Source organism: Enterobacter sp. 03-F-07-AD-ECC, from assembly GCF_047530935.1.
In the GTDB taxonomy this organism is placed as follows: domain Bacteria; phylum Pseudomonadota; class Gammaproteobacteria; order Enterobacterales; family Enterobacteriaceae; genus Enterobacter; species Enterobacter cloacae.
Window position 1 is genome coordinate 227,641 of the sequence record NZ_JBLKBZ010000005.1, and the last position, 57,671, is coordinate 285,311.

Here is a 57,671-nt window from a genome sequence, read left to right on the forward strand (position 1 = left end):
GATAACGGTGACTATCTGGTGACGGCGGCCGGGTATCATCTGGAAGAGAACCGCTATGCCAGCGGCGAAGGGGAGACCATCCACCGCACCGATTTCACGGTTATCCCGGCGTCGGTGTCGTTCCGTCCGGCGCAGTCCACGGCGTGGCCGCGTACCTACGGCCCGCAGACGGCGAAGGTTGTCGGGCCCCAGGGAGAGAGCATCTGGACGGACAAATATGGCCGCGTGAAGGTGAAATTCCACTGGGACCGTCTGGCAAAAGGGGACGACACCAGCTCCTGCTGGGTGCGTGTGTCGAGCGCCTGGGCGGGCCAGGGTTACGGCGGGGTGCAGATCCCGCGCGTGGGCGATGAGGTGGTGGTGGACTTTATCAACGGTGATCCGGACCGTCCGATTATCACCGGGCGCGTGTACAACGATGCCAGCATGCCACCGTGGGCGCTGCCGGCGGCGGCGACGCAGATGGGCTTTATGAGCCGCACGAAAGATGGTTCCGTGGATAACGCCAACGCCCTGCGGTTTGAGGACAAGGCGGGTGCGGAACAGGTGTGGCTCCAGGCCGAGCGCAATCTCGATATCAACGTCAAAAATGATGAATCGCATGCCACGGAAAAAAATCGAACTCAATATGTGGGAGAGGATGAAACCTTACGGGTGGCAAAAAATCAGAAGGCAGGGGTTAAAGGGGATGTGGTCTGCCTGACGGGCAACAGCCGCAGCGATAAAGTTGTTAATAACTTTATTATTTCAGCGGGCAATACGTTGAGGCTGGAGTGTGGTGAAAGCGCTATCGAATTATCAAAAGACGGGAGCGTGAATATCATTGGCAATAATTTTAACTTTACCGCTAAACAGAGTGCGCAAATAAACACGCTTTCCGGAGAATTGCATCTTAACCCTGCTGATGGCAGCAATGCCATCGATGCGCCAGGGGCATCTCACCAGACAGCAATCCAGCAGGAAGTGGATGGTTTTTTTGTTATTAATGCCAACAAATAAGAGTAACTCAAATGGCTGAATATATTCTCCAGGAAGCTACCCTGGCGTTACCAGATGTATATAAAGACAGAACCATGAATTTATTTACCCTGAGCGAAAATGGTGCCAGTGAGTTTACCTTTGTTGTTTCTCGTGCCAGTGTAAAAAAAGATGAGAGTGTGCATGATGTGGCAACTCGTCTGGTGCGTGAGTTAGAAATTACCGTACCAGATTTTAACCTGACGTCTTCGCATATGACCAATGTTGATAATCACGCGGCTGCAGAGCTTTTTTATCATTTTAAAAATGATGGTACGACCGTTTTTCAGAAGCAGACCATTATTTTAATGGACGAGCATCCCGCTGGGCGAAAAATGGTGTGTTACATCGGTACCTGTCCTGGTGAGTTTAGCGATTATTATCACAATCAATATCAAGCAATTATCCGCAGTATCAAGTTCCATAAGCCAGCCCCGACCGAAACCAGAGACATGCTTGAGGCCAACACAGAGGGGCCATTTTTTGCACTCGATAGCGAGAGTAAGATACTCAGCGTGTTTAAAAACATTCAGGAGCTTTACGGGCATCTTTCGCTTCAGCGGGCGAAAGAGGGACACTATTTACTTTTTGATAAGCAGGGGGCACCTTTAAGTATTGCGCCTGTCCCGGGCAGTCAGCCTCTTCGTTACGCGCTGTGGACCCTTTCTGCAGAAAAATCCCACCACTTAGTTTCACAGCTTTCTGTTTGCCGCCAGGTCTCAGGTTCTGACGACCTCAACTCAACAGATCAGATCCGCAAGTATCTGATGGCGCAGAGAGCCGAATAGTCATGTCCGAATGTCTGGCCGCACGTGTAGATGACGAGATTGCTCATACAGCCTCAAAAGGATGGATGATCGCTGGGCTTGTAGGTGGGGCAATTCTGGGAGCAGCTGCCGTTGTTGTTACCGGTGGGACCGCTCTGGTAGCCGTTTCTGCTGTCGCCGCAGGGGCGTGTGCTGCCGGTGGTTTGGGTGAGGTCCTGGGAAGTATGTCATGGGCACCGCGTCACACTACGGGTACGTTGAAAGAAGGTTCGCCCAATGTTTTTATCAACAGCCGAAAGGCTATCCGCGCTCATCTATCGGCCGGAGAGTGTGACGAACACAGCGGCAGCCTGCAACGGGTTGCCGAAGGTTCGATAAAGGTTTACATCAACAACTTTCCTGCTTCTCGCACTGGCGATAAGCTGACATGCAGCGCTGAGATTAGCCAGGGTTCGCGTAATGTTATCATTGGTGGAGGCAAGGTCCAGACCGATGAAATAAGTCCTGAAATTCCTGAATGGGTAAACTGGACGATGCTCGCCGTTGGTGCCGGAGCGGTGGCGGTGCTGGCCAGTCCGGCAATCGCACTTCTGAGCACTCTCGGTGCAATGGGCGGTGGAACTATTGGTAGTTACGCGGGTGGGATGCTTTTTGGCGAAGGTAGCGACGGTCAGAAATGGGGGATGCTAATCGGCTCCGTTATCGGCGGCGGGGCTGGCATGAAGGGCGGGGCACGGTTTGATGCGTGGCGTGCTGGTAAAATACCGGCAGTTAAACCTGTTGAAGCAAATCCATTAGGCGCTACAGTTTTAAATAAACCGAAAATGAGTTTATCCGAGGCTGTAGGTAAAGACCTTGCAAATACTTGGGTAACAAGGGGAAGACAACTTGCTGAACAAGGGGATAAACGACTCTCCTCCCTGCTAACCGATGATGAAGTAGGGGCTCTTTACGGTTATACTACGAATGAAGGTTATCCGATGGTTAACAATGCGCTAAGAGGCCAGACTGAACTGACACCAGAAATTCAGGCTTTTGCGGATCATGCCACCAACGCTCTTGATAAGCTTCCTTCCTATGAGGGGATAACATACCGAGGGGCAACGTTACCTGAAAACGTACTAATGGAAAACCAGGTTGGTCGTGTTGTTTCTGATCCCGCATTTATGAGTACCGATCAGAAAGTTCCTTTTTCCGGCGATACCACAATCAAGATTAATGGTAAAACGGGCAAGCCTATTGATTTTCTCTCCGAATATAAAGGAACTGAAACGGAAGTACTTTTTAAACCTGGCACCAAATTTGAAGTTATTGAGCGCGTTGATTCTGGTGGTAAAACCGAGCTCACGTATAAGGAATTATAATGATCGATCTGCACTCTGATTTAAATACGTTATTAAAGTATGTGGATAAATATCGACAATACTTACCCGTTAGCAGTGCTTCAGTACAGCGGAGGATGCAGTATACATATGATGATAAACCCCTAGAATCATCCTCAAATAGTGATGCTCAAAAACAATGGGATGTAACACCATCATGTAGTCTCTCACTAGCGGAATCACGGGATCGTGCTGTCGGTGCGCTTATTGGTCTTGCGGTTGGAGATGCTGTAGGTACCACACTTGAATTTCTACCACGTGACAGAGCACACGTTAAGGATATGATAGGTGGTGGGCCATTTCGACTCCGCGCAGGCGAATGGACGGATGATACATCCATGGCATTATGTCTTGCGGAAACTCTACTTGAGAAAGGTGATGCTGATACTATATGCTTCAGGAATAAGCTTCTGGAATGGTATCAGCATGGTTATAACAGTTCTAATGGCATCTGTTTTGATATAGGTAATACAACTCGATTTGCTTTAGAGCAATATTTAACTGTTGGTCCTGGGTGGAGCGGTAATACTGCGCCAGAAACTGCAGGTAATGCTTCCATTATCAGACAAGCACCTGTCTCTATTTTTTTTAGAAAATCATTAAGCAAAGCGTTTTATGAAGCTAAAAAACAAAGTATCGCAACACACGGTGCCGCGGAAGCAATAAATAGCACACAGTATTTAAGTTATTTACTTGTGCATATGATTAACGGTAGCAACAAAAATTTTGTTTTTTCTCCGCACGTTATGCCGCTTCAACCACGTGTAATGATTATCAACGCAGGTGAGTATAAGCAAAAAAAACGCGATCAGATTCGTTCAAGTGGTTATGTAATCGATACGCTTGAGGCCGCGATGTGGTCCGTATGGAATTCTGATAATTTCCGGGATGCGATTCTGCTGGCTGCCAATCTTGCCGATGACGCTGACAGCGTTGCGGCGACGGCGGGACAAATAGCAGGTGCGTTGTATGGTTATTCCGGTATTCCGCTGGAGTGGAAAAACAAGCTGGTCCAGCACGATAGAATTTTCCAAATGGCAGGTGAATTGTTCGATAGGGCACCCGAGGATACTTTTTTATAAATACAACATAGTACGGTTATTCTCCCGTGCCGTGTATTTAGGCGCTAAAGCCATAATATAAAGATAATTCCGCCGATTACTTCTAATAATAAAAAAATCCACGCCAAAGCGTGGATTTTTTTCATTCATACCGACTCAGACGTTAAACAGGAAGTTCATCACATCGCCATCTTTAACGATGTAGTCTTTCCCTTCAGCACGCATCTTGCCAGCTTCTTTCGCGCCTTGCTCACCCTTGTAGGTGATGAAGTCTTCAAACGCGATAGTCTGCGCACGGATAAAGCCTTTCTCGAAATCGGTGTGGATCTTGCCCGCAGCCTGTGGAGCCGTTGCGCCAACAGGGATAGTCCACGCACGCACTTCTTTCACCCCAGCGGTGAAGTAGGTCTGCAGGTTGAGCAGGGCATAACCTGCACGGATAACGCGGTTCAGACCTGGCTCTTCCAGACCCAGCTCGGCCATGAACTCGTCACGCTCTTCGTCATCCAGCTCGGCGATATCGGCTTCTACAGCGGCACAAACCGGAACAACGACAGAACCTTCTTTCTCGGCGATAGCACGAACCTGATCGAGGTACGGGTTATTTTCAAAACCGTCTTCGTTCACGTTGGCAATGTACATGGTTGGCTTCAGCGTCAGGAAGCTAAGGTAGCGGATAAGCTCTTTCTCGTCTTTGCTCAGGTCAAGAGAGCGCAGCATACCTGCGTTTTCCAGCTGTGGCAGACATTTTTCCAGTACCGCTAATTCGGCTTTGGCGTCTTTATCGCCACCTTTGGCTTTCTTGGAGATACGGTGGATCGCACGTTCGCAGGTATCCAGATCCGACAGCGCCAGCTCGGTATTGATTACATCAATATCTTCCGCCGGGTTTACTTTGCCCGCTACGTGGATAATGTTGTCGTTCTCGAAGCAACGCACCACGTGACCGATCGCTTCGGTTTCACGGATGTTGGTCAGGAACTGGTTACCCAGACCTTCACCTTTGGATGCACCTTTCACCAGGCCCGCGATGTCCACGAACTCCATGGTGGTTGGCAGAATGCGCTGCGGCTTCACGATTTCCGCGAGCTGGTCCAGACGTGGGTCGGGCATTGGCACAACGCCGGTGTTAGGTTCGATGGTACAGAACGGGAAGTTCGCCGCTTCGATACCCGCTTTGGTAAGCGCGTTAAACAGGGTGGATTTGCCCACGTTTGGCAGACCGACGATACCGCATTTGAATCCCATTTCTAAATCACCTTAATATCTTGATAATCAATCCGTTAACGATAACCGACTGATGAAAAGTAAATAACTACGCCTATTATACACGTAACCCGCCTACCGCGCGGTAAAAATGCCGTATCAGGCGGATTATTGCGCTTTGAAAGCATGTAAGCGGTTTGTCGCTTTGGTTAACCCATCTTTGAGCCAGATTTCAGTGCAGCGCGCCGCTTCGTCTACCGCCTCGTCAATCAGTTTCTGCTCAGAAACCGGGGGCTTACCCAGCACGAAACCAACAACTTTGTTTTTATCGCCCGGATGGCCGATTCCTACGCGCAAACGGTGAAAATTCGGGTTATTACCCAGCTTACTGATGATATCTTTCAGACCGTTGTGTCCGCCATGGCCGCCGCCCAGTTTAAACTTTGCCACGCCTGGCGGCAGGTCCAGCTCATCGTGAGCAACCAGAATCTCATCCGGATTGATGCGATAAAACGTTGCCATTGCCGCCACGGCCTTGCCGCTCAGGTTCATAAAGGTGGTAGGCACCAGCAGGCGCACATCCGCACCGGCGAGATTGATACGTGAGGTATACCCGTAGAATTTTGGTTCTTCACGCAGGGGAGCACGTAACCGTTCGGCCAGCAGATCAACGTACCAGGCCCCGGCATTGTGGCGGGTTGCAGCGTACTCTGCGCCTGGGTTGGCGAGGCCGACAATCAGTTTAATCGTCACGATTCAATTCCTAATGGGTTCCAGATCTGGCGCGTAGTTTACTGTCTGGCGCGCCGCTTGACAAAATTCTGCGACCTTAACAGCGAAATACGAATAATTACTTATTTGAACAATTAGAATTTCAAGCTGTTCAATGCGTTATTTGTAAATTTTTGTTTGGGAGTAATCTGTAATTGTGATCATTGACGCAACTCATAAAAGGGGCGTTGTCTATACTTTACACACAAGGAATAGGGACTTATTCCCTACAACCCAAAGTTCCGGAGGTGACATATGAAACGCAAAAACGCTTCGTTACTCGGTAACGTGCTGATGGGGTTGGGGCTGTTCGTGATGGTAGCCGGTGTGGGTTATTCAATTTTAAACCAATTGCCGCAGCTTGATCTCCCACAATACTTCGCGCATGGTGCGGTATTGAGCATCTTCCTGGGGGCGGTACTGTGGCTCGCCGGGGCGCGTGTGAGCGGTCATGAGGAAGTGTGTGATAAATACTGGTGGGTGCGCCATTACGACAAACGCTGCCGCCGTGACCAGCATAAGCACAGCTAGTGCGCATAGAATAAAGAACACTGAAACGACTCCAGATGGAGTCGTTTTTTTTTGCCTGAGGGGTTGACCCTCACGTAACGTAAGGCACCAGAGTGGCATCACTGGCAAAATAAAAGGAGCAGTTATGTTGATTCAGGTGGGTGAACTGGCAAAACGCGCTGGGATCACCGTGCGCACATTGCATCACTATGAGCAAACAGGGTTATTGCTGCCTTCTGCCAGAAGCGCGGCAGGTTACCGGCTTTATAATCTGGCGGATGTACAGCGCTTGCATATGATTCAGGCACTGGCAAAAGCGGGGCTGGAGCTTGCTGAAATCAGGGATTTTCTGGAGCAGGAGTCGCTTTCGTTAACGGAACTCCTCGATGCGCAAATCAGTTTGCTGGATAAACAGCTGCGCAGCATTAACACGCTGCGTGACAGGCTGGTGGACTTGCGCACCGGGCTTACCGGCGATGAAACGCCCGATCTGGAATCCTGGCTACAGACTCTGGAGTTAATGAATATGTACGATCGCTGGTTTAGCAAAGAAGAGTTACAGCAACTGCCGTTTGCGGTGCAGAAAGATGCGCTGGCGGCTGTCTGGTCAGGGCTGGTTACCGAGGCCAACACGCTGCTGGAACAGCACATACCCGTTTCTGACCCGCGGGCGATGGATCTTGCGACGCGCTGGATGGAGCGCCTGGAGCAGGACACTGCCGGCAAGCCGGAGTTTCTCACCCGGCTGAACGAGATGCACAGCGTCGAACCTCAAATGCGTGAGCAAACGGGCATCACCGCAGAGATGACCGACTACATCACGCGGGCGTTTGCCGAATCGAAGCTGGCCATCTGGGAAAAGTATCTCTCTGCCGATGAGATGGCTTTTACCCGGAAACACTACTTTGACCGCATGATGGAGTGGCCGCCGCTGGTGGCGAAGCTGCACCAGGCGCAGCGGGAAAATCTCGACCCCGCCTCTGACGAGGCGCAAAAGCTGGCTGAAACCTGGCTGGCGTTGTTCCAGTCATACGCAGGAACAAACCCTGAGACGCAGCAAAAGTTTCGCGCTGCTATGCAGCAGGAGCCGCATCTGATGAAAGGGACGTGGATGACGCCTGCTGTGCTTGAATGGCTCCAGCAGGCGATAGGGATAATGATGCAGAGACGTTTCTCCGCATCAGATGAATCACAGATCCGCTAACGCGGCGTCGCGGTTGGGATAGAAGGCAAGGCGGCCAGGGATCGGCTGCACGCCAGCGCGCGCCATAGTGCGCAGCGGCTGAAATTCCAGATTACTCACCCGCAGCTCACAGCCTTCCGGCAGACGTTTTACAAAGCGCTGGAAGGCGTCCAGCCCACCGGCGTCCAGCACCGGTACGGCATCCCATTTCAGCACCACAATCCGTTTGCCCGCAATGCGGGATTCCAGATCGCTGAACAGGCCTTCCGCCGCAGCGAAGAACAACGGACCGATTACCCGCAGCACCAGCACATCATCAGGCACCTCCACGTTTACCGGGGAAAGGCGCGTCATCTGCGCGATCCGGCGCATAAACAGCAGGGAAGCCAGCACGATGCCGACGCTGATGGCGATCACCATATCGAAGAGCACGGTCAGCGACATACAGATCAGCATGACGATGATGTCGTCTTTCGGTGCGCGACGCAGCAGGTTCACCACCTTATGCGCTTCGCTCATGTTCCAGGCCACCATCAGCAGCAGGGCGGCCATGGCAGAGAGCGGCAGCCAGGAGAGCAGCGGCGCGAGGATCAGCAACGCGAGGATCACCAGCAGGGAGTGGATAACCGCCGAAACCGGTGAGGTTGCACCCGCGCGCACGTTGGCCGCAGAACGGGCGATAGCTGCGGTGGCTGTAATACCGCCGAAGAACGGAGCGATGAGGTTACCTAAGCCCTGGCCGACCAGCTCGCTGTTGGCTTTGTGCTTGGTACCGGTCATGCCATCAAGCACCACGGCGCAGAGCAGAGATTCAATCGCCCCCAGCATCGCCATTGAAAAGGCGGCGGGCAGCAGTGCGCGCAGCGAATCCCAGCTTAAGGTAAAGCTGGAGCCGGGCATGTCCCAGGGAAGAACCATCTGTGGTAACAGTTGAGGAATACCGCTGCCCTGAGAACCGTCCGCCAGAACATAGTGGAACTGCGAGCCGATGGTGGCGACATGACCACCAAACATGTTGACGATGGCCATAACCGCACAGCCCAGCAGCAACGCGGGCAGGTGGCCAGGCAGACGAATGCCTAAGCGCGGCCAGACGATGAGCGTACCCAGCGTAACGATCCCGATGGCGGCATCGCCCATGTTGGCTGTGGGCAGTGCCATAAACAGTGCTCCCACTTTCTGCAGATAGTGCTCAGGAACGTGAGGCATCTGCAGCCCCAGGAAATCTTTAATTTGCATCGTTCCGATGGTGATGCCGATCCCGGAGGTGAATCCCAGCGTTACGGAAAGGGGAATATATTCAATCAGCCGGCCAAAGCGGGCCAGGCCAAAGAGAATCAAAAAGAGGCCAGACATGAGCGTGGCAACCAGCAGGCCTGCCAGGCCAAACTGCTGTGATACCGGATAGAGGATCACCACAAAAGCAGCGGTAGGGCCGGACACACTGAAACGCGAACCGCCCGTGAGGGCAATCACGATCCCGGCGACGGCCGAGGTATACAGGCCATACTGTGGAGCCACGCCGCTGCCAATCGCCAGCGCCATGGCGAGCGGAATGGCGATAATACCAACGGTGATCCCGGCAATCAGGTCACGGATAAAGCGTGACGAAGTGTATTTCTCTTTCCAGCATGCGTCGATGAGGGCGCGAAAGGGCAGAACATGTGAGGAAGTGATGTTTTTCACAATTATCTATCATCCGTATGCGCATCATCTGTCATATGAATGGCAGGTGAAGGAGGCATTAATCATTGCTCGTCATACTTCGCGCTGCAGATGCGTTGGCTGCGCTCATTCATCCCAGTCACTTACTTAAGTAAGCTCCTGGGATTCATTCACTTGCCGCCTTCCTGCAACCCGAATTATTTAGAGCATTAATAAATATAGAAAATAAAAAAACCCGCCGAAGCGGGTTTTTCGCCAGTGTTCGATTAGTGTTCGAACATTGCAGAGATGGATTCTTCGTTGCTGATACGACGAATCGCTTCGGCCAGCATCCCGGACAGGGTCAGGGTACGCACGTTTGGCAGTGCCTTGATCTCGTCACTCAGTGGGATGGTATCGCATACCACAACTTCGTCAATGACGGAGTTACGGAGGTTGTTTACCGCGTTACCGGAGAAGATCGGGTGAGTCGCGTACGCGAACACGCGCTTGGCACCACGCTCTTTCAGCGCTTCAGCGGCTTTACACAGCGTACCGCCGGTATCGATCATGTCGTCAACCAGCACGCAGTCACGGCCAGCAACGTCACCGATGATGTGCATCACCTGAGAAACGTTAGCGCGCGGACGGCGTTTGTCGATGATTGCCATGTCGGTATCGTTCAGCAGCTTAGCGATAGCACGGGCACGTACCACGCCGCCGATGTCCGGAGAAACCACAATCGGGTTGTCCAGATTCAGCTGCAGCATATCTTCCAGCAGGATTGGGCTGCCGAATACGTTATCAACCGGGACGTCGAAGAAGCCCTGAATCTGCTCTGCGTGCAGGTCAACGGTCAGTACGCGGTCAACGCCAACGCTGGACAGGAAGTCCGCGACAACTTTAGCGGTGATTGGCACGCGCGCGGAACGGACGCGACGGTCCTGGCGGGCATAGCCAAAGTAAGGGATTACAGCAGTGATACGGCCTGCAGAAGCGCGACGCAGGGCATCGACCATAACAACCAATTCCATCAGGTTGTCATTCGTTGGAGCACAGGTGGACTGGATGATGAAAATATCACCACCGCGTACATTTTCGTTAATTTGTACGCTGACTTCGCCGTCGCTAAAGCGACCTACAGCGGCGTCGCCGAGGGAAGTGTACAGGCGGTTGGCAATACGTTGTGCTAGTTCCGGGGTGGCGTTACCAGCAAAAAGCTTCATATCAGGCACGAGAAGAACCTCAGGCATGCGTCCAGTGGTGGATAGCGTTCGCCGCAAACTGTGCGGGGCCAGGCGAAATGCTATCCAGGCGGTGTATTAAAGAGCGCGATGCAACGTCTGGAACAGGGTGACGTTGTCACCGAAACTCAGTCTGCGCCAGAATGGCCTGCTGTAGGGGGGAGGTGTTCATCCCGCGCGCTACAAAACCATGCAGCCAATCCGGCGCTTGCTCAAGCACCTGACGAGCGGCGGATTCGGTGTCAAATTCAGCAAAGACACAGGCCCCTGTACCAGTCAGGCGCGACGGCGCGTATTCTAACAGCCAGGAAAGCGCCGCATCAACCTCGCGAAAACGTTTTCTTGCGATAACCTCGCAATCGTTGCTGAATTCACAATTTAATAACGTTTCTATTGACCGCGCCGGGGTATTGCGTGGCAGCTCAGGATCTTTGAAGATGACCGGAGTCGGAATGCTGACGCCTGGATGGGCTACGAGGTACCATTTTTCCGGCGGTTCAACCGGGGAGAGGATTTCACCCACCCCTTCAGCAAATGCTGCATGACCGCGCACAAACACCGGGACATCCGCCCCCAGCGTTAACCCTAACGCGGCCAGTTCATCCGTTGACAATCCGCAGCCCCAGAGATGATTCAGGGCGACCAGGACGGTCGCGGCATTGGATGAACCGCCACCCAGCCCACCGCCCATCGGCAGACGCTTCTCAATGCGAATATCCGCACCGCTCCCGGCGGGCAAGCGCCCGGTGTCAGCCGCTGCGTTCATCAGCAGACGCGCGGCGCGCACGATCAGGTTATCCTCATGCGCTACGCCTTCCACCGGCGTCAGCAGACAGATCTGCCCGTCCTGACGCAGCTCAATCGAGAGCGTGTCGCCATAATCGATAAACTGAAACAGCGTCTGCAGGGTGTGATACCCGTCAGCACGTTGGCCGGTGATATATAAAAACAGGTTAAGTTTTGCCGGAGAGGGCCAGTGGGTCATCATTTAACGATCCAGTTGTCCATTTTCAGCTTGATGCGCTGGCTACCCTGCGTCAGCTCCATATTCGACGGCAGCGACGGTTTACTGTTGCTGTCATAGGCGCTGTACACCACCTTCCAGGTTTTACCGTTCTGCGTGTAGTTCACCTGGCTCAGACGGTACTGATCGTCCAGGGTGTAGTCGGTGGCGTCACCCGGCAGGCCCAGGATCCACTGGCGCAGGCTGTTCAGCGGGATAGGCATTCCGGTCAGTTTGCCAATCATCTCTTCCGCGTCGGTGGCGGTGTAGTGCTGGCCTTTGTTATCCGTGATCTGCGCTTCACCCGGCTTAGCGTTAAGCTCCAGCTCGGTACTGCCCAACGGGTTCAGCAGCAGCAGGCGGTAGTTATCTTGCCCCGTTTGCTGCCAGAAGAAGCGGGCATAAACCTTTTGTTCGTCAGAGAGATAAGCAAACGCGCCGCGGGTCTGGTACTGACTTAAATTACGTACGTCCTGCTGGTGCTGACGCCACTGTGGTGAGTCAGGGCTTTTGCCCGGGCCTTTTGGTTGAGTGACAGAACATGCGGTCAGAACCAGTGCTGCCAGCGGCAGCAGGCGAATCAGTCGGGTCATAATGAGGACAAATCCTTGAGATACGTTGCAGTTATAACTGTTAATGCTAGCGTTGAAGGGTGTCACCGTCTACGTTCAAATTATCTCAAAGCGTTGAGTAACCTATTACTCCGAAAGGGGGCAGTCTCTTTTATTGATCTCGCGCATCCTGTATGATGCGTCTTGCTAACCTTATTAACGCTGGTACTACTCCCGCTCAACATGACCCTATTAGCACTCGGCATCAACCACAAAACCGCCCCGGTTTCGCTGCGAGAACGCGTCACGTTTTCGCCGGATACGCTCGACCTGGCGCTGGATAGCCTGCTTGCACAACCGATGGTGCAGGGCGGGGTGGTGCTCTCGACGTGCAACCGTACCGAGCTTTACTTAAGCGTGGAAGAGCAGGATAACCTGCATGAAGCGCTGATCCGCTGGTTATGCGACTACCACAATCTCAACGAAGACGAGCTGCGTAAGAGCCTGTACTGGCATCAGGATAACGATGCGGTGAGCCATCTTATGCGTGTCGCGAGTGGTCTGGATTCGCTGGTGCTGGGCGAGCCGCAAATTCTCGGTCAGGTAAAAAAAGCGTTTGCGGATTCGCAAAAAGGGCATCTGAAAGCCAGCGAGCTGGAGCGTATGTTCCAGAAGTCATTCTCCGTGGCGAAGCGTGTGCGAACCGAAACCGACATTGGTGCCAGTGCGGTTTCTGTTGCGTTCGCGGCCTGTACCCTTGCACGTCAAATCTTCGAATCCCTGTCGACCGTCACCGTGATGCTGGTCGGCGCGGGCGAAACCATTGATCTTGTGGCGCGCCATCTGCGCGAGCATAAAGTGAAAAAGATGGTTATCGCTAACCGCACCCGCGAGCGTGCACAGGTGCTGGCAGACGAAGTCGGGGCCGAGGTGATTGCGCTGAGCGAGATCGACGAACGTCTGAAAGAGGCGGACATCATCATTAGCTCGACGGCCAGCCCGCTGCCGATTATCGGTAAAGGGATGGTAGAGCGCGCGCTGAAATCCCGTCGTAATCAGCCAATGCTGCTGGTGGATATCGCCGTTCCGCGTGATGTCGAACCGGAGGTTGGCAAACTGGCCAACGCCTATCTCTACAGCGTGGATGACCTGCAAAGCATCATTTCGCACAACCTTGCCCAGCGTAAAGCGGCAGCGGTGCAGGCGGAAACCATTGTCGAGCAGGAAGCCAGTGAATTTATGGCCTGGCTGCGCGCGCAAAGCGTCAGCGAGACCATCCGCGAATACCGCGGTCAGGCGGAGCAGGTGCGTGATGACCTGACTGCCAAAGCGTTAGCAGCTCTGGAACAGGGCGGCGACGCACACGCTATTATGCAGGATCTGGCCTGGAAACTGACCAATCGCTTGATCCATGCACCAACCAAATCACTTCAGCAGGCTGCCCGTGACGGGGACGATGAACGCCTGACTATTCTGCGCAACAGCCTCGGGCTGGAATAGCGCCCTATACCCATTTTCTATTACAAGGTGCACTTACGCCTATGAAGCCTTCTATCGTCGCTAAACTGGAAGCTCTGCACGAGCGCCATGAAGAAGTCCAGGCGCTGCTCGGCGATGCCGGGACCATTGCGGACCAGGAACGTTTTCGCGCACTGTCGCGTGAATATGCGCAGTTAAGTGATGTTTCAAAATGCTTTACCGACTGGCAACAGGTTCAGGAAGATATCGAAACCGCGCAGATGATGCTCGACGATCCTGAAATGCGCGAAATGGCGCAGGAAGAGCTGCAGGATGCCAAAGCGCGCTCAGAAGAGATGGAGCAACAGCTGCAGGTGCTTCTGCTGCCGAAAGATCCAGACGACGAGCGTAACGCGTTTGTGGAAGTCCGCGCCGGAACGGGCGGTGATGAGGCGGCACTGTTCGCCGGAGACCTGTTCCGCATGTACAGCCGTTACGCCGAATCGCGTCGCTGGCGCGTGGAGATCATGAGCGCCAACGAAGGCGAGCACGGCGGTTTTAAAGAGGTGATCGCCAAAATCAGCGGTGACGGCGTGTATGGCCGTCTCAAGTTTGAGTCCGGCGGCCATCGCGTGCAGCGTGTACCGGCGACCGAGTCGCAGGGCCGTATTCACACTTCAGCCTGCACGGTTGCGGTGATGCCAGAGCTGCCGGAAGCGGAACTGCCGGACATTAACCCGGCCGATCTGCGTATTGATACCTTCCGTTCTTCCGGGGCGGGTGGTCAGCACGTTAACACCACCGACTCCGCCATCCGTATTACCCACCTGCCAACCGGCATTGTGGTGGAGTGTCAGGACGAACGTTCTCAGCACAAAAACAAAGCGAAAGCGCTGTCCGTGCTGGGTGCGCGTATTCACGCGGCGGAAATGGCAAAACGGCAGCAGGCGGAAGCGTCAACCCGTCGTAACCTGCTGGGCAGCGGCGATCGTAGCGACCGTAACCGTACCTACAACTTCCCGCAGGGCCGCGTGACCGACCACCGCATCAACCTGACGTTATACCGTCTGGATGAGGTGATGGAAGGCAAGCTCGATATGCTGATTGAGCCTATCGTGCAGGAATACCAGGCCGACCAGCTGGCGGCATTGTCCGAGCAGGAATAATGGATTTTCAGAGCTGGTTACGCCAGGCCACCGGCGCGCTCTCTGACAGTGAAAGCCCGAAGCGCGACGCCGAAATTTTGCTGGGATATGTGACGGGAAAAGCCCGCACGTATCTGCTGGCCTTCGGTGAAACTGAACTGACCGTAGAGCAGGAAGCGCAGCTGGCCGCGCTGCTTGCCCGCCGTAAAACCGGCGAGCCGGTGGCACATCTGGTCGGGGAGCGCGAGTTCTGGTCGTTACCCTTGTTCGTCTCAGCGGCGACGCTGATCCCGCGTCCCGACACCGAATGTCTGGTGGAGCAGGCGCTGGCACGGTTACCCGCAGTGGCCAGCCGCATTCTCGATCTCGGAACGGGCACTGGCGCAATCGCGCTGGCGCTCGCCACCGAGCGGCCCGATTGCGCGGTAACGGCGGTCGATGTGATGCCCGACGCGGTGGCGCTGGCGCAGCGTAACGCTGAGCGACTGGGCGTGACTAATGTGACTGTGCAGCAAAGCAGCTGGTTCAGTGCGCTGGAGAAGCAGACGTTCGCGATGATTGTCAGTAATCCGCCCTATATTGACGAACACGACCCGCACCTGGCGCAGGGGGATGTTCGCTTTGAACCGCTGACGGCGCTGGTCGCAGGTAATGCAGGGCTGGCCGATCTGGAACACATTGTGACAACGTCACGACAACATCTCCTGCCCGGCGGCTGGCTGCTGGTGGAGCATGGCTGGACGCAGGGGGAGGCGGTGCGTGGGCTCTTCAGGCAGACGGGTTATGCTGCTGTCGAGACCTGCCGCGACTACGGCGGTAACGAGCGTCTGACGCTGGGGCAGTGGCAGTGGCAGTGAAAACAGGTTATCTGCCATTTACTGATAAAGGCGCATGGCTGACTGAAAAGCTGTTTGGCGTTATCATCTATACCCAAAATAATTCGAGTTGCATGAAGGCGGCAAGAGAGCGAGTCCTCAGGAGCATAGTTAACTATGTGACTGAGGTGAGCGAGCGCAGCCAACGCGCATGCAGCTTGAAGTATGATGGGTATATATCGTTTTGGGTTTTATCGCGCCTGGACGTCGTCGTCCGCGCAGCCAGCAGGTCGGGTTTATCGCCTTTCTGCTGGGTCTGGTGGTGCTGTACATCATCATTAAACTCGCCACCACTAGAATACCGTTACTGGGGTAAGTCATGAGGTCCTTAGCCGATTTCGAATTTAATAAAGTGCCGCTCTGCGATGGCATGATCCTGATTTCGGAGATGATTCGCGACGATTTTACGTCGCAGTATGTCTACGATGAGCTGGAGAGTCTGGTCAGCCTGGCGCGCGAAGAGATCAATCAGGCGCGTCCGCAGGACTGGCAACTGGAAAAGCTGCTGGAGCTTTTCTACGGCGAGTGGGGTTTCTGCGACACGCGTGGCGTGTATCGCCTGTCTGACGCATTATGGCTGGACCAGGTCTTAAAAAATCGTCAGGGCAGCGCCGTTGCGCTGGGCTCTATTTTGCTGTGGATCGCGCACCGTCTGGATATTCCACTGGTGCCGGTCATTTTCCCGACGCAGATGATCCTGCGTGCCGAGTGGCTGGACGGGGAGATGTGGTTAATCAATCCGTTTAACGGCGATACGCTGGATGAACATACGCTGGATGTCTGGCTGAAAGGTAATATCAGCCCGGTGGCCGAGCTCTTTAACGAAGATCTCGACGAAGCCGATAACGCCGAAGTGATCCGCAAGCTGCTGGATACGCTGAAATCTGCACTGATGGAAGAGCGGCAGATGGAGCTGGCCTTGCGCGCCAGCGAAGTGCTGCTGCAGTTTAATCCGGAAGACCCGTACGAAATTCGCGACCGCGGGCTGATTTATGCCCAGCTCGACTGCGAGCATGTGGCGCTGAACGATTTAAGCTATTTCGTCGAGCAATGCCCGGAAGACCCGATCAGCGAAATGATTCGCGCGCAGATCAACGCGATCTCGCACAAACAAATTACACTGCATTAATCTTAATTCCGATTCACACCTGAATAAGGCGATCCTATGAAACAAAAAGTGGTTAGCATTGGTGATATCAACGTGGCAAACGACCTGCCGTTCGTGCTGTTTGGCGGTATGAACGTGCTGGAATCCCGCGATCTCGCCATGCGTATCTGCGAGCACTACGTGACCGTGACCCAGAAGCTGGGCATCCCGTACGTGTTTAAAGCCTCTTTTGACAAAGCCAACCGCTCTTCCATTCACTCCTACCGTGGCCCGGGCCTGGAAGAGGGGATGAAAATTTTCCAGGAACTGAAGCAGACCTTTGGCGTGAAAGTGATCACCGACGTTCACGAGGCGTCTCAGGCGCAGCCTGTGGCTGACGTGGTTGACGTTATTCAGCTGCCAGCGTTCCTGGCTCGTCAGACTGACCTGGTGGAAGCGATGGCCAAAACCGGTGCGGTCATCAACGTGAAGAAGCCGCAGTTCGTGAGCCCAGGCCAGATGGGGAACATCGTCGATAAGTTTATCGAAGGCGGTAACGATAAGGTGATCCTGTGCGACCGTGGTTCCAACTTCGGTTACGACAATCTGGTTGTGGATATGCTGGGCTTCACCGTGATGAAAAACGTCTCTAACCAGTCTCCGGTGATCTTTGACGTGACCCACTCTCTGCAGTGCCGCGACCCGTTTGGCGCCGCGTCTGGCGGCCGTCGTGCGCAGGTGACCGAACTGGCGCGCGCCGGTATGGCGACCGGCCTGGCGGGTCTGTTCATTGAAGCGCACCCGGATCCGGCGAATGCAAAATGCGACGGTCCATCCGCGCTGCCGCTGGACAAACTGGAGCCGTTCCTGAAACAGATCAAAGCGATTGACGATCTGGTGAAGAGCTTCGACGAGCTGGATACCAGCAATTAATAAAAAAAACCCGCTTCGGCGGGTTTTTTTTCTCCCTCTCCCCGTGGGAGAGGGTTAGGGTGAGGGCATCAGCCCGCACCAGATAAAACTACGCAAATATCGTCATCAGATACGCCACAAACAGCGCCATATGCGCCGCGCCGTTGAGTACATTGGTGCGCCCGGTTGAGAACGAAATCTGACACAGCAGCAGTGACGCCATCATCACAATCATCTCCGGCGCGCCCAGCGCAAACTGCAGCTCGTTACCGGTCATAAAGGCAATCAGCGTCACCACCGGAACGGTAAGCGAAATGGTCGCCAGTACCGAGCCGAAGAACAGGTTCATGGCGCGCTGTACCTGATTGTTCAGCACTGCTTTCAGCGCGCCCAGCCCTTCCGGCGAGAGGATCAGCAGCGCCACCAGGAAGCCGGTAAAGGCCACCGGGGCATTCATCTCGGTTAACAGTGTCTCCAGCGGGTTGGCGTTCATCTTGGTGACGGCGATAACCGCAATCAGATGTACGATCAGCCAAACCGTGTGCCACGCGCTGCTGTGCGCAGACGGTTTGCCATGGTGCGGGTCATCGTCGTCGCTGTCGTCTTCATGCTCGTACACAAACAGACTCTGGTGCGTTTTGGTCTGAATCAACAGGAACACGCCGTACATGGCGGCTGAAATCAATGCGACCAGCAGCGCCTGACCGGTAGAGAAGTTTGCTCCCGGCAACGCCATCGGGAAGACCAGCACGATAATCGCCAGCGGGAACAGGGCGATCAAATACTGTTTAATGCCAAACAGGTTCATATACTGGGTGGCGAACTTACGGCCGCCCAGCAACAGTGAAAAGCCCACCAGACCGCCGGTCACAATCATAATGATGGAATAGAGCGTATCGCGCATCAGGGTTGGCGCGGCATCACCGGTCGCCATCAGCGCGGAAATGAGGCTGACCTCAAGAATCACAACGGAAAGGCTGAGAATTAACGATCCATACGGCTCGCCCAGACGGTGGGCCAGGACATCGGCATGGCGAACCACGCTAAAGGCACTGGTTAAAATCCCTACCAGCGCAAGAATATTGATACCAACCACCACTGGCAGTGACTGACTGCTTCCCCAGAAGAGCAGCACAGCCAGTGCCAGAACCGGGAAAATGAGCGACGTCTCCTTGTGGCGGGTTTTTACCGCCTCGTGTGCTGCTGTCATGTGCTTCTCCATAAATGCAGGTGCTTGTAATTATAGATAGAATTTTGAGGTCATTAAATTAACAGATCTCTGTTAAATACCCTTTATCTTTTACTTAATTTTACCCTAATCCTGTTTTAAGTCTCCTGATATCCATAATGTCATATTTTTGATTAATACATATTAAATAACATGTAATTAACTTCATTAATTCTTCAAAATCGATCCGCGACTGGCAGCTTGCAGCATCGTCGTCCACACTTATCTTTTTAAGCAAAAGAGAGGTTAGTGATGCCATATAAAACGAAACGCGATTTACCCGATAACGTGCAAAACGTACTGCCCGCACATGCGCAGGATATCTATAAAGAGGCGTTTAACAGCGCCTGGGATCAATACAAAGATAAAGACGATCGTCGGGACGATGCCAGCCGGGAAGAGACGGCGCATAAAGTGGCCTGGGCGGCAGTAAAACATGACTACGAGAAAGGAGACGATGATAAATGGCATAAAAAGAAATAGCCGTAAAATAATAAGCTGCCTTCATTTTGACTTTTCAGGCGGTTGAACTGCCGTTGTATTGCAACTGGCCCGCGAATTGCTTATCGTTATTCAACTGCTGGCAAAATGACCAGTAGATAATGCCGGGAAGGTGAATTACAGATGTCGCAAGGAAGCATGCAGTGGCGGAGGTGTAAAGTGTTAACGCGTGATTTCTTAATGAAGGCAGATTGTAAGACGGCATTTGGTGCTATTGAGGAATCGCTTCTCTGGTCAGCTGAACAACGTGCGGCGTCGCTCGCTGCCACGCTTGCCTGCCGCCCGGATGATGGCCCGGTATGGATTTTTGGCTACGGTTCGCTGATGTGGAACCCGGCTCTGGAATTTGTCGAATCGGCGACAGGTACGCTCCCGGGGTGGCATCGCGCATTTTGTCTGCGATTAACCGCCGGACGCGGAAGTGCCTGTCAGCCGGGACGTATGCTTGCACTGAAAGAGGGCGGACGCACCACGGGGGTGGCGTATCGCCTGCCGGATGCCACCCTCGAAGAGGAGCTGACGCTGCTCTGGAAGCGCGAGATGATCACCGGCTGCTATATGCCAAGCTGGTGCAAGCTGGAACTTGATGACGGACGCACCGTCAACGCGCTGGTGTTTATTATGGATCCGCGCCATCCCCTGTATGAAGCGGATACCCGCACGCAGGTGATCGCGCCGTTGATTGCGGCGGCCAGTGGACCGCTCGGCACAAACGCGCAGTATCTGTTTTCACTTGATCAGGAACTGACGCGCCTCGGCATGCAGGACGAGTGTCTGAATGAGCTGGTAGCGAAGGTGAAAGCACTGCTGGAAGGAAATCCGCTGAATAACCCGCTGCGTCCGGGTTTTGCCTGATAATACGCCCGGCTGCGAGAGTGCAGACCGGGCGTCTGTTTTTAAGCGGCCACGTAGCTGACTGAGTGTTCGAGTGACTGACTATGGCTGTCAATCAGGACATCCCATGTGCCGGTATAAGGGACGGTTAGCCACGCCTTATCATCCTGCACGGTCAGGATATCTGCCTGCGATTGTTTTTGTGCCTTCGCACTCATCAAATGAATACGGCAGCGCTCTGAACAACGCACCACTACCGTATCCCCGCCAAACAGTTTCAAACTTGTTTTTACCAGTGCCATTTATTTACCCCGTAGTCTTAAACAACGCTCTCCCTGCTGCCATTTCCGAGCGTGATGTTGTTCACAATTCACTCATGGCATAACACCAAAGGGGGAGCGTCGGGATGCTGATTTTGATCAAAAAATGGCATAACGTTTAAACAAAAATGACAAAATACCTGAAAGCATTCAGCTGGCGCGCATTTACACGGTGAAGGCGCGCCAGAAGAAAATTAAATGCGGAAATGTCCGGCAGTTTCAGCAAGGTCGCCCGCCTGGCTCTGCAGGGCGCTGGCGGCTGCGGCGGATTGCACCACCAGTTCAGCGTTCTGCTGCACCATTCTGTCGAGGTGCGTGACAGCATGGTTGATCTCATGGATGCCTTTCATCTGCTCGCTGGTGGCGATGGAAATTTCACGCATGATACCCGAGACACTGCCGATGCTGGCGCGGATCTCATCCATGCTTTCCCCGGCCAGGTGTACATAGCGGGAGCCGGTTGCCACGCTGTCGGTGGTGGAGTCGATAAGCGATTTGATCTCCTTCGCCGCCTGGGCGCTGCGGCTCGCCAGGTTACGCACTTCGCCTGCCACCACGGCAAATCCGCGGCCCTGCTCACCGGCGCGCGCTGCTTCCACCGAGGCGTTCAGCGCCAGGATATTGGTCTGGAAGGCGATGCCGTCAATCACGCTGGTGATATCGCCAATTTTTGCCGAAGCCACTTCAATGGATTGCATGGTGCTGATGGCCTGAGAGACGACCTCACCGCCGCGTGAGGCCGCAGCGGAGGCTTTACTGGCCTGTTCATTCGCTTCTGCCGCGGACTCATTTGACTGAGTCACCGACGCGGTGATCTGCTCTACGGCGCTGGCGGTTTCACGCAGGCTGGAGGCTGCCTGCTCGGTACGCCCGGAGAGGTCCTGGTTGCCAGCCGCAATCTCCTGGGCGGCATTTTTCACCGAGGCGCTGGCGTCACGCAGCTGGATCATCACCACCGAGAGCTTATCGCTAAAGGCGTTAAACGCCTGGGCGATTTGCGCCACTTCGTCGTTACCGCTCTCCGGCAGGCGCTGGGAGAGATCGTTGGTACCGTTGGCGATGTTATGCATCGCGTCGCGGATATCGGACAACCGCTTGAGCAGGCGGGCAATAAGAATGTGGACAAGCGCGCCGCTCAGCAGGGCGAGGATCACCAGCGAGAGCGCCGAGGCTTTCAGCAGCGAGCGCATGCCGGAGGTGGCGTCGTTATTGTCGAGCGCGACCACCAGCATCCAGTTTGTTCCCGGAACGGCCGTGGCCACGAGGGTTTTATCACCGCCGTCAAATGTGCCATCAACCGGTTCACCGCTTTTCAGAGTCGCTAAATCGGTGCCGGTAATGGTTTCTGCAAACGGTTTTAACGTCAGGGCCGGATCGTTGGCGGCGATAACGCTGCCGTCACTGTTCAGAAGTAACCCGCTGCTGGCCGGGGTCGGGTGAATGCCGCGCACGTTAGCCACCACGCTATCCATGGCCACGTCGCCCGCCACCACCGCTTTCAGGGTCCCGTTTTCTTTTACCGGTACCGCAAAAGTTACCACCAGTTTTCCGGTTCCGGCGTCCACGTAAGGCGCGGTCACCACCGGTCCGTCCTGGCTGACCACCTGCTGATACCAGGGGCGAATGGTCGGGTCATAATCCGCAGGCACGCCCGCAGGCTCAGAGAATTTCGCCGTTTTAGTGGCATAGCCCACATAGACGTTGGTGAAGCCTCCCGCCTGGGCGAGTTGTTTAAAGACCGGTACCGGGTCGTCACTCAGCGCCACGCTCTGGGCGGAGGTAATGACCGTCATTTTGCTTTTCACCCAGTCGGCAATCGCCATGTTATGGCTGGCGCTGGTGCTGGTCAGAATGTCACGCTGCGACTGCTGATTATCCTGGCGCGTGACCTGGAAATTAATGACGGTATTGAGAAGAAGGGCGACGACCAGGCAGCCTGTCGTCGCGGCAATGATGCGAGCACGAATCGATCTGAACATAAGTGAAATACCTGCTGTGTTGTTTCCATGCCTATCGGCAACCCCGCAGGTAAACTTGATGCTGAAACCGCGTCCATAAGAAAATAATATTTTTACGGGTTTATTATTAAAAAGTTAATACTTTATCGGCGGCTAACGTCCACTCGGCCAGCTCGACAAGTGTGCCAATTTCCACGCCGTCAATCAGCGGCAGCCCGGTGATACCGCGCCCGTCGGTGCAGGTTTTGCAAAGCTTAACCGGCACGTTTTGCGCCGTCAGGATCTCCAGCATCTGCTGAATGTTGTAGCCCTCTGCCGGTTTTTGGCCTTTCAGGCCAGCGGTGACTGCGTCGGACATCAAAAAGATCCGCAGATCCAGCTCGCTCGCGTTATCGCGCAATGCTATGGCCAGACGCAGGCTATTAAAAAGGGATTCGCTGCCGTAGGCCGCCCCGTTGGCGACGATCACAATCTTCTGCATGTTAACTCCTGTTTATATTAAGGCACGAATATTGCTTGATTCTCCCAGGTAGGGTTATCCGGGAGAGTAAGCATGACATTAATGGCTGGCAATTCGTCGGGTGCAACCGAATGGCTCCAGCGCGCAAAAGCGTTGCGCCAGGAGCAGCTCAGCAAGCTGTCACAGCTGGGCGTACTGGTGAATGGCATTAGCCAACTGGTGCATATGCTACAGTGCGAGCGCGGTGCATCAAACGTCTGGCTCTGCTCACAGGGTAAGCTTTATGCCCCCGAATGCAAAGCCAGCCGGGCGCTGGTGGATGAAAATCTCACCATACTGTATGGCATTCTGGATAGACACTCCCCAGTGCCGGGCAGCGCCGTGTGTGAGCGCATCGCCGCTGCGTTGCAGAGCCTTGAATCACTCCCCGCCCTGCGAGAAGGGGTGAATCAACAAACCGTTACCGCCCCGCAGGCGATGGAACATTACTGTCGCATGCTTCGCCATCTGCTCAGTATCGTGCCGCAGCTCAACGACAGCATTGACGATCCGCAACTGGCGGGGCGTTTTGTTGCCCTCTACAGCCTGATGCAGGGCAAAGAGCTGGCGGGACAAGAGCGGGCGCTGGGGGCCATTGGCTTCACGCAGGGTTTTTTTGATGATGTCACCCGCCAGAGGCTGGTGGATCGCATTGACGGGCAGCAGGCCTGTTTTGAGATCTTTTTAAGCCACAGCCCGGCGGATGTGCAGAGCACCTTTTCCCGGGACTGCCAGCCCGACCGCGAGACGGAGCAACTCCGGCGTGTGGCCTGTACCCGCCAGCCTGCTGCGGATAATGGCGACACGGCGCTGAACTGGTTCGCCCTGCAAACGTCGCGTCTTGAGCACCTGCGCACCCTGGAGGAGATGGTTATCGCCGACCTGATGCTGGCGGTTGATGAGCGTATCCATCATGACCCTCAACATCCGGTAAGTGCCGATGAGAATGACGATCCGCTCGCGCTTTATCCGGACAAACCTTTGCTGCCGCTGGTTCGCCAGCAGGCTCGTGAAATAGAACAGCTTTCCCGCCAGCTCGCGACGCTGCGCGATACGCTGGAAGAGCGCAAGACCATTGATAAAGCCAAAAGCGTGCTGATGACCCACCACAACATGAGTGAGGAACAGGCGTGGACGGCGCTGCGCAAAATGGCGATGGACAAGAACCAGCGCATGGTGGATATCGCCCGCGCGCTGCTTACCGTGAAGCGATTGTGGCAGCTAACCCCTAAGGAGTAGCTGCACAATCAGTGGGCACGTTGTGCCTGATTGAGGTGCGTTTTTGCAGAGCCAGTGGGGCAAAAGCCATAAAAACAAGGCATTAAAACCTGGCATTCGCTTTGCATTATTTCAGTAACCAATTTTGACGGTGCGCCAACGGCGGTGCATCAGTCTTCGGGATAAAGGCGTCCAGCGGTGCTTCGGCACTGTCGGGCGCTTTTTTTTGTCTTTTTTTCAGGAGTGGTCATGGCGGATTTGTCGAGACGGCGTTTTTTGCAGGCCAGCGTGTTGGCGAGCAGTGCAATGTTGTTACCGGGTGTCATGCAGGCCGCGTGGGCGGCAGGCTCGGATAAACCCGAGCAGGAGACGGTGCGCATCGGGTTTATCCCGCTGACCGACTGCGCTCCGGTGGTCATCGCGGCGCTGAAAGGGTTCGATAAAAAGCATGGCATTACCATCGTGCCCACCAAAGAGGCGAGCTGGGCGGCCGTGCGCGACAAGTTAGTCGCGGGGGAGCTGGACGCGGCGCACATTCTTTACGGTCTGCTGTACGGACTAGAACTGGGGATCGCCGGTAAGCCACAGCAGATGGCGAATCTGATGACCCTCAACCAGAACGGCCAGGCGATTACGCTCTCTGCCGATCTGGCAGAGAAGGGCGTTCGCGATCTCGACGGGCTGAAGAAACTGATTGGTCAGCAGGCACCGGGCACGTACACCTTCGCGCATACCTTCCCGACGGGCACGCACGCCATGTGGCTCTACTACTGGCTGGCCAGTGCGGGCATTAACCCGTTTGACGATGTTCGCACCGTGGTGGTACCGCCGCCGCAGATGGTGATGAACATGCGCATTGGCAATATGGTCGGCTTTTGCGTCGGCGAGCCGTGGAATGCCCGGGCCATTAACGATCGCATCGGTTTTACCGCTGCAACGTCGCAGTCTATCTGGGCTGACCACCCGGAAAAAATCCTCGGTACCCGTCGCGACTGGGTGGAGAAAAATCCGCACACCGCGCGGGCGCTGGTGAGCGCAGTACTGGAAGCCGCGCGCTGGATCGACGCTTCACCGGAAAACAAACGTGAAACGGCGCAGATCCTCTCGCGTCGCGCATGGCTGAACACCAAAGAGCAGTACCTCACCGGACGGATGCTGGGTGAGTACGACAACGGGGTGGGCACGCGCTGGCAGGACGCGCATCCGATTCGTTTCTTCAACGAGGGGGCTGTGAGCTACCCGTATCTCTCCGACGGCATGTGGTTCTTAACCCAGTTCCGCCGCTGGGGCTTGCTTAAATCTGCACCGGACTATGTCGAAATTGCCCGGCGTATCAACCAGACGGCGGTCTGGCAGGATGCCGCCACCGCGGTGGGGGGCATTACCACACCGACTTCACCACTACGCAGTAGCCCCCTGATGGACGGCACCGTCTGGAACGGTACCGATCCTGAAGGCTATGCCAACCGCTTCGCTATTCACCGTAAAGGGGCCTGATTATGCAGCATCTGCACAGCACGAAAGCAAAACACGAGACGCCGGTGAGTGGCGAGGTGATTACCCTGCCACCGGTTCAGGTTCGCCGTCGTCCTCCGGCGATTGCCCGCCGGATTAACAACGTGCTCCAGCGTATCATTCCGGCGCTGCTGGGGCTGGGGCTGCTGGTGGTGCTCTGGCAACTGGCGGCAATCAACAGCAAAGGCTTTCCGACGCCGCTGAGCACGCTGGATTCTGCCATCACCCTGTTCGCCGATCCGTTTTATCGCGACGGGCCAAACGACATGGGGATCGGCTGGAACGTGCTTGCCTCCCTGCAGCGCGTGGCGGTGGGCTTTGGCCTGGCCGCGTTAGTCGGTATCCCGCTCGGTTTTCTGATTGGCCGTTTCACCTTTTTCTCACGCATGTTCAGCCCGCTGATTGCGCTGCTGCGCCCGGTCAGCCCATTGGCCTGGCTGCCTATCGGCCTGCTGCTGTTCCAGAAAGCAGAGCCTGCTTCCAGCTGGACCATTTTTATCTGTTCGATCTGGCCAATGGTGATTAACACCGCCGAAGGGGTACGCCGTATTCCGCAGGATTACCTCAATGTCGCCCGCGTGTTGCAGCTTTCTGAGTGGACCATTCTGCGTCGGATCCTCTTCCCGGCGGTGCTGCCTGCGGTGTTGACCGGGGTACGTCTTTCCATCGGTATCGCCTGGCTGGTGATTGTCGCCGCCGAAATGCTGACAGGCGGCTTAGGGATCGGTTTCTGGATCTGGAATGAGTGGAACAACCTCAACGTCGAAAACATTCTCATCGCAATCGTCATCATTGGCGTGGTCGGGTTACTGCTGGAGCAGGGGCTGATGCTGATCGCCCGTCGCTTTAGCTGGCAGGAAAAATAAGGAGCGAATATGAAACCAATCATTCAGGTCCAGGCCGTAAGCCAGCGTTTTTCTACCGCCAGCGGAGAATTTCTGGCGCTGCAGAACGTCTCGTTTGATATCCACGAAGGGGAAACCGTGAGCCTGATTGGCCACTCCGGCTGCGGCAAATCAACGCTGCTGAACTTGATCGCCGGGATCACCCTGCCGACGGAAGGGGGACTGATTTGTGACAACCGTGAAATTGCGGGTCCGGGACCGGAGCGTGCGGTGGTCTTTCAGAACCACTCCCTGCTGCCGTGGCTGACCTGTTTCGACAACGTTGCGCTGGCGGTCGATCAGGTGTTCCGCCACACCATGAGCAAGGCGGAGCGTCGTGAGTGGATTGAACACAACCTCGATCGCGTGCAGATGGGGCACGCCCTGCATAAACGCCCGGGGGAGATCTCAGGCGGTATGAAGCAGCGCGTGGGCATTGCCCGTGCGCTGGCGATGAAGCCGAAAGTGTTGCTGATGGATGAACCGTTTGGCGCGCTGGATGCCCTGACGCGTGCCCATCTGCAGGACTCCGTGATGCAAATCCAGCAGGCGCTCAACACCACCATTGTGCTCATCACCCACGACGTGGACGAAGCGGTGCTGCTCTCTGACCGCGTGCTGATGATGACCAACGGCCCGGCGGCGACCGTCGGCGAAATCCTGGAGGTTGACCTGCCGCGTCCGCGTAACCGGGTGCAGCTGGCGGACGACAGCCGCTACCACCACATGCGCCAGCAGATCCTCCATTTCCTCTATGAAAAACAGCCCAAAGCGGCGTAGTGGGGGCACCACGATGCGACTGGTCATTATCGGCAATGGAATGGCAGCAACACGGCTGATTGCCTCGCTGACCGGGCGTGCGCCTGGCCGCTTCGCGATCACCGTGTTGGGTGAGGAGCCTGAGCATGCGTACAACCGCATCCAGCTTTCGCCGGTGTTGGGTGGGGAAAAACGTCCGGAACAGATCCGCCTGCAGGACGATGACTGGTACCGCGAGCGCGGCGTCACGGTGCTCAGGGGGCAAAAGGTGCTAGCCGTGGACGTGGCGAAACGGGAAATCCGTACCGCGCAGACCACGCTGGCGTGGGATGAACTGGTCTTCGCCACCGGGTCGATACCGTTCGTGCCGCCGATCCCCGGGGGCGATGCGCCACACGTCTTTACCTTCCGCCGCCTTGAGGATACGCGAGCCATTGCGCAGATCCCGGGGCCAGCGGTGGTGTTGGGCGGTGGCGTGCTGGGCGTTGAGACGGCAGCGGCGCTGGCACAAACTTGTGACAATGTCACGCTGGTGCATCGCGGACCGTGGTTGATGGAACAACAGCTGGATCGGCAGGCGGGGCTGCTGCTGGAGGCTGCGCTGGCGGAGCGCGGCGTGCGCTGCGAGCTGTCGTCCGGGATCGCGGCAATCGCGCCGGATTCAGTGACGCTACACAACGGACGCCAGGTTAGCGCCGCGCGCGTGGTGCTGGCCACTGGCGTACAGCCCAACATCGCCCTTGCAAGCGCCAGCGGTATTCGCTGCGCCCGTGGCATTGTGGTCGACCAGCAGATGAAGACCTCCGTCCCGGCTATTAGCGCCATTGGGGAGTGCTGCGAAATCGACGGTCAGACGTTTGGCCTGGTTGCCCCCTGCCTGGCACAGGCGGACATTCTGGCCGCCCGGCTGGCAGGGCACGCCCCTGTGCCTTTTGCCCATACCGACAGCGGGATGCGCCTGAAGGTCACCGGTGTGGAGCTCTTCAGCGCTTGGCGCGTAACGGCGCAACCGGAGGATACGGTCTGGGACGCGTGGGATCCGCTGACCCGTCACTACCGTCGCTTACTGATTCATCGCGGTGCGCTGGCTGGCGTACTGCTGATGGGAGATTGCCGCAGCGCGGCAACATTTACCGATTTACTGGCAACGGCTGCGCCCGCACACGTGGACTGGCTGTTCGATCGATTCACTACGACGCAACCGCAGGTTGCAGGACAGAACGCTATGACAAAACCTACTCTGGTGGTGGTTGGGCACGGTATGGTCGGCCACCATTTTCTTGAAGACTGCGTAAACCGCAATCTGCATCAGCAATACCAGATTGTCGTCTTTGGCGAAGAGCGTTATGCCGCTTACGACCGCGTCCATCTCTCAGAGTATTTTGGCGGCCGCAGCGCGGAGTCCCTCTCGCTGGTGGAGGGCGACTTCTTTGCCAGACACGGCATAGAGTTGCGTTTGTCGCAGCAAATTGTCGCCATCGATCGCGACGCGCACGTTGTGCGTACCGCCAGCGGTCACGAAACCCACTGGGACAAACTGGTGCTGGCGACCGGCTCATATCCGTTTGTGCCGCCGGTGCCGGGCAACACGCTGCCGGGCTGCTTTGTCTACCGTACGCTGGACGATCTCGATAACATTGCCGCGCATGCGAAGGGATCCCGACGCGGCGTAGTCATTGGCGGTGGCCTGCTCGGGCTGGAGGCGGCCAACGCCCTCAAACAGCTGGGGCTTGAAACCCACGTGGTGGAATTCGCCCCCAACCTGATGGCGGTACAGCTCGACAACGACGGCGCGGCGATGCTGCGTAAAAAAATAGAAGCGCTCGGCGTCGGGGTTCACACCAGCAAAGCCACCACTGAAATTGCGGCCACCGACGATGGACTGGTCCTGCGTTTTGCCGACGGTGAACAGCTGGACACCGATATGGTGGTCTTCTCTGCCGGGATCCGCCCGCAGGATGCGCTGGCGCGCAGCAGCGGCCTGGCAATCGGCGAGCGTGGCGGGATCTGCATTGATACCGCCTGCCAGACCTCAGATAAGGACATCTTCGCCATCGGGGAATGTGCGCTGTGGGAAGGTAAAATCTTCGGTCTGGTGGCGCCGGGTTATCAGATGGCACGTGTGGCGGCGGCCACGCTGGCGGGTGAGGAGAAATCCTTCACCGGCGCGGATATGAGCACCAAACTTAAGCTGCTGGGCGTGGACGTGGCCTCGTTTGGGGATGCCCATGGCCGTACGCCGGGGGCATTGAGCTACCAGTGGACCCACGGCCCGCAGCAAATCTATAAAAAAATTGTCGTCAGCCATGACAACAAAACCCTGCTCGGCGGCGTGCTGGTGGGGGATGCCAGCGAATACGCCACGCTGGTGCAGATGATGCTTAACGGAATCAGCCTGCCAAAAGAGCCTGAAACGCTCATCTTGTCAGCCTTCTCCGGTAGCGCGCCAAAAGCGCTGGGGGTGGCGGCGCTGCCGGACAGCGCGCAGATCTGCTCCTGTCATAACGTCAGCAAAGGCGATATCTGCCAGGCAGTGAGCGCCGGTGCGACGGAGATCGGTGCCATCAAGCAGTGCACCAAAGCGGCGACCGGCTGCGGTGGGTGCAGCGCGCTGGTGAAACAGGTGATGGAGTTCCAGCTGGCTGAGCAGGGCGTGGAGGTGAAAAAAGATATCTGTGAGCACTTCCCGTACTCACGTCAGGAGATATATCACCTGGTGCGCGTCAACCATATTCGTACCTTCGACCAGCTGATTAGCCGCTACGGCCAAGGGCACGGCTGTGAGATCTGTAAACCGCTGGTGGGGTCAGTGCTGGCCTCCTGCTGGAACGAATACCTGCTGAAACCGGCGCATCTGCCGTTGCAGGACACCAACGACCGCTACTTTGCCAATATTCAGAAGGACGGAACGTACTCTATCGTGCCGCGCATGCCCGCCGGGGAAGTAACGGCCGACGGACTAATTGCTATCGGGCAGATCGCAAAGCGCTACGGGCTGTACAGCAAGATCACCGGCGGCCAGCGTATTGACCTGTTTGGCGCCACGCTGGAGCAGCTGCCGGAGATCTGGCAGGCGCTGGTGGAGGCCGGATTTGAAACCGGGCATGCGTACGGTAAATCTCTGCGTACCGTGAAATCCTGCGTCGGGTCAACCTGGTGCCGCTATGGCGTGCAGGACTCCACTGGTCTTGCGGTCAAACTGGAGCACCGTTACAAGGGGCTGCGCGCGCCGCACAAAATCAAAATGGCGGTGTCCGGCTGTACCCGCGAGTGTGCCGAGGCGCAAAGCAAAGATGTCGGCGTGATCGCCACGGACAAGGGCTGGAATCTCTATCTGTGCGGCAACGGCGGCATGAAGCCGCGACACGCGGATCTCTTCGCCAGCGATCTGGATGAAGAGACGCTGATCCGTACCGTCGACCGTTTTCTGATGTTCTACATTCGCACGGCGGATCGCCTGCAGCGGACCAGCACCTGGATGGACAACCTTGAAGGCGGTCTCGACTATCTGCGGGAGGTGATCCTCGACGATAGCCTCGGTATTGCGCACGAGCTGGAGCAGGAGATGGCCCGTGTGGTGGAAACGTATCAGTGTGAATGGCAGACCACGCTTAACGATCCGAACCGTCTGGCGCTGTTCCGCACGGCGGTGAACGGTCCGGCGACGGAAGAGAGTAAACGCTGGCAGGAAATTTGCGGTCTGGATGAGATCCCGGAGCAGGCGGGGATCGGCGCCCGGCTGGGGCGTAAGCCGATCGCGCTGTTCCGTTTTGGCAAATCGGTCTATGCCCTTGACGATCAGGAGCCAGGCAGCGATGCGAACGTACTGTCACGCGGTATTCTTGGCGATGCGGCGGGTGAGCCGGTGGTCATCTCGCCGCTCTATAAACAGCGTATTCGCCTGCGCGACGGCTGCCAGGTGGATAACGGTGAGCCTGCGGTGCGCGCCTGGCCGGTGAAAATCGAAAACGGCAAGGTGTGGGTGGGGAACGACGCGTTGCTGGTGCGTGCGGAGGCATCATGAATGAAACCCGAACAACGTGCCCGTACTGCGGCGTCGGTTGCGGCGTGGTGGCCCGGGTTGAGGGCGACAAGGTCACGGTGCGCGGCGATAAACGCCATCCCGCCAGTTTTGGACGGCTGTGCGTCAAAGGCGCGGCGTTAGGTGAAACCACGGGCCTGCAGGGGCGGCTGCTGCACCCGGTGGTGGACGGGCTGGAGGTGGACTGGCCGCAGGCGTTAAGCGCGGCTGGCGAGCGGCTGCGGGCGATTATCGACACCTGGGGGCCGCAGGCGGTGGCGTTTTACGCCTCCGGCCAGCTACTCACCGAGGATTACTACGCTGCCAATAAGCTGATGAAAGGGTTTATCGGCGCGGCGAACATCGATACCAACTCGCGGCTCTGCATGTCGTCGGCGGTAGCAGGCTATAAGCGCGCATTTGGCGAAGATGTGGTGCCGTGCAGCTATGAGGACGTGGAGAACAGCGATCTGGTGGTGCTGGTGGGTTCAAACGCGGCATGGACGCATCCGGTGCTTTATCAGCGGCTGGTTCAGGCGCGGCAAAACAATCCGCAGATGAAAGTGGTGGTGATCGATCCGCGTAAAACCGCCACCTGTGATATCGCCGACCTGCATCTGGCACTCGCGCCCGGCAGTGACGCCGGGCTGTTTGTCGGTTTGCTCAATCTGATTCAGGGTACTGACGACTGGCCGATTGCCCGCGTGGCCGGGTTTTGTGGTCTTGATGCACAGGAGATTGCCACGTTTTACGACTGGTTCCTCACGGCGCCGCGTGCCATTACGCTCTACACCATGGGGATCAACCAGTCTTCCAGCGGCAGCGACAAGTGCAACGCCATCATTAACGTTCATCTTGCGAGCGGGAAATTTGCCCGTCAGGGCTGCGGGCCGTTTTCGCTGACCGGCCAGCCAAACGCGATGGGAGGACGGGAAGTGGGGGGACTCGCGAATCAGCTGGCGGCGCATATGAACTTCGAGCCGGACGATCTCTCGCGGGTGGCACGTTTCTGGGGAACCGAACGGCTGGCGCAAACGCCGGGCCTGATGGCCGTTGAGCTGTTTGACGCCATTGCCCGCGGTGATGTGAAGGCGGTATGGATCATGGGCACCAATCCGGCCGTCTCGCTGCCGGACAGTCACGCGGTATGTCAGGCGCTGGCGAACTGTCCGCTGGTCATTGTTTCTGAGGTGATGCAGGAGACTGACACCAGCCGCTACGCCCATATTCGTTTCCCGGCGCTGGGCTGGGGAGAGAAAAACGGCACGGTCACTAACTCCGAACGGCGGATCTCGCGCCAGCGCGCCTTTTTGGCTGCCCCGGGCCAGGCAAAACCGGACTGGTGGATAGTTGCCCAGGTGGCGAAACAGCTGGGCTATGGTGAGGCCTTTGCCTGGGAACATCCGCAGGAAATTTTTTGTGAACATGCGGCGCTGTCGGCATTTGAGAATGACGGGGCACGGGCGTTTAATCTGCATGCGCTGGCGGGGCTTACCCGTGAGGACTGGGATCAGCTTGAGCCTTATCAGTGGGCGGCGGGCGATTTTCCCCACCGGAATGTGGTGCCCGTTGACCCGCGTCCGCACGGCGCGGTGCCAGATGCGTTATATCCGTTGCTGCTGAATACCGGACGCATCCGCGATCAATGGCATACCATGACCCGTACGGGATATGTTCCCGGGCTGATGCAGCATATCTCTGAGCCCTGCGTTGAGATCTGCGCTGCAGATGCCGCGCGTTTCGCCCTTTGCGACGGGCAACTGGCACGGATCAGCTCTCCGCGTGGAGTGATGGTGGCAAAAGTACGTATCAACGATGGACAAAGGGAGGGTGAAGTATTCGCGCCCATGCACTGGAATGCGCAGTTTGCCCGTCAGGGAAAGGTCAATACGCTGGTGGAAGGGCGCTGCGATCCGCAGTCCGGCCAGCCGGAGAGTAAACAGACCGCCGTCAGGATCATGCCATGGCAGCCTGAATGGCAGGGAGAGCTGTATGCCCGTGTGCTGCCGGAACTGCCGCCTTCGGTACACTGGTGGCGCAAAGCATCACGCCTGACGGTGGCGGCTGACGAACCGTTGATGCCGTGGGTGAAAGAGTATGCTGAACAGCAGGGCTGGCAGCTACAACTTGCCCGGACAGATGCGCGCAGCAGCGTACTGGCATGGCATAACGGCGAGCTGATGCTCGGATTCTGGGAAGGGACTACGTTGCCAGCGCTGGCGCATGCGACTATTGAAGAGGCTTTTCGTCGGGCTCCAGAGACGCTTGCGGAGCGGCATGCGCTCCTGAACGGCGCGGGCGCGGGGGAGAGTGTCGATCCGGGACGCATTATCTGCAGCTGTTACTGCGTCGGGGAAAATGCGATACGGGAGGCGATTGTCGGCGGGTGCGATTCCGTTGCAGCGCTGGGGGCGAAACTACGGTGTGGCACCAACTGCGGTTCCTGCGTGCCGGAGCTGAAAGGGCTGTTTGGATAATGGTCTAAGAGTGTCGGGTAAGGCGACAATAATGTTCAGGATATTCCTGAAATTTGCGCTAAGACTGCATTTCACAGCTTATCGCGTTAACATTAAAAGCGTTGCCTCATAAACACAGGTTCTTATTTACGACGTTGATGGCTGTATCGTCCCGCATTCGCTTTCTGTTATTACTCCCACTTCTTACGGCGGGTGCCGTTCACGGTGCCCCGAATTCCTTTATGCAACAGGCAGAAAACCCCTTTGATAACAACGGGGACAGTTTGCCCGATCTCGGCATGGCGACGCCAACAGACGAGGGGGAAAAGCACCTGGCCGAAATGGCAAAAGCCTTTGGCGAAGCCAGTATGACCGATAACGGCCTCACCACCGGCGAGCAGGCGCGTCAGTTCGCGTTTGGTAAGGTGCGTGACGCGGTGAGCGGCGAGGTGAATCAGCAGATTGAGTCCTGGCTCTCGCCCTGGGGCAACGCCAGCGTCAATTTACTGGTGGATGACGAGGGGAACTTTAACGGCAGCAGCGGGAGCTGGTTCATCCCCTGGAATGATAACAACCGTTACCTGAGCTGGAGCCAGCTGGGGCTGACGCAGCAGAGTGACGGCCTGGTGAGCAATGCCGGCATCGGTCAGCGCTGGGTTGCCGGAAAATGGCTGCTCGGCTACAACACCTTTTACGATAACCTGCTTGATGAAAACCTGCAGCGTGCCGGGCTGGGCGCGGAGGCGTGGGGCGAGAATCTGCGTCTGTCTGCCAATTACTATCAACCGCTGGCCAGCTGGCGCGAGAGTTCGGACGTGCAGGAGCAGCGCATGGCGCGTGGCTATGACGTGACCGCTAAAGCCTGGTTGCCGTGGTTTCATCATTTCAACACTAGCGTCAGCTTCGAGCAGTACTTTGGTGACAACGTTGACCTGTTCAACAGTGGAACCGGCTATCACAACCCGGTGGCGGTCAACCTGGGGCTTAACTATACGCCTGTTCCGCTGGTCACCCTGACGGCGGCGCATAAGCAGGGGGAGAGCGGTGCGAGTCAGAACAACCTCGGGCTTAAGCTCAACTACCGCTTCGGCGTGCCCCTTGCCAAGCAGCTTTCTGCCAGCGAAGTTGCCGCCACGCGCTCCCTGCGCGGCAGTCGCTATGATTCACCGGAGCGGGATAATCTGCCGGTAATGGAGTTCCGCCAGCGCAAAACGCTCTCCGTCTGGCTGGCGACCCCGCCGTGGGATCTGAAAGGGGGCGAGACCGTGATGCTCAAGCTTCAGGTACGCAGCACTCATGGTATTCGGCAGATCCACTGGCAGGGCGATACCCAGGCACTGAGCCTGACTGCACCGGCCAACACGCACAGCAGCGATGGCTGGAGTGTGATTATGCCTGCCTGGGATGACAGTGACGGGGCGAAGAACCGCTGGCACCTGTCGGCGGTGGTTGAAGATGAAAAAGGACAGCGCGTCTCATCCAATGAGATCACGCTTACCGTGGTTCAGCCGCTTGTCGCGTTACCTGACGACGACCCGCGCTGGAAGTTACTCCCGGATGAGTAATCCTCAGAAAATGCGTTCCTGATGCACCCACACGGCGGCTTCAACGCGGGATTTTAACTTCATCTTCTTCAGCATATGTTTCACATGCACCTTGACCGTGCTCTCGGTGATATCCAGACGACGGGCGATCATTTTGTTCGGCAGACCCTGGGCAATCAGCTTCAGAATATCGCGCTCGCGCGGGTTTAACTGGCTGACGTCGCGGTCGGAGGTGGCGCGGTTTGCCCGCAGGCTGGCGGCCAGCACCGGGGTTAACGCCTCGCTCAATACCATTTCGCCTGCCGCAGCCTGTTGAAGGGCCTTGAGCAGATCTTCCGGCTCCATGTCTTTCAGCAGGTAGCCGTCTGCACCGCGTTTTAACGCCGTGACGACATCTTCTTCATGGTTTGAGACGCTAAAGACCACCACGCGTCCCGACAGCGATTTTTCACGCAGCTTATCGAGCGTCTCCAGACCGTTCATGCCTGGCATGTTCAGATCGAGCAGGATCAAATCAGGATCAAGCGATTCGGCAAGTTCAATGCCCTGTTCACCGTTGCTGGCTTCGCCAACCACGGTGATATCAGGTGCCATGCTGACCAGCTGTTTTACGCCAGTACGCAGCATCGGATGGTCGTCAATCAACAGGATGGATGCCGGTTCCTGATTAGTCATGGGTTTCTCCCTGGATAGTTGTGAGGGGTTTTTCGGGGATAAAGGTGACAACCACTTCTGTGCCACCTGTTTCTCGCCGACGAACCTGGCAATCACCGCGCAGGCTTTGGGCGCGGTCTCGCATGATAATTAAACCGTAATGGTTTGTCCGTTCGGCATTTTCCGGCACGCCGCGGCCGTTGTCATGAACCGTGAGCTTCACCTGATTATCGTGCTGGCTAACGGTAACGGTGACCGCCGTCGCGTCAGCGTGTTTTAGCACGTTGCTCAGCGCTTCGCGGGCGATCTGCAGTAAATGAATGGCCTGATGAGAAGGCACAAAACGAGGCGGTAACTGGTAATCGAGCTTCACCGGGAACCCCAGTCGGGCGCTAAATTCCTGGCAGCTTGCTTCCAGCGCCGGGCGCAGGCCGGGCTCGGTGAGCTGCAGGCGGAAGGTGGTCAGCAATTCGCGAAGCTGTACCCAGGAGGTATTCAGCTCGTTGCGGATCTGGCTCAGCAGCGCTTTGTTGCTTTCCGGCATTTCTGCGGCCTGCATTTGCAGACAGCTGACCTGCATTTTCATACAGGAGAGCGACTGGGCGATAGAGTCGTGGAGTTCGCGGGCGATGGTGGCGCGCTCTTCCATCACGATCAGCTGCTGCTGCTTCTCCTGATGGCGGTCGAGTGCCAGCGTGGCCGTCAGCTGTTCAACCAGCGTATCCACCAGTTGCTGCTGGTCGTGGCTCAGATGACGCCCGGCGGGCAGGGTCGCCAGCAGAATACCGTACTGGGTGTGGCTGTCTGTCAGCCGCCATTTTAGCGTCGTGCCGCTGGTGGTCAGCGGCGGTAAGCCGCGTGGGCACAGGTGGCAGCCTTTGTCATCGCAGGTCATGTCTGACTGACAGGTAAACTCCTGGTGATTTTCTTCATCTTCCATGTCGTACACCCGAAGCTCCAGGTCGTGCAGCAGGGTCAGATTCTGCAGGCCATTCAGGACCGGGGAGAGACGTTCGCACAGCGGCACCTGCATATGCAGGCGGCGATTAGCCTGCCACAGGAACGAGAGGATCTCGTTTTTCTGCTCCAGCCCCGCGGTTTTCTCCTGTACGCGTTTTTCCAGCACCGCATAACTCTCGGCGAGTTCATCTGACATGGTGTTCAGCGCCTGGCCCAGCATCGCCATTTCGTTACGTCCGCTGATGTGGGTGCGCTGGGTAAAATCCCGGGCAGTCACCGCGCGGGCCATCGCCAGCAGTTGCTTCCAGGGATTTAGCAGCCGGGCGCGCAGCCAGACAATGGTGAAAATCAGCAGCAGCCCCATAAACAGCGCCATCGCCCGGTGGATCATCACCACCCGGTCGATGCGTAATTCGGTGGTTTGATCGAAAGAGGAGACCAGGGTATCAATGCGGGAAACGAACCCGGCGACATCATGAGCAACGGTATTAGGATTTTTCGCCTGCTTTAACCCCGGCTCCAGCTGAGTGTGCCAGTAGCCCTGAAGGGCTTTAAGCTGGGATTCCTGACCGGCACGAATCGCGGCACTTTCCAGTTCGGTGCTGAAAGCGGTATGTTCCATATCGTCCAGCAGCTTCTGATCGTCCTGGGTTAACGGCACCGATGCCAGTAGACGATAACTCTGCATGCGTAGTGAGCCTGCCTCGTTGATGGCATGGGCATTACCCTGTACACCCTGTACCAGCCAGCCGGAAATCGCCATGCCGGTCACGCCGATGGCGGTGGACAGCAAAACGATCAGGGCGACCTGATTGACGAGTGTTAGCGGAGATAAACATCTTTTTAACATAGAGTTGCCGGGCTCCTGACGTGGCCTGCTTGCAGGAATGGCGTTATTCTGGTGCATACCCTGGAGTATACCCATACCAATAAAGGATTACCTCTAAATTGCCAATGGGGTAAGGCTCAGGGGGAGGAATGGACAGCGAGACGTCAGTCCTGTGAAAAACCACGTCTTTTTTAACGTTTTACTCTACTCATTAAGGATGATGGCTTTTTTTTCGCCGCAAATCCTCCCACTTTTCCTTTGATTTATATCAACTTACCGCCGCCCTAAAACCCTAATGTTTGCAGCATCATTCGAGAATCAGAGGTGTCTATGAGTCACACATCCGCTCCCGAAAGGGAAAATGGTGCCGTTATAACTGACTGGCGTCCGGAAGATCCGGCGTTCTGGCAGCAGCGCGGCCACCGTGTCGCAAGCCGAAATCTGTGGATTTCCGTTCCATGTTTATTGTTAGCGTTTTGCGTCTGGATGTTGTTCAGCGCGGTAGCGGTGAACCTGCCTAAGGTCGGATTTACCTTTACCACCGATCAGCTGTTTATGCTGACCGCGCTGCCGTCGCTGTCGGGAGCCTTGCTGCGCGTGCCTTACGCGTTCATGGTGCCGGTTTTTGGCGGCCGTCGCTGGACGGCGTTCAGTACCGGTATCATGATCGTGCCTTGCGTGTGGCTCGGTTTTGCTGTGCAGGACACCTCCACGCCATTTAGCGTGTTCGTGATCATCTCTCTGCTCTGCGGCTTTGCGGGCGCAAACTTCGCGTCCAGCATGGCAAACATCAGCTTCTTCTTCCCGAAAGCGAAGCAGGGCGGTGCGCTGGGGATTAACGGCGGCCTGGGTAACATGGGCGTCAGCGTAATGCAGCTGATTGCACCGCTGGCGATCTCCGTCTCTATCTTCGCGGCGTTTGGCGGCGGTGGTGTGACGCAGGCAGATGGCTCTTCCCTCTATCTGCAAAACGCGGCCTGGATCTGGGTACCGTTCCTGGTGGTCTTTACCCTTGCGGCCTGGTTCTTTATGAATGACCTGTCTGCATCGAAGGCATCCCTGAGCGAGCAGTTGCCGGTGCTGAAGCGCGGCCACCTGTGGGTGATGGCGCTGCTCTATCTGGCGACCTTCGGCTCGTTCATTGGTTTCTCTGCGGGCTTTGCCATGCTGTCGAAAACCCAGTTCCCGGAGGTGCAAATTCTGCAGTTCGCCTTCTTTGGACCGTTTATTGGCGCGCTGGCGCGTTCGCTGGGCGGCATGGTCTCTGACCGTCTGGGCGGGACCCGCGTGACGCTGATTAACTTCGTTGTGATGGCTGTCTTCTGTGCGCTGCTGTTCCTGACCCTGCCAGCCGACGGACAGGGCGGTAACTTCATCGCCTTCTTCGGCGTGTTTATGGTGCTGTTCCTGACGGCCGGGCTGGGAAGTGCTTCTACCTTCCAGATGATCTCCGTCATCTTCCGTAAGCTGACCATGGACCGCGTGAAAGCGCAGGGCGGTAGCGAAGAGCAGGCCATGCGCGAAGCGGCAACGGATACGGCGGCAGCGCTGGGCTTTATCTCCGCGATTGGCGCTATCGGTGGCTTCTTTATTCCAAAAGCGTTCGGGATCTCGCTGGACCTGACCGGCTCCCCGGCAGGAGCAATGAAAGTATTCCTCGTTTTCTATATCGCCTGTGTCGCCATCACGTGGCTGGTATATGGCCGTAATTCCAAGAAAAATAAGTAAGTTTGATTATCCGTTTACGCGACCTTCGGGTCGCGTTTTTTTGTTTCCTCAGTAGTTACAACATACTCATGAGTTTTCTAACGTCCCGCCCGCAGGTAACTCTGTGATCGCCATCGCTTTTCAGCCGAGCCTACCCCTTAATACCCGAGATGTTAAAAACAGGCGGGCTTATTGTACGATAAATAAAAAATACCTTTAAAAATCATCATGATATAAAAATAAAAATTCTACCGCTTTGGTGGTATTCGCTATAACACCTTACTTCATAGTCCCCCTCCGTCTTGATCGTTATCAATTATCCCTCTCTTACAGGACGTTACCTTCGCTGCAAATCAGCAATGTCGATTTAGAGAGCCACAGGCTCCACACAGGAGATACCCGATGAGCAAATTTTTGGACCGGTTTCGCTACTTCAAACAGAAGGGTGAAACTTTTGCCGATGGGCACGGCCAGGTTCTGGATACCAACCGGGACTGGGAAGACGGCTACCGCCAGCGCTGGCAGCATGACAAAGTCGTCCGTTCAACCCACGGTGTAAACTGCACTGGCTCGTGTAGCTGGAAGATTTTCGTTAAAAACGGTCTGGTGACCTGGGAAATGCAGCAGACCGACTATCCGCGCACCCGCCCGGATATGCCGAACCATGAACCACGTGGCTGCCCGCGTGGCGCCAGCTACTCCTGGTATCTCTACAGTGCGAACCGTCTTAAATATCCTCTGATGCGCAAGCGCCTGATGAAAATGTGGCGTGAAGCGAAGGTGCAGCACAGCGATCCGGTAGAGGCGTGGGCATCCATCATCGAAGACGCCGATAAAGCGAAAAGCTTCAAGCAGGCGCGTGGCCGCGGTGGTTTTGTTCGCTCCTCCTGGAAAGAGGTGAATGAGCTGATTGCCGCCTCTAACGTCTATACCGTCAAAACTTACGGTCCTGACCGCGTGGCAGGCTTCTCGCCGATCCCGGCGATGTCGATGGTCTCTTATGCTTCCGGCGCGCGCTATCTTTCCCTGATTGGGGGAACCTGTCTGAGCTTCTACGACTGGTACTGCGACCTGCCGCCAGCGTCTCCACAGACCTGGGGTGAGCAGACCGACGTGCCGGAGTCCGCCGACTGGTATAACTCCAGCTACATTATCGCCTGGGGCTCCAACGTACCGCAGACCCGTACCCCGGATGCCCACTTCTTTACTGAAGTGCGTTACAAAGGCACCAAAACTGTTGCGGTGACCCCGGACTACGCCGAAATTGCCAAGCTGTGTGACCTGTGGCTGGCGCCTAAACAGGGTACTGACTCCGCAATGGCGCTGGCGATGGGCCACGTCATGCTGCGTGAATTCCACCTCGATAAACCAAGCCAGTACTTCACCGATTACGTGCGTCGTTATACCGACATGCCTATGCTGGTGATGCTGGAAGAACGTGACGGCTACTACGCAGCAGGCCGTACGCTGCGTGCGGCAGATCTGGTGGACGCGCTGGGCCAGGAAAACAACCCTGAGTGGAAAACCGTCGCGTATAACAGCAACGGTGAGCTGGTGGTGCCAAACGGTTCAATCGGCTTCCGCTGGGGTGAGAAGGGCAAATGGAACCTTGAACAACGTAACGGTACAACCGGCGAAGAGACCGAGCTGCGCCTGAGCATGCTGGGCAGCCAGGATGAGATCGCAGAAGTGGGCTTCCCGTACTTCGGCGGCGAAGGTTCTGAGCACTTCAACAAGGTTGAGCTACAGAACGTCCTGATGCACAAACTGCCGGTGAAACGCCTGCAGCTGGCCGACGGCTCTAGCGCCCTGGTGACCACCGTGTATGACCTGACGCTGGCCAACTACGGTCTGGAGCGCGGTCTGAACGATGAAAACTGCGCAACCAGCTATGACGATGTTAAGGCGTACACCCCAGCCTGGGCGGAGCAGATCACCGGCGTACCGCGTGCGCAGATCACCCGTATCGCCCGTGAATTCGCAGAAAACGCCGACAAAACCCATGGTCGTTCAATGATTATCGTCGGTGCCGGTCTGAACCACTGGTATCACCTCGATATGAACTACCGTGGCCTGATCAACATGCTGATCTTCTGCGGCTGTGTCGGTCAGAGCGGTGGCGGCTGGGCGCACTACGTGGGCCAGGAAAAACTGCGTCCGCAGACCGGCTGGCAGCCGCTGGCGTTTGCCCTCGACTGGCAGCGTCCGGCGCGTCATATGAACAGCACTTCCTACTTCTATAACCACTCCAGCCAGTGGCGCTATGAGACGGTTACCGCGCAGGAGCTGCTGTCGCCAATGGCAGATAAATCCCGCTACAGCGGTCATCTGATCGACTTTAACGTCCGTGCCGAACGCATGGGCTGGCTGCCGTCCGCGCCTCAGCTGGGTACTAACCCGCTGCGTATTGCAGAAGAGGCGAAGAAGGCAGTGATGTCGCCGGTGGATTACACCGTTAAGTCTCTGAAAGACGGTTCAATCCGTTTTGCGGCCGAGCAGCCGGAAAACGGTAAAAACCATCCGCGTAACCTGTTCATCTGGCGTTCCAACCTGCTGGGCTCGTCCGGTAAAGGCCACGAGTACATGCTGAAATACCTGCTCGGTACCGAAAACGGTATCCAGGGTAAAGATCTCGGCAAGCAGGGCGGCGTGAAGCCGGAAGAAGTGGAGTGGAAAGACAACGGTCTCGACGGCAAGCTGGATCTGGTGGTGACTCTCGACTTCCGTCTCTCCAGCACCTGCCTGTACTCCGATATCGTGCTGCCTACCGCTACCTGGTACGAAAAAGACGACATGAATACCTCGGATATGCATCCGTTTATTCATCCGCTGTCTGCGGCCGTTGACCCGGCGTGGGAATCAAAAAGCGACTGGGATATCTACAAAGACATCGCGAAGAAATTCTCTGAAGTCTGCGTAGGGCACCTGGGCAAAGAGACCGACGTGGTGACGCTGCCTATCCAGCACGACTCCGCCGCTGAACTGGCGCAGCCGCTGGACGTGAAGGACTGGAAAAAAGGTGAATGTGACCTGATCCCGGGCGTAACGGCACCGCACATTATTCCGGTGGAACGTGACTACCCGGCGACCTACGAGCGCTTTACCTCTATCGGCCCGCTGATGGAGAAAATCGGCAACGGCGGGAAAGGGATTGCCTGGAACACCCAGAGCGAAATGGATCTGCTGCGCAAGCTCAATTACACCAAAGCGGACGGCCCGGCCAAAGGCCAGCCGATGCTGAATACGGCGATTGATGCGGCAGAAATGATCCTGACCCTGGCACCGGAAACCAACGGCCAGGTTGCCGTGAAGGCCTGGAAAGCGCTGAGTGAATTCACCGGCCGCGACCATACGCATCTGGCGCTCAACAAAGAAGACGAAAAAATCCGCTTCCGCGATATTCAGGCGCAGCCGCGCAAAATTATCTCCAGCCCGACCTGGTCTGGCCTGGAAGATGAACATGTCTCTTATAACGCCGGGTATACCAACGTTCACGAGCTGATCCCATGGCGTACTCTGTCCGGTCGTCAGTCGCTGTATCAGGATCACCAGTGGATGCGTGACTTCGGCGAAAGCCTGCTGGTTTACCGTCCACCAATCGACACCCGCTCCGTGAAAGCGGTGATGGGCGCGAAATCGAACGGCAACCCGGAGAAGGCGCTGAACTTCCTGACGCCGCACCAGAAGTGGGGGATCCACTCTACTTATAGCGACAACCTGCTGATGCTGACCTTGTCCCGCGGTGGTCCGATTGTGTGGATGAGTGAAGCGGACGCCAAAGATCTGGGTATTGAAGATAACGACTGGATCGAAGTGTTCAACAGCAACGGCGCCCTGACGGCGCGTGCGGTGGTGAGCCAGCGCGTACCGGCCGGGATGACCATGATGTACCACGCGCAGGAACGTATCGTGAACCTGCCGGGTTCAGAGATCACCGAGCAGCGCGGCGGTATTCACAACTCCGTGACCCGTATTACGCCGAAGCCGACCCACATGATCGGTGGCTATGCACAGCTGGCCTACGGCTTTAACTACTACGGTACGGTAGGTTCTAACCGCGATGAGTTCGTGGTGGTACGTAAGATGAAAAATATTAACTGGTTAGATGGCGAAGGTAATGACCAGGTACAGGAGAGCGTAAAATGAAAATTCGTTCACAAGTCGGTATGGTGCTGAATCTGGATAAATGCATCGGCTGTCATACCTGCTCAGTCACCTGTAAGAACGTCTGGACCAGCCGTGAAGGGATGGAATACGCCTGGTTCAACAACGTGGAAAGTAAGCCGGGTACCGGCTTCCCGACCGACTGGGAAAACCAGGAGAAGTGGAAGGGTGGCTGGATCCGTAAAATCAACGGTAAGCTGCAGCCGCGCATGGGTAACCGTGCGATGCTGCTGGGTAAAATCTTCGCCAACCCGCATCTGCCGGGTATCGAAGATTATTACGAGCCGTTTGACTATGACTACCAGAACCTGCATAACGCGCCGGAAAGTAAGCACCAGCCGATCGCCCGTCCTCGCTCGCTGATCACCGGCCAGCGCATGGACAAAATTACCAGCGGTCCAAACTGGGAAGAAATTCTGGGCGGCGAGTTCGAAAAACGCGCCAAAGACCAGAACTTCGAGAACATGCAGAAGGCGATGTACGGCCAGTTTGAAAACACCTTCATGATGTACCTGCCGCGTCTGTGTGAGCACTGCCTCAACCCGGCGTGCGTGGCGACCTGCCCGAGCGGTGCCATCTACAAGCGTGAAGAAGACGGCATCGTGCTGATCGACCAGGACAAGTGCCGCGGCTGGCGTATGTGCATCACCGGCTGCCCGTACAAAAAAATCTACTTCAACTGGAAGAGCGGTAAGTCAGAGAAGTGCATCTTCTGTTACCCGCGTATCGAAGCCGGTATGCCGACCGTCTGCTCCGAGAGCTGCGTAGGCCGTATTCGTTACCTCGGCGTGCTGCTGTATGACGCGGACGCGATTGAAAATGCCGCGAGCACCGAGAACGAGAAAGATCTGTACCAGCGTCAGCTGGACGTGTTCCTTGACCCGAACGATCCGAAAGTGATTGAGCAGGCGCTGAAAGACGGCATTCCGCAGAGCGTAATCGACGCGGCGCAGCAGTCTCCGGTATACAAAATGGCGATGGACTGGAAGCTGGCCCTGCCGCTGCACCCGGAATACCGCACGCTGCCGATGGTCTGGTACGTACCGCCTCTGTCGCCGATTCAGTCAGCCGCGGATGCAGGCGAGCTGGGCAGCAACGGCATTCTGCCGGACGTGGAGAGCCTGCGTATCCCGGTTCAGTACCTGGCAAACCTGCTGACCGCAGGCGATACCCAGCCGGTACTGCTGGCGCTGAAACGTATGCTGGCGATGCGCCACTTCAAACGTGCGGAAACCGTGGACGGCGTGACCGACACCCGTGCGCTGGAAGAGGTCGGCCTGACCGAAGCGCAGGCCCAGGAGATGTACCGCTACCTGGCCATTGCCAACTATGAAGATCGTTTCGTGGTACCAAGCAGCCACCGTGAACTGGCCCGCGAAGCCTTCCCGGAGAAAAACGGTTGTGGCTTTAGCTTTGGCGACGGTTGCCACGGGTCTGACAGCAAATTCAACCTGTTCAACAGCCGCCGCATCGACGCCATGGATGTGACCAGCAAAACGGAGCCGCACCCATGATTGAACTCGTGATTGTTTCGCGTCTGCTGGAGTACCCGGATGCCGCGCTGGCGCAGCATCAGCAGGAACTCTTTGATGCGCTCGCGTCCTCTGAAAACCTGGATAAAGAAGATGCCCAGACACTGGGCGTTTTCCTCCGCGACCTGTTAGCGCGCGATCTTCTCGATGCACAGGCGGATTACAGCCAGCTGTTTGATCGCGGTCGCGCAACCTCGCTGCTGCTGTTTGAACACGTTCACGGTGAATCCCGCGATCGGGGGCAGGCGATGGTGGACCTGATGGCCCAGTACGAGCAGCACGGCCTGCAGCTCGACAGCCGCGAGCTGCCGGATCATCTTCCGCTGTACCTGGAGTATCTGGCGCAGTTGCCAAAAGAAGAAGCGCTGGGTGGTCTGCAGGACATCGCGCCGATTCTGGCGTTGCTCAGCGCCCGTCTTCAGCAGCGCGAGAGCCGCTATGCGGCGCTGTTTGGGGTGCTGGTGAAGCTGGCGAATGCCTCGGTCGACAGTGAAAAAGTGGCGGAGAAAATTGCGGACGAAGCCCGCGACGACACGCCACAGGCGCTGGATGCGGTCTGGGAAGAAGAGCAGGTGAAATTCTTTGCTGACCAGAGCTGCGGCGAATCTGAAATTTCGGCTCACCAGCGTCGTTTTGCCGGCGCGGTTGCCCCGCAATATTTGAATATCTCTAACGGAGGACGGCACTAATGCACTTCCTGAATATGTTCTTCTTTGACATTTACCCGTATATCGCGGGCACCGTGTTCCTGGTGGGAAGCTGGCTGCGTTATGACTATGGCCAGTACACCTGGCGTGCTGCCTCCAGCCAGATGCTGGATCGTAAAGGGATGCACGTTGCGTCTAACCTGTTCCACATCGGTATTCTGGGGATTTTTGCCGGTCACTTCCTGGGAATGCTGACGCCACACTGGATGTATGAAGCGTGGCTGCCCATCGAAGTGAAGCAGAAGATGGCGATGATCGCCGGTGGCGCTTGTGGCGTGATGACCCTGGTGGGTGGTCTGCTGCTGCTGAAACGCCGTCTGTTCAGTCCGCGCGTGCGGGCTACCACTACCACGGCGGATATCCTGATCCTCTCTCTGCTGATGGTTCAGTGCGCACTGGGTCTGCTGACCATTCCATTCTCGGCGCAGCATATGGACGGCAGCGAGATGATGAAGCTGGTGGGATGGGCGCAGTCCGTAGTGACCTTCCACGGAGGCGCATCTGAACATCTGGATGGGGTGGCGTTTATCTTCCGCCTGCACCTGGTGTTGGGTATGACCCTGTTTGTGCTGTTCCCGTTCTCTCGTCTGGTGCACATCTGGAGCGCGCCGGTGGAGTACCTGACGCGCAAATACCAGATTGTGCGTGCCCGTCGCTAATTTGTCGTTTTGATACTAACCCCGCATTCGCGGGGTTTTTTTTCGCCCCAGCCCAGGTTATTGCCTGCCGCAGCAAACAGGATCAGCGCGCCGCCCGCCAGTTGGGTAATATCCAGCGAATGCCCGAAGACCACATTATCGACAACGATGGCTACTACCGGATAGATAAAGGACAGTGAACCGGTAATGGGCGTCGGAAGTTTTTGGATGGCGCTATACAACAGCTGATACATGATACCGGTATGGACAATGCCCAGCGTCAGTAAAATTGGCCACGGAAAATCAGCGGACAAGGCGGGCATACGGGCAAACGGCAGTAGCATTACCACGCCTGTCAGCACCTGAATAAACGCTATATGCTGTGGCGCGATGGATTTCAGTTTGCGGGCAATAATCGCCGTCAACGCATAGAAGAACGCCGCACCCAGTGCCAGACCGATCCCCGCGAGCCAGGCTGAGCCATGGGAACCGGACAGTTTGCCTGAGAGCAAAATTATCACCCCGCCGAAGGCAAGAAACAGCCAGCCCCATTTGACCAGACTGACGCGTTCGCCTAATAACATACCCATCATCACCAGCATAAAGGGCTGAGTGTTATAGACCACAGTGGAAAGGCCAATCGAAATACGTTCATAGGCAGCGAACAGCAGCAGCCAGTTCACCACTAATGCTACCCCGCCGAGAATAGCCAGCAGCAGAGAGGTACGGGTGAGGGGACTAAAGGGTTTTTGGCTCATTCGAATGAAAATGAACAGTGCGATTGCGCCGATCAGACAGCGCCAGAAAACCACTTCTGACACTGGCAGTCCGGAGAGTAAAACAAACGCGCCAATCGAGCCGGAAATTAACATCGCCAGGCTCATTTGCCAGACGCCTTTATGTAAGTCACGCATCATTCACCTCCTGGTTGATGACGCTATTGTCGAAAATTGCTGTCGGGTTTTACAGGGTTCAGATAAGGTTAAATACGCGAATGGCTTTTTAAAATTAGGTGAAAACGATGGAATACCTTCTCGATGATATCGATCGCCAAATTTTGGCTTGTCTGGTCGAGGATGCGCGTATGTCGCTGAAGGTGCTCAGCGGTCGTGTTGGTCTGACTTCGCCCAGCACGGCAGAACGCCTGAAAAGGCTGGAAGAGCGTGGAGTGATTCAGGGTTACGGTGCGCGGGTCAATCTGGCGGCGTTAGGTTATACGCTGCAGGCGCTGGTGCGGGTTCGCCCGTTGCCTGGACTGTTACATAAAGTGGATAAATACATCCAGGCGATGCCGGAGTGCATTGAAAGTGACAAAGTGACCGGTGAAGACTGTTTTGTCATCCGGCTGGTGGTGCGGTCAATTGAGCAACTGGATGTGTTGCTGGACGGGCTGGCGGAGCACGCCCAGTGTAATACGTCGATTGTGAAGAGCTCACCGGTGAAGCGACGCTTGCCGCCGATGTAGCCGTCTGTCTCCGGGTGGCGGCTGCGCCTTACCCGGCCTACGAAAATGTGCTCGGTTAGGTTCTATTATGATTTTTTGGAATTGATGGTGGTGGGGGAAGGATTACTCGGCGCGTTGCGCCCTGCGACATGGAAGTAATGGTGGTGGGGGAAGGATTCGAACCTTCGAAGTCGATGACGGCAGATTTACAGTCTGCTCCCTTTGGCCGCTCGGGAACCCCACCAGGGGTAATTCTAATTTTGAGGTCGTGCTGAGAGATGGTGGTGGGGGAAGGATTCGAACCTTCGAAGTCGATGACGGCAGATTTACAGTCTGCTCCCTTTGGCCGCTCGGGAACCCCACCACGGGGTAATGCTTGTACTGGCCTGCTTCCTGCTGGAAGCGGGGCGCATCATATCAAATGACACGCCCCTGTAAAGCGTTACCACAAGAAAAATAAACTGGTTGCCTGATTTTTACCCGCAAAGCTGTAAAGCTAACCAATTCATTTCACTGTCGATTAAAGAATGATCGTTCTGTTACCGTAAACGAATACGCGCTGCGCCAGCACCTGATAGAGTGCGCGGCTCAGAACGTTCTTCTCAACATCGCGTCCGGCACGCATCATGTCTTCCGCCGTGTAGGTGTGATCCACATGAATCACGTCCTGCATGATGATTGGGCCTTCATCCAGATTGTCATTCACGTAATGCGCCGTTGCGCCGATGATCTTCACGCCGCGTTCATAGGCCTGATGGTAGGGACGTGCGCCAATAAAGGCGGGCAGGAAGGAGTGGTGAATGTTGATAATTTTGTTCGGGAAACGCGCCACGAAGGAGGGCGTCAGCACGCGCATGTATTTCGCCAGGACAACGTAGTCCGGGTTGTGCGCTTCAATAGCCTCAGCCATCAGGTTGTCGTGCTCTTCACGCGTATGGCCTTCATGGCTCACCAGCTCGAACGGAATATCAAAACGCTCTACCAGCGTACGCAGCGTCTCGTGGTTACCGATAACGGCGGCGATTTCGACATCCAGACCGCCGTAGTTTGCTTTCATCAGCAAATCGCCCAGGCAGTGGGCTTCTTTGGTCACCAGAATCACGATGCGACGACGGCCTGCTGGCGTCAGCTCGCGTACGGAACCTTCCGGCAGCGCGCTGTCCAGATCGGCAAGCAGAGTGGTGTCGTTGAAAATACCTTCCAGTTCGGTACGCATGAAGAAACGACCGGTACGGTGGTCAACGAATTCGTTGTTCTGCACGATATTCAATTCATGTTTGTAACAGATGTTCGTAATTCGTGCGATCAGCCCTTTTTGATCGGGACAGATGGTGCGCAGAACTTTACGTTGTAGTGATTGCATCGCCGGGAAATCCTGTTTGAGTATTTGCGAAGTCTCGGTTGTCGGGCGTTACTGCCCGCAACACTTTTTAAATTTTTTACCAGAACCACAAGGGCAGGGATCGTTACGACCAAACTGCGGGCGCGTTCCGTCAATATAATACCATTGCCCGCTTTCCTTTAAGAACCGGGAACGCTCGATAATGGCACCCGGTTTATTGTGTTCAGTAAAACGGGCAACAAAGCTGACGTAACCTTCATTTTCGTGACTACCGGGTGCGGATTCATAAACGGTAAGACCGAGCCACTGGGTATTGGCGAACCCGGCTTCGATCTCCTGTTTGAAACTGGCGGCCTGGCATGAGGGGTGCCAGGTTTTAATCAGGTAGTCTGCGTCTTTGATCACAAAAGCGGTATACCGTGAACGCATAAGGTGTGATGGGTCTGGTGCAACCTGATCGCCAGAAAGATATCGCTGGCAACATAGGCTATACTCCAGAGCGCTACCACAGGGGCAGAGTTGAGACACGATTCTCTTCCTGGAACAAAAAATTAAGGGCGTAAAACGCTTCGGGTAGCACCATGTTAACTGAGCTGTTGCGTTGACGCTATGTCGGGAATCCAGGGGAAGTAAAACAGGGCTAATGAGAAAGGTTAAAATTGGACTGGCGCTGGGCTCAGGTGCAGCCCGCGGATGGTCACACATCGGCGTGATAAATGCCTTAAACCAGATGGGCGTCGATGTCGATATTGTTGCAGGATGTTCGATTGGATCGCTGGTAGGTTCCGCCTATGCGTGCGGCAAATTGCCCGAACTTGAAGCGTGGGTGCGATCCTTCAGTTACTGGGACGTGCTGCGCCTGATGGACCTTTCGTGGCAGCGCGGCGGTTTGCTTCGCGGTGAACGCGTCTTTAACCAGTTCCGTCAGATTATGCCTCTTCAGGACTTCAGCGATTGTCAGCTGCCATTTGGTGCCGTGGCGACGAATCTCAGTACGGGACGTGAGCTGTGGCTGACCGAAGGGGACATCCACCTTGCCGTTCGCGCCTCCTGCAGTATGCCGGGCCTTATGGCTCCTGTCCCGCATAATGGTTACTGGCTTGTTGATGGCGGTGTCGTTAACCCCGTGCCAATCTCTTTGACGCGCGCAATGGGGGCTGACATCGTGATCGCGGTCGATTTACAACACGACGCTCACCTGATGCAGCAAGACCTCATGCCGGTCAATTTGCAAAGCGAAGATGCCGAGGCGGAAAAACTGGCCTGGCATGAGCGCTTACGCGGGCGAATTGGTCGGATAGCCGCGCGCCGCTCGGTCGCTGCACCCACGGCAATGGAGATTATGACCACCTCAATCTAGGTGCTGGAAAACCGCCTGAAACGTAACCGTATGGCGGGCGACCCACCGGATATTCTGATTCAACCCTATTGTCCACAAATCTCTACCCTTGATTTCCATCGGGCTGAGGCCGCCATCGCAGCGGGCTCTTTAGCCGTCGAAAAGAAAATGGACGAATTATTGCCATTTGTGCGAACCGCACGTTGAGCACCTTTTTTTGACTACTTCAGCAAAATCTGACAGGCGATAGTGCCGATAGCATGCCACTATTTAGTAACTGTCAGCCAGGGGAGGAACCATGACGCAGCCATTGGCCGGAAAACACATTTTGATTGTTGAAGACGAGCCCGTTTTCCGATCGCTACTGGATTCGTGGTTATCCTCGCTGGGGGCAACCACTGCCCTGGCTGAAGATGGTGTTGATGCCCTGGAAAAAATGGTCAGTATCACGCCCGATCTGATGATCTGTGATATCGCAATGCCGCGGATGAATGGCCTGAAGTTGGTTGAACATCTGCGTAATGAGGGCAACCAGACGCCCATACTGGTGATCTCCGCGACGGAAAATATGGCGGATATTGCCAAAGCATTACGTCTGGGGGTGCAGGATATTCTGCTGAAACCAGTAAAAGATCTGAACCGTTTGCGTGAAACGGTATTGGCCTGCCTTTATCCGAATATGTTTAATTCCCGTGTCGAGGAAGAAGAGCGCCTTTTCCAGGACTGGGATGCTTTAGTCAGTAATCCGCCTGCCGCGGCCAAGCTATTGCAGGAACTTCAGCCGCCGGTACAACAGACCTTTTCACACTGTCGAATAAATTATCGCCAGCTTGTAGCCGCGGATCAGCCCGGTCTGGTGCTGGATATTGCGCCATTATCGGATTCCGATCTTGCGTTTTATTCCCTGGATGTTACCCGTGCAGGGGATAATGGTGTATTAGCAGCGTTATTACTTCGTGCGCTATTTAACGGGCTGTTGCAGGAACAGTTATCGCATCAGGGGCAACGGCTTCCGGAGTTAGGCAGTTTACTTAAACAGGTTAACCAGCTTTTTCGCCAGGCCAATTTACCAGGACAATTTCCATTGCTGGTTGGCTATTACCATAGTGGATTGAAAAATCTTATCCTCGTTTCAGCGGGTCTGAACGCCTCTCTGAATACCGGGGAACATCATATTCAGGTTAGCAACGGTGTGCCGCTGGGGACATTGGGTACGGCTTATCTTAATCAAATTAGCCATCGCTGTTCTTCCTGGCAGTGCCAAATTTGGGGTGCCGGCGGACGGTTGCGGTTAATGTTGTCCACGGAATAAGCAGTTGGATCTTAATTTTAAGATTGCCTTACCTGTGTTTTGTGGGGAGTGCTACTATCGCTGCCCAGATTCATGCGTATTTATCCTAATTGATCGGCAACGCGTTCTTTTCAGACCCGGACTGTGTGATGAGGCTGATATACTCAACGCGTTATTTAATGCATAAAAGTTCAAAACTTGAACAGCTCAGGAGAATTTGAATGGCTGCCCTAAATTCGAAAGTCAGAAAGGCCGTCATCCCGGTAGCGGGATTGGGGACCAGGATGTTACCAGCAACTAAGGCAATTCCTAAAGAGATGTTGCCACTGGTTGATAAGCCATTAATTCAGTATGTCGTAAACGAATGTATCGCGGCCGGCATCACTGAAATTGTGCTGGTTACACATTCATCTAAAAACTCTATCGAAAACCATTTCGATACCAGTTTCGAACTCGAAGCCATGCTGGAAAAACGCGTTAAGCGTCAGCTGTTAGAAGAAGTTCAGTCTATTTGCCCTCCGCACGTTACCATTATGCAGGTGCGTCAGGGGCTGGCGAAAGGTCTGGGCCACGCGGTACTTTGTGCATATCCTGTTGTGGGTAATGAACCTGTTGCGGTCATTCTGCCAGACGTCATTCTGGACGAATATGAATCCGATCTCTCTCAGGATAACCTTGCTGAGATGATCAAGCGCTTTGACGAAACGGGCAGCAGCCAGATTATGGTTGAACCTGTTGAAGACGTGACGGCTTACGGTGTTGTTGACTGTAAAGGCGTTAATCTTGAACCCGGTGAAAGCGTGCCAATGGTAGGCGTCGTAGAGAAGCCTAAAGCCGACGTAGCGCCGTCTAATCTGGCGGTAGTAGGTCGCTATGTCCTGAGTGCTGAAATCTGGCCACTGCTGGCGAAAACGCCTCCAGGAGCAGGAGATGAGATCCAGCTGACCGATGCCATCGATATGCTGATCGAGAAAGAGACCGTTGAAGCCTACCATATGAAAGGTAAGAGCCATGACTGCGGTAATAAACTCGGTTATATGCAGGCGTTCGTAGAATATGGCATCCGCCACAACTCACTGGGTGAAGAATTTAAAGCCTGGCTGAAAGAGAGCGTGGGTATTAAAAAATAACCCCGGCTGCAAATGATCAAGACCGGTGAGGCGATGCCCACCGGTTTTTTTATGCCCATAACCCAGGGTAACCACGCCGGTCTGTAAGGAACGCTAAATAGTACGATGTCCCAATATGACGGTATGTAAGGGGATGTTTGCAGGAATTGAGGATAAAAAAAATCCCGCATTAAGCGGGATTTTTCTGAATACGTTAGGATTAATCCTTGATCAGGAAGTCGTCCAGCTGTTTACCTTGCTCATCCATGGCTTTTTTGATAACAGCAGGTGTACGACCCTGGCCAGTCCAGGTTTTAGTTTCGCCGTTCTCGTCTACATAGCTATATTTAGCAGGACGAGCAGCGCGTTTTGCTTTAGTACCGGTCTTCGCTGCAGCCATGCTGTTCAGCAATTCATTTGGATCGATACCATCAGCAATCAGCATTTCACGATATTGCTGCAGTTTACGCGTACGCTCTTCGATTTCAGCAGCAGCAGCGCTTTCTTCTTCGCGACGTTCATTAACTACAACTTCTAATTTTTCCAGCATTTCTTCAAGCGTTTCCAGGGTGCATTCTCTTGCCTGCGCACGAAGAGTACGGATGTTGTTCAGAATTTTAAGTGCTTCGCTCATTGTAGTAATCTCAAACTTATAATGGGGGGTGGTTTGTTGTCCTAATAATAGAGCGATAAATTCAGTTGTGCAATAGGTGGGAATGTAAGGAATTCAAAAAATACGGAATAATGGGCGCTATTATTAATTACGCTAACTTAAATTTCATACCCACACAGGCTCGCTTGTTATCACGCTTACCTGCTTAACCCGTTCGGTTGCATCTTTTTTTTGTGACATTTACCGCAGGAATTATAGTTGCGGCGGATAAATATCAGCCTTTTGTATTAGTTTCTGCCAGCGTTGCCAGGGCAAAAATAGTTAATAAATAGTGAATTTTAATGAACGTGGATTCCAGTATAAAAAGAAGTGTTATGTTTAGTGGGTTCGCGACATATAGAGCATGCTGAATCAGTTTACCTCCTGTTTTATCGCATTATTTTCCTGTACATCTCGTGGTTAACTGCGGCTTGAACCCCATACTCTGTGTGGTGTATCGCTGATGACCAGACAAAATATGGTACAATGAATCATTGGGAATATTACACATTGATTAGGGTTTGACGGCCAATGGCACAACTTTATTTCTACTATTCGGCAATGAATGCCGGAAAATCCACGGCGTTACTGCAATCCTCCTACAATTATCAGGAACGAGGGATGCGCACCGTTGTTTACACCGCTGAAATCGACGATCGATTCGGTGCAGGTAAGGTGAGTTCAAGAATTGGTCTCTCGTCACCGGCCAGACTGTTTAACCCACAAACGGACCTGTTGCAGGATATCCGTGCCGAGCATACTTCCCAGCCCATTCATTGCGTTCTGGTCAATGAAAGCCAGTTCCTGACGCGTGAACAGGTGCATGCGCTTTCAGAGGTCGTAGATGAACTTGATATTCCCGTTCTCTGCTATGGTTTGCGCACGGACTTTCGCGGGGAGCTATTTGCCGGTAGCCAGTATTTGCTTGCCTGGTCCGATAAACTGGTCGAACTGAAAACCATCTGTTTTTGCGGCCGTAAAGCCAGTATGGTGCTTCGTCTTGATCAGTCTGGTAAACCCTATGCAGACGGTGAGCAGGTGGTGATAGGGGGCAATGAACGCTATGTGTCGGTCTGTCGTAAGCATTATAAAGAGGCGTTGTCTGTGGGCTCCCTGACGGCGATTCAGCACGATAACCGGAAGTAGTTTCAAAGAACTCAAAGCCTGATCTTCAGACAAAAAAAACCCGCCAGAGGCGGGTTTTTTAACAGCGGTCAATTAAGCGCTTTTCTTCGCTTTTTTGTCAGCTTTAATGACTGGTGCTTCTGTTTTCACAGCAGCAACGTCACCTTCTTTGAACTCACGTCCGTAGAATGTATCCAGCAGGATCTGTTTCAGCTCGGAGATCAGTGGGTAACGCGGGTTCGCACCTGTACACTGGTCATCGAATGCATCTTCAGACAGCTTATCAACGTGTGCCAGGAAGTCAGCTTCCTGAACACCCGCTTCGCGGATAGATTTAGGAATGCCCAGTTCAGCCTTCAGGCTTTCCAGCCATGCCAGCAGTTTCTCGATCTTCGCAGCAGTACGGTCGCCCGGTGCGCTCAGACCCAGGTGGTCTGCGATTTCAGCGTAACGACGACGTGCTTGCGGACGGTCGTACTGGCTGAAAGCAGTCTGCTTGGTTGGGTTGTCATTCGCGTTATAACGGATAACGTTGCTGATCAACAGGGCGTTCGCCAGACCGTGAGGAATGTGGAACTGAGAACCCAGTTTGTGAGCCATAGAGTGGCAAACCCCGAGGAAGGCGTTAGCAAACGCGATACCGGCGATGGTTGCTGCACTGTGGACACGCTCACGGGCAACCGGGTTTTTAGACCCTTCGTTGTAAGACGCTGGCAGGTTTTCTTTCAGCAGTTTCAGCGCCTGCAGAGCCTGACCATCAGAGAACTCAGAAGCCAGTACGGAAACATAGGCTTCCAGGGCGTGAGTCACAGCGTCCAGACCACCGAATGCACACAGTGATTTCGGCATATCCATCACCAGGTTGGCGTCAACGATGGCCATATCTGGGGTCAGCGCGTAGTCAGCCAGTGGGTATTTCTGACCCGTTGCGTCATCAGTGACCACTGCGAACGGCGTAACTTCAGAACCTGTACCGGAAGTGGTGGTAACGGCGATCATCTTCGCTTTTACGCCCATTTTCGGGAACTTGTAGATACGTTTACGGATGTCCATAAAGCGCAGCGCCAGTTCTTCGAAGTGGGTTTCTGGATGTTCGTACATTACCCACATGATTTTCGCGGCGTCCATTGGGGAACCACCACCCAGTGCGATAATCACATCTGGTTTGAAGGAGTTAGCCAGCTCCGCACCTTTACGCACAACGCTCAGGGTTGGGTCAGCTTCAACTTCAAAGAACACTTCAGTTTCTACGCCAGCGGCTTTAAGAACAGAGGTGATCTGGTCAGCGTAACCGTTGTTGAACAGGAAACGGTCAGTCACGATGAGCGCACGTTTGTGGCCATCAGTAATCACTTCATCCAGCGCGATTGGCAGAGAACCACGGCGGAAGTAGATAGATTTCGGAAGTTTGTGCCACAACATGTTTTCAGCTCGCTTAGCAACGGTTTTCTTGTTGATCAGGTGTTTTGGACCAACGTTTTCAGAGATGGAGTTACCACCCCAGGAACCACAACCCAGAGTCAGGGAAGGTGCGAGTTTGAAGTTGTACAGGTCGCCGATACCACCCTGAGAAGCCGGGGTGTTGATCAGGATACGTGCAGTTTTCATCATCTGACCAAAGTGAGCAACACGTTCTGGCTGGTTATCCTGGTCAGTGTACAGGCAAGAGGTGTGGCCGATACCACCCATCGCAACCAGTTTCTCTGCTTTCTCTACTGCGTCTTCGAAATCTTTGGCGCGGTACATCGCCAGAGTAGGGGACAGTTTTTCGTGAGCGAATGGTTCGCTTTCGTCGACAACTTTAACTTCACCAATCAGAATTTTGGTGGTTGCCGGAACAGTGAAGCCTGCCAGTTCAGCGATTTTATACGCTGGCTGACCTACGATAGCCGCGTTCAGCGCGCCATTTTTCAGAATGATATCCTGAACCGCTTTCAGCTCTTTGCCCTGCAGCAGGTAGCCGCCGTGGCTGGCGAAACGTTCGCGAACAGCATCATAAACGGAATCAACAACAACAACAGACTGCTCAGAAGCACAGATAACACCGTTGTCGAAGGTTTTGGACATCAACACGGACGCAACAGCACGTTTGATATCGGCTGTTTCATCAATAACCACTGGGGTATTACCCGCGCCTACGCCGATAGCAGGTTTACCGGAACTGTATGCCGCTTTAACCATGCCAGGACCACCGGTCGCCAGGATCAGGTTAATGTCCGGGTGGTGCATCAGCGCGTTAGAAAGCTCAACGGACGGTTGGTCGATCCAGCCGATCAGATCTTTAGGTGCACCAGCAGCAATCGCAGCCTGCAGAACGATGTCAGCGGCTTTGTTGGTCGCATCTTTTGCACGTGGGTGCGGGGAGAAGATGATTGCGTTACGGGTCTTCAGGCTGATCAGAGATTTGAAGATAGCGGTAGACGTTGGGTTGGTGGTTGGAACGATACCGCAAATAATGCCGATAGGTTCTGCAATGGTGATAGTACCGAAAGTGTCGTCTTCAGACAGCACGCCACAGGTTTTCTCATCTTTATAGGCGTTGTAGATATACTCTGAAGCGAAGTGGTTTTTGATCACTTTATCTTCAACGATACCCATGCCGGATTCGGCAACGGCCATTTTAGC

Annotated in this window: 46 protein-coding genes, 2 tRNA genes and 3 pseudogenes (2 of these 51 only partly in view); 32 read left to right on the forward strand and 19 right to left on the reverse strand. The window is 55.3% G+C overall.

Features of this window, described 5'->3' with window-relative positions:
• The 4 genes in view from ACMWKA_RS10460 to tri1 are tightly spaced (at most 11 nt apart) and all read left to right on the forward strand, a layout consistent with a single transcriptional unit that may run on beyond the window.
• Positions 1 to 999: the 3' portion of a type VI secretion system Vgr family protein gene (locus ACMWKA_RS10460; protein WP_058661898.1), read on the forward strand. 930 nt of this gene lie to the left of the window's left edge; only the last 999 of its 1,929 coding nucleotides appear in the window; the start codon falls outside the window, past its left edge; its stop codon occupies positions 997 to 999.
• Between the two features lie 11 nt (positions 1,000 to 1,010).
• Positions 1,011 to 1,805, forward strand: a complete 795-nt coding sequence (locus ACMWKA_RS10465) for a DcrB-related protein (protein WP_058661899.1) — start codon at positions 1,011 to 1,013, stop codon at positions 1,803 to 1,805.
• 2 nt (positions 1,806 to 1,807) lie between these two features.
• Complete coding sequence (locus ACMWKA_RS10470; protein WP_058680138.1) at positions 1,808 to 3,148, forward strand: PAAR domain-containing protein; 1,341 nt, start codon at positions 1,808 to 1,810, stop codon at positions 3,146 to 3,148.
• Positions 3,148 to 4,248, forward strand: a complete 1,101-nt coding sequence (tri1, locus tag ACMWKA_RS10475) for an ADP-ribosylarginine hydrolase Tri1 (protein ID WP_058661901.1) — start codon at positions 3,148 to 3,150, stop codon at positions 4,246 to 4,248. The genes ACMWKA_RS10470 and tri1 overlap by 1 nt, the downstream gene beginning before the upstream one ends.
• 135 nt (positions 4,249 to 4,383) lie before the next feature.
• Here tri1 and ychF read toward each other — a convergent pair whose 3' ends face one another.
• Together ychF and pth are read right to left on the reverse strand one after the other, a co-directional pair.
• On the reverse strand, positions 4,384 to 5,475 hold the full coding sequence (gene ychF / locus ACMWKA_RS10480) for a redox-regulated ATPase YchF (RefSeq protein ID WP_013096225.1): 1,092 nt from the start codon (positions 5,473 to 5,475) through the stop codon (positions 4,384 to 4,386).
• A 126-nt stretch (positions 5,476 to 5,601) separates the two neighbouring features.
• On the reverse strand, positions 5,602 to 6,186 hold the full coding sequence (gene pth, locus ACMWKA_RS10485; RefSeq protein ID WP_013096226.1) for an aminoacyl-tRNA hydrolase: 585 nt from the start codon (positions 6,184 to 6,186) through the stop codon (positions 5,602 to 5,604).
• A 273-nt stretch (positions 6,187 to 6,459) separates the two neighbouring features.
• On the opposite strand from pth, the gene ychH reads away from it, so the two are divergent.
• Together ychH and ACMWKA_RS10495 are read left to right on the forward strand one after the other, a co-directional pair.
• The gene (gene ychH, locus ACMWKA_RS10490; RefSeq protein WP_013096227.1) at positions 6,460 to 6,735 is read left to right on the forward strand and encodes a stress-induced protein YchH; all 276 of its coding nucleotides are present in this window, start codon (positions 6,460 to 6,462) and stop codon (positions 6,733 to 6,735) included.
• 124 nt (positions 6,736 to 6,859) lie between these two features.
• Complete coding sequence (locus ACMWKA_RS10495) at positions 6,860 to 7,918, forward strand: MerR family transcriptional regulator (protein ID WP_058661902.1); 1,059 nt, start codon at positions 6,860 to 6,862, stop codon at positions 7,916 to 7,918.
• On the opposite strand, the gene dauA is transcribed toward ACMWKA_RS10495, so the two are convergent.
• From dauA to lolB, 4 genes are all read right to left on the reverse strand, one after another.
• Positions 7,904 to 9,583 (reverse strand): C4-dicarboxylic acid transporter DauA, encoded by a 1,680-nt coding sequence (dauA, locus tag ACMWKA_RS10500; protein ID WP_040022152.1) that lies wholly within the window; start codon positions 9,581 to 9,583, stop codon positions 7,904 to 7,906. The genes ACMWKA_RS10495 and dauA overlap by 15 nt on opposite strands.
• Before the next feature lie 245 nt (positions 9,584 to 9,828).
• Positions 9,829 to 10,776, reverse strand: a complete 948-nt coding sequence (gene prs, locus ACMWKA_RS10505) for a ribose-phosphate diphosphokinase (RefSeq protein WP_003856663.1) — start codon at positions 10,774 to 10,776, stop codon at positions 9,829 to 9,831.
• A gap of 127 nt (positions 10,777 to 10,903) precedes the next feature.
• Positions 10,904 to 11,773, reverse strand: coding sequence for a 4-(cytidine 5'-diphospho)-2-C-methyl-D-erythritol kinase (gene ispE, locus ACMWKA_RS10510; protein WP_020690900.1), 870 nt, complete (start codon positions 11,771 to 11,773; stop codon positions 10,904 to 10,906).
• Complete coding sequence (gene lolB / locus ACMWKA_RS10515) at positions 11,770 to 12,381, reverse strand: lipoprotein insertase outer membrane protein LolB (RefSeq protein ID WP_013096231.1); 612 nt, start codon at positions 12,379 to 12,381, stop codon at positions 11,770 to 11,772. The genes ispE and lolB overlap by 4 nt, the downstream gene beginning before the upstream one ends.
• A gap of 201 nt (positions 12,382 to 12,582) precedes the next feature.
• On the opposite strand from lolB, the gene hemA reads away from it, so the two are divergent.
• From hemA to kdsA, 7 genes and pseudogenes are all read left to right on the forward strand, one after another.
• Positions 12,583 to 13,839 (forward strand): glutamyl-tRNA reductase, encoded by a 1,257-nt coding sequence (gene hemA, locus ACMWKA_RS10520; protein WP_414760183.1) that lies wholly within the window; start codon positions 12,583 to 12,585, stop codon positions 13,837 to 13,839.
• 41 nt (positions 13,840 to 13,880) lie between these two features.
• Positions 13,881 to 14,963, forward strand: a complete 1,083-nt coding sequence (gene prfA, locus ACMWKA_RS10525; RefSeq protein ID WP_013096233.1) for a peptide chain release factor 1 — start codon at positions 13,881 to 13,883, stop codon at positions 14,961 to 14,963.
• The gene (gene prmC / locus ACMWKA_RS10530; RefSeq protein ID WP_414760184.1) at positions 14,963 to 15,799 is read left to right on the forward strand and encodes a peptide chain release factor N(5)-glutamine methyltransferase; all 837 of its coding nucleotides are present in this window, start codon (positions 14,963 to 14,965) and stop codon (positions 15,797 to 15,799) included. Before prfA ends, prmC begins: the two co-directional genes overlap by 1 nt.
• Positions 15,769 to 15,867 (forward strand): annotated as a pseudogene (locus ACMWKA_RS10535) (siroheme synthase); the annotation flags it as partial. The gene prmC and the pseudogene ACMWKA_RS10535, both read left to right, overlap by 31 nt.
• Before the next feature lie 123 nt (positions 15,868 to 15,990).
• A pseudogene (locus ACMWKA_RS10540) lies at positions 15,991 to 16,133 on the forward strand (siroheme synthase); the annotation flags it as partial.
• A gap of 3 nt (positions 16,134 to 16,136) precedes the next feature.
• On the forward strand, positions 16,137 to 16,946 hold the full coding sequence (gene sirB1 / locus ACMWKA_RS10545) for an invasion regulator SirB1 (protein WP_013096236.1): 810 nt from the start codon (positions 16,137 to 16,139) through the stop codon (positions 16,944 to 16,946).
• A gap of 36 nt (positions 16,947 to 16,982) precedes the next feature.
• Positions 16,983 to 17,837: a 3-deoxy-8-phosphooctulonate synthase gene (kdsA, locus tag ACMWKA_RS10550; protein ID WP_013096237.1), complete on the forward strand. Its 855-nt coding sequence runs from the start codon at positions 16,983 to 16,985 to the stop codon at positions 17,835 to 17,837.
• Between the two features lie 88 nt (positions 17,838 to 17,925).
• Here the strand turns inward: kdsA and chaA are convergent, their stop codons facing one another.
• Positions 17,926 to 19,026, reverse strand: a complete 1,101-nt coding sequence (chaA, locus tag ACMWKA_RS10555; protein WP_029882731.1) for a sodium-potassium/proton antiporter ChaA — start codon at positions 19,024 to 19,026, stop codon at positions 17,926 to 17,928.
• 270 nt (positions 19,027 to 19,296) lie between these two features.
• On the opposite strand from chaA, the gene chaB reads away from it, so the two are divergent.
• Positions 19,297 to 19,527: a putative cation transport regulator ChaB gene (gene chaB / locus ACMWKA_RS10560; RefSeq protein ID WP_013096240.1), complete on the forward strand. Its 231-nt coding sequence runs from the start codon at positions 19,297 to 19,299 to the stop codon at positions 19,525 to 19,527.
• A gap of 177 nt (positions 19,528 to 19,704) precedes the next feature.
• Positions 19,705 to 20,400: a gamma-glutamylcyclotransferase gene (locus ACMWKA_RS10565; RefSeq protein ID WP_013096242.1), complete on the forward strand. Its 696-nt coding sequence runs from the start codon at positions 19,705 to 19,707 to the stop codon at positions 20,398 to 20,400.
• Positions 20,401 to 20,441: 41 nt separating this feature from the next.
• On the opposite strand, the gene ACMWKA_RS10570 is transcribed toward ACMWKA_RS10565, so the two are convergent.
• The 3 genes from ACMWKA_RS10570 to ACMWKA_RS10580 form a co-directional block, all read right to left on the reverse strand.
• Positions 20,442 to 20,681, reverse strand: a complete 240-nt coding sequence (locus tag ACMWKA_RS10570) for a DUF1883 domain-containing protein (RefSeq protein ID WP_013096243.1) — start codon at positions 20,679 to 20,681, stop codon at positions 20,442 to 20,444.
• 212 nt (positions 20,682 to 20,893) lie between these two features.
• Positions 20,894 to 22,678 carry a methyl-accepting chemotaxis protein gene (locus tag ACMWKA_RS10575; protein WP_020690904.1) on the reverse strand — a complete coding sequence of 595 codons (1,785 nt, stop codon included), beginning with the start codon at positions 22,676 to 22,678 and terminating at the stop codon, positions 20,894 to 20,896.
• Positions 22,679 to 22,784: 106 nt separating this feature from the next.
• A complete protein-coding gene (locus ACMWKA_RS10580; protein WP_020690905.1) occupies positions 22,785 to 23,138 on the reverse strand; it encodes a DsrE/DsrF/TusD sulfur relay family protein in 354 nt (117 codons plus the stop codon).
• A 72-nt stretch (positions 23,139 to 23,210) separates the two neighbouring features.
• On the opposite strand from ACMWKA_RS10580, the gene nasR reads away from it, so the two are divergent.
• From nasR to ACMWKA_RS10615, 7 genes are all read left to right on the forward strand, one after another.
• Entirely contained in the window at positions 23,211 to 24,395 is a 1,185-nt protein-coding gene (gene nasR / locus ACMWKA_RS10585) for a nitrate regulatory protein NasR (protein WP_414760185.1), read from the forward strand.
• Positions 24,396 to 24,623: 228 nt separating this feature from the next.
• Positions 24,624 to 25,871, forward strand: coding sequence for a CmpA/NrtA family ABC transporter substrate-binding protein (locus ACMWKA_RS10590; protein ID WP_414760186.1), 1,248 nt, complete (start codon positions 24,624 to 24,626; stop codon positions 25,869 to 25,871).
• Positions 25,872 to 25,873: 2 nt separating this feature from the next.
• On the forward strand, positions 25,874 to 26,755 hold the full coding sequence (gene ntrB, locus ACMWKA_RS10595) for a nitrate ABC transporter permease (RefSeq protein WP_058678629.1): 882 nt from the start codon (positions 25,874 to 25,876) through the stop codon (positions 26,753 to 26,755).
• A gap of 9 nt (positions 26,756 to 26,764) precedes the next feature.
• Positions 26,765 to 27,553 carry an ABC transporter ATP-binding protein gene (locus tag ACMWKA_RS10600; RefSeq protein WP_013096250.1) on the forward strand — a complete coding sequence of 263 codons (789 nt, stop codon included), beginning with the start codon at positions 26,765 to 26,767 and terminating at the stop codon, positions 27,551 to 27,553.
• 13 nt (positions 27,554 to 27,566) lie between these two features.
• Positions 27,567 to 31,556: a nitrite reductase large subunit NirB gene (nirB, locus tag ACMWKA_RS10605; RefSeq protein WP_414760187.1), complete on the forward strand. Its 3,990-nt coding sequence runs from the start codon at positions 27,567 to 27,569 to the stop codon at positions 31,554 to 31,556.
• Entirely contained in the window at positions 31,553 to 34,030 is a 2,478-nt protein-coding gene (locus ACMWKA_RS10610) for a molybdopterin-dependent oxidoreductase (RefSeq protein WP_414760188.1), read from the forward strand. The genes nirB and ACMWKA_RS10610 overlap by 4 nt, the downstream gene beginning before the upstream one ends.
• A 137-nt stretch (positions 34,031 to 34,167) precedes the next feature.
• Positions 34,168 to 35,574, forward strand: a complete 1,407-nt coding sequence (locus ACMWKA_RS10615; RefSeq protein WP_414760189.1) for a YchO/YchP family invasin — start codon at positions 34,168 to 34,170, stop codon at positions 35,572 to 35,574.
• A 3-nt stretch (positions 35,575 to 35,577) separates the two neighbouring features.
• Here the strand turns inward: ACMWKA_RS10615 and narL are convergent, their stop codons facing one another.
• Together narL and narX are read right to left on the reverse strand one after the other, a co-directional pair.
• Positions 35,578 to 36,228, reverse strand: coding sequence for a two-component system response regulator NarL (gene narL, locus ACMWKA_RS10620; protein ID WP_414760190.1), 651 nt, complete (start codon positions 36,226 to 36,228; stop codon positions 35,578 to 35,580).
• A complete protein-coding gene (narX, locus tag ACMWKA_RS10625) occupies positions 36,221 to 38,017 on the reverse strand; it encodes a nitrate/nitrite two-component system sensor histidine kinase NarX (protein WP_414760191.1) in 1,797 nt (598 codons plus the stop codon). Before narX ends, narL begins: the two co-directional genes overlap by 8 nt.
• A 309-nt stretch (positions 38,018 to 38,326) precedes the next feature.
• Between narX and ACMWKA_RS10630 the strand changes: the two genes are divergently transcribed.
• The 5 genes from ACMWKA_RS10630 to narI all read left to right on the forward strand — a co-directional run bounded on the left by ACMWKA_RS10630 (position 38,327) and on the right by narI (position 46,765).
• A complete protein-coding gene (locus tag ACMWKA_RS10630; RefSeq protein ID WP_013096255.1) occupies positions 38,327 to 39,724 on the forward strand; it encodes a NarK family nitrate/nitrite MFS transporter in 1,398 nt (465 codons plus the stop codon).
• A gap of 381 nt (positions 39,725 to 40,105) precedes the next feature.
• Positions 40,106 to 43,849, forward strand: a complete 3,744-nt coding sequence (locus ACMWKA_RS10635) for a nitrate reductase subunit alpha (protein ID WP_414760192.1) — start codon at positions 40,106 to 40,108, stop codon at positions 43,847 to 43,849.
• The gene (gene narH / locus ACMWKA_RS10640) at positions 43,846 to 45,381 is read left to right on the forward strand and encodes a nitrate reductase subunit beta (RefSeq protein WP_013096257.1); all 1,536 of its coding nucleotides are present in this window, start codon (positions 43,846 to 43,848) and stop codon (positions 45,379 to 45,381) included. Before ACMWKA_RS10635 ends, narH begins: the two co-directional genes overlap by 4 nt.
• Complete coding sequence (narJ, locus tag ACMWKA_RS10645) at positions 45,378 to 46,088, forward strand: nitrate reductase molybdenum cofactor assembly chaperone (RefSeq protein ID WP_038419837.1); 711 nt, start codon at positions 45,378 to 45,380, stop codon at positions 46,086 to 46,088. Before narH ends, narJ begins: the two co-directional genes overlap by 4 nt.
• Positions 46,088 to 46,765, forward strand: coding sequence for a respiratory nitrate reductase subunit gamma (gene narI, locus ACMWKA_RS10650; protein ID WP_013096259.1), 678 nt, complete (start codon positions 46,088 to 46,090; stop codon positions 46,763 to 46,765). Before narJ ends, narI begins: the two co-directional genes overlap by 1 nt.
• On the opposite strand, the gene ACMWKA_RS10655 is transcribed toward narI, so the two are convergent.
• Entirely contained in the window at positions 46,762 to 47,658 is an 897-nt protein-coding gene (locus ACMWKA_RS10655) for a DMT family transporter (protein WP_414760210.1), read from the reverse strand. The two genes, narI and ACMWKA_RS10655, sit on opposite strands and share 4 nt — an antisense overlap.
• Before the next feature lie 107 nt (positions 47,659 to 47,765).
• Between ACMWKA_RS10655 and ACMWKA_RS10660 the strand changes: the two genes are divergently transcribed.
• The gene (locus ACMWKA_RS10660; protein WP_029883844.1) at positions 47,766 to 48,209 is read left to right on the forward strand and encodes an Lrp/AsnC family transcriptional regulator; all 444 of its coding nucleotides are present in this window, start codon (positions 47,766 to 47,768) and stop codon (positions 48,207 to 48,209) included.
• A gap of 138 nt (positions 48,210 to 48,347) precedes the next feature.
• Here ACMWKA_RS10660 and ACMWKA_RS10665 read toward each other — a convergent pair.
• From ACMWKA_RS10665 to ACMWKA_RS10680, 4 genes are all read right to left on the reverse strand, one after another.
• Positions 48,348 to 48,432: transfer RNA gene (locus tag ACMWKA_RS10665), tRNA-Tyr, on the reverse strand.
• Positions 48,433 to 48,467: 35 nt separating this feature from the next.
• A tRNA-Tyr gene (locus ACMWKA_RS10670) sits at positions 48,468 to 48,552 on the reverse strand.
• Positions 48,553 to 48,708: 156 nt separating this feature from the next.
• Positions 48,709 to 49,551 carry a formyltetrahydrofolate deformylase gene (purU, locus tag ACMWKA_RS10675; RefSeq protein WP_013096262.1) on the reverse strand — a complete coding sequence of 281 codons (843 nt, stop codon included), beginning with the start codon at positions 49,549 to 49,551 and terminating at the stop codon, positions 48,709 to 48,711.
• A gap of 48 nt (positions 49,552 to 49,599) precedes the next feature.
• Positions 49,600 to 50,058, reverse strand: coding sequence for a YchJ family protein (locus ACMWKA_RS10680; protein WP_029883447.1), 459 nt, complete (start codon positions 50,056 to 50,058; stop codon positions 49,600 to 49,602).
• Positions 50,059 to 50,173: 115 nt separating this feature from the next.
• Between ACMWKA_RS10680 and rssA the strand changes: the two are divergent.
• The 3 genes and pseudogenes from rssA (at position 50,174) to galU (ending at position 53,290) form a co-directional block, all read left to right on the forward strand.
• A pseudogene (rssA, locus tag ACMWKA_RS10685) lies at positions 50,174 to 51,076 on the forward strand (patatin-like phospholipase RssA).
• A 91-nt stretch (positions 51,077 to 51,167) separates the two neighbouring features.
• Positions 51,168 to 52,181: a two-component system response regulator RssB gene (gene rssB, locus ACMWKA_RS10690; RefSeq protein ID WP_013096265.1), complete on the forward strand. Its 1,014-nt coding sequence runs from the start codon at positions 51,168 to 51,170 to the stop codon at positions 52,179 to 52,181.
• Positions 52,182 to 52,381: 200 nt separating this feature from the next.
• A complete protein-coding gene (gene galU, locus ACMWKA_RS10695) occupies positions 52,382 to 53,290 on the forward strand; it encodes a UTP--glucose-1-phosphate uridylyltransferase GalU (RefSeq protein ID WP_029883446.1) in 909 nt (302 codons plus the stop codon).
• A gap of 199 nt (positions 53,291 to 53,489) precedes the next feature.
• Here galU and hns read toward each other — a convergent pair whose 3' ends face one another.
• A complete protein-coding gene (gene hns / locus ACMWKA_RS10700; RefSeq protein WP_008502781.1) occupies positions 53,490 to 53,903 on the reverse strand; it encodes a histone-like nucleoid-structuring protein H-NS in 414 nt (137 codons plus the stop codon).
• A 549-nt stretch (positions 53,904 to 54,452) separates the two neighbouring features.
• Between hns and tdk the strand changes: the two genes are divergently transcribed.
• Entirely contained in the window at positions 54,453 to 55,067 is a 615-nt protein-coding gene (tdk, locus tag ACMWKA_RS10705; protein WP_414760193.1) for a thymidine kinase, read from the forward strand.
• A 72-nt stretch (positions 55,068 to 55,139) separates the two neighbouring features.
• Here tdk and adhE read toward each other — a convergent pair whose 3' ends face one another.
• Positions 55,140 to 57,671: the 3' portion of a bifunctional acetaldehyde-CoA/alcohol dehydrogenase gene (gene adhE, locus ACMWKA_RS10710; RefSeq protein ID WP_013096268.1), read on the reverse strand. It continues 147 nt past the right edge of the window; only the last 2,532 of its 2,679 coding nucleotides appear in the window; the start codon falls outside the window, past its right edge; its stop codon occupies positions 55,140 to 55,142.

What these genes read in the sequence shown, in the direction of transcription:
- ACMWKA_RS10600 (WP_013096250.1), top strand. Translation starts at nt 26,765, where the DNA reads ATGAAACCAATCATTCAGGTCCAGGCCGTAAGCCAGCGTTTTTCTACC.
- ACMWKA_RS10615 (WP_414760189.1), top strand. Translation starts at nt 34,168, where the DNA reads ATGGCTGTATCGTCCCGCATTCGCTTTCTGTTATTACTCCCACTTCTT.
- chaB (WP_013096240.1), top strand. Translation starts at nt 19,297, where the DNA reads ATGCCATATAAAACGAAACGCGATTTACCCGATAACGTGCAAAACGTA.
- purU (WP_013096262.1), bottom strand. Translation starts at nt 49,551, where the DNA reads ATGCAATCACTACAACGTAAAGTTCTGCGCACCATCTGTCCCGATCAA.
- ACMWKA_RS10590 (WP_414760186.1), top strand. Translation starts at nt 24,624, where the DNA reads ATGGCGGATTTGTCGAGACGGCGTTTTTTGCAGGCCAGCGTGTTGGCG.
- ychF (WP_013096225.1), bottom strand. Translation starts at nt 5,475, where the DNA reads ATGGGATTCAAATGCGGTATCGTCGGTCTGCCAAACGTGGGCAAATCC.
- ACMWKA_RS10660 (WP_029883844.1), top strand. Translation starts at nt 47,766, where the DNA reads ATGGAATACCTTCTCGATGATATCGATCGCCAAATTTTGGCTTGTCTG.
- narH (WP_013096257.1), top strand. Translation starts at nt 43,846, where the DNA reads ATGAAAATTCGTTCACAAGTCGGTATGGTGCTGAATCTGGATAAATGC.
- ACMWKA_RS10610 (WP_414760188.1), top strand. Translation starts at nt 31,553, where the DNA reads ATGAATGAAACCCGAACAACGTGCCCGTACTGCGGCGTCGGTTGCGGC.
- narI (WP_013096259.1), top strand. Translation starts at nt 46,088, where the DNA reads ATGCACTTCCTGAATATGTTCTTCTTTGACATTTACCCGTATATCGCG.
- ACMWKA_RS10465 (WP_058661899.1), top strand. Translation starts at nt 1,011, where the DNA reads ATGGCTGAATATATTCTCCAGGAAGCTACCCTGGCGTTACCAGATGTA.
- tri1 (WP_058661901.1), top strand. Translation starts at nt 3,148, where the DNA reads ATGATCGATCTGCACTCTGATTTAAATACGTTATTAAAGTATGTGGAT.
- hns (WP_008502781.1), bottom strand. Translation starts at nt 53,903, where the DNA reads ATGAGCGAAGCACTTAAAATTCTGAACAACATCCGTACTCTTCGTGCG.
- prfA (WP_013096233.1), top strand. Translation starts at nt 13,881, where the DNA reads ATGAAGCCTTCTATCGTCGCTAAACTGGAAGCTCTGCACGAGCGCCAT.
- ACMWKA_RS10635 (WP_414760192.1), top strand. Translation starts at nt 40,106, where the DNA reads ATGAGCAAATTTTTGGACCGGTTTCGCTACTTCAAACAGAAGGGTGAA.
- ACMWKA_RS10630 (WP_013096255.1), top strand. Translation starts at nt 38,327, where the DNA reads ATGAGTCACACATCCGCTCCCGAAAGGGAAAATGGTGCCGTTATAACT.
- tdk (WP_414760193.1), top strand. Translation starts at nt 54,453, where the DNA reads ATGGCACAACTTTATTTCTACTATTCGGCAATGAATGCCGGAAAATCC.
- galU (WP_029883446.1), top strand. Translation starts at nt 52,382, where the DNA reads ATGGCTGCCCTAAATTCGAAAGTCAGAAAGGCCGTCATCCCGGTAGCG.
- ACMWKA_RS10570 (WP_013096243.1), bottom strand. Translation starts at nt 20,681, where the DNA reads ATGGCACTGGTAAAAACAAGTTTGAAACTGTTTGGCGGGGATACGGTA.
- lolB (WP_013096231.1), bottom strand. Translation starts at nt 12,381, where the DNA reads ATGACCCGACTGATTCGCCTGCTGCCGCTGGCAGCACTGGTTCTGACC.
- narL (WP_414760190.1), bottom strand. Translation starts at nt 36,228, where the DNA reads ATGACTAATCAGGAACCGGCATCCATCCTGTTGATTGACGACCATCCG.
- nasR (WP_414760185.1), top strand. Translation starts at nt 23,211, where the DNA reads ATGACATTAATGGCTGGCAATTCGTCGGGTGCAACCGAATGGCTCCAG.
- rssB (WP_013096265.1), top strand. Translation starts at nt 51,168, where the DNA reads ATGACGCAGCCATTGGCCGGAAAACACATTTTGATTGTTGAAGACGAG.
- ACMWKA_RS10655 (WP_414760210.1), bottom strand. Translation starts at nt 47,658, where the DNA reads ATGCGTGACTTACATAAAGGCGTCTGGCAAATGAGCCTGGCGATGTTA.
- nirB (WP_414760187.1), top strand. Translation starts at nt 27,567, where the DNA reads ATGCGACTGGTCATTATCGGCAATGGAATGGCAGCAACACGGCTGATT.
- ispE (WP_020690900.1), bottom strand. Translation starts at nt 11,773, where the DNA reads ATGATGACCCACTGGCCCTCTCCGGCAAAACTTAACCTGTTTTTATAT.
- chaA (WP_029882731.1), bottom strand. Translation starts at nt 19,026, where the DNA reads ATGACAGCAGCACACGAGGCGGTAAAAACCCGCCACAAGGAGACGTCG.
- kdsA (WP_013096237.1), top strand. Translation starts at nt 16,983, where the DNA reads ATGAAACAAAAAGTGGTTAGCATTGGTGATATCAACGTGGCAAACGAC.
- ACMWKA_RS10575 (WP_020690904.1), bottom strand. Translation starts at nt 22,678, where the DNA reads ATGTTCAGATCGATTCGTGCTCGCATCATTGCCGCGACGACAGGCTGC.
- ACMWKA_RS10495 (WP_058661902.1), top strand. Translation starts at nt 6,860, where the DNA reads ATGTTGATTCAGGTGGGTGAACTGGCAAAACGCGCTGGGATCACCGTG.
- ACMWKA_RS10470 (WP_058680138.1), top strand. Translation starts at nt 1,808, where the DNA reads ATGTCCGAATGTCTGGCCGCACGTGTAGATGACGAGATTGCTCATACA.
- sirB1 (WP_013096236.1), top strand. Translation starts at nt 16,137, where the DNA reads ATGAGGTCCTTAGCCGATTTCGAATTTAATAAAGTGCCGCTCTGCGAT.
- ntrB (WP_058678629.1), top strand. Translation starts at nt 25,874, where the DNA reads ATGCAGCATCTGCACAGCACGAAAGCAAAACACGAGACGCCGGTGAGT.
- ACMWKA_RS10580 (WP_020690905.1), bottom strand. Translation starts at nt 23,138, where the DNA reads ATGCAGAAGATTGTGATCGTCGCCAACGGGGCGGCCTACGGCAGCGAA.
- narJ (WP_038419837.1), top strand. Translation starts at nt 45,378, where the DNA reads ATGATTGAACTCGTGATTGTTTCGCGTCTGCTGGAGTACCCGGATGCC.
- narX (WP_414760191.1), bottom strand. Translation starts at nt 38,017, where the DNA reads ATGTTAAAAAGATGTTTATCTCCGCTAACACTCGTCAATCAGGTCGCC.
- prmC (WP_414760184.1), top strand. Translation starts at nt 14,963, where the DNA reads ATGGATTTTCAGAGCTGGTTACGCCAGGCCACCGGCGCGCTCTCTGAC.
- hemA (WP_414760183.1), top strand. Translation starts at nt 12,583, where the DNA reads ATGACCCTATTAGCACTCGGCATCAACCACAAAACCGCCCCGGTTTCG.
- ychH (WP_013096227.1), top strand. Translation starts at nt 6,460, where the DNA reads ATGAAACGCAAAAACGCTTCGTTACTCGGTAACGTGCTGATGGGGTTG.